Origin of the sequence: Paenibacillus brevis (assembly GCF_018919145.1) — a bacterium.
Lineage (GTDB): Bacteria > Bacillota > Bacilli > Paenibacillales > Paenibacillaceae > Fontibacillus > Fontibacillus brevis.
In genome coordinates, this window is sequence record NZ_JAHLQJ010000021.1 from 1 (window position 1) to 56,843 (window position 56,843).

Consider the following 56,843-nt stretch of genomic DNA (forward strand, 5'->3'; position numbering starts at 1 on the left):
TTTAGACGCGAGCCGGTAATAAAGGCTTATAGCCTTAGAGCAAACCACCCGTTTGACGGGTGGTTATGATTTGTGTGGGCAAAACACCTGTATCATTTGCTTGGAATTACATATTGGAGTACGATTTTGGTTAAAGGTTAAAAATAAGGCTAGCTTCTAATCGTGATGAAACCTGTTAATAAGTATAAATGCTTCAGGAGGACAATATGCGGAATAATATACAAGTCCCCTTCGGATATAAGCCGCCTGCAGAGCGGGAAAAAGGGACATTAGTGTTCTACGATTCATTTGAAGAGATCACGGAGGAGGAATTGAATCAGGCATTCGCTCTGCTGGAGCGTCGTTCTTTCGCCCAGCTGGTCCTTTATCCCCTGCATGAAGAGACCGTGCGCAGAATGAGCCGCAAGCCGGTAACTCCCTACTACAAGCGGGAGGATGCTCTTCATGATTGGAGACGCAGCAGGGGCAGCAGCCAGGTTACCGTAGAGGGCTGGGATGGCAAAAGGAAGAAATACACACCGATGGATTCCGCTTTGCGATTCTTGGCAGAGAAATATCCCGCTCCTTATTTCTTATATCTCACCCCGGAGATGGCGAATGCCTTCGCCTCCTTCTCCTCCTTTGAGGAGTGGATTACCCGGGTTCGTCTGATTTTGACGGAGGAGCCGGTCCAGCCTCATCCGAGGTTGACCAAATTCAGCCATCGCTGGGAAACCGCGGCGGCCGAAGGCAGCCGCTAAGAGAGGAGATTGATGAATCGATGAATCGAGCAAAGCGTCGTTACTTCGCTTTATGGATTGTGATGCTGGCAGCATTTCTCGTGCTGTCGGGCTGCCGGTCCGGGACGACCGCCCAACCGTCAGATCCGGATCCTAATACACCGAATCAGGTTGAGACCGGGCCGGATTCTGCGTTGCCGGATGAGAATGGAAAGCAGGAGGAGTCCGAGCCACCGGCTGATCTCATTGCGAGCCAATTAGAGCAGCTGACAACGGCAGAGAAGATCGGCCAGCTCGTTCTCGTTGGAATGGATGGAACGAAGCCTGACAAGCATACCCGACAATTGCTGGACGATTATCAGGTAGGCGGATTTATTTTTTACAAGGACAATATTACCGATAGCAGTCAGGCGTTGAATTTGTTTAATCAATTAAAAGAGGATAATGCTTCCAATCCGCTACCGCTATTCTTAAGTGTGGATGAAGAGGGAGGCCGTGTATCCCGATTGCCAAGCGAATTCAGCAAGATGCCGACCGCAGCCAAAATAGGCGGGACCGGCAAGGCAGAAACCGCAGCGGAGGCTTATCGGATCATCGGGCAGGCCCTTTCCGGCTTCGGACTGAACCTGGATTTTGCGCCGGTACTCGACGTTCATAGCAACCCGGATAATCCGGTCATCGGGGACAGAGCTTTTGGCACGACTCCTGAAGAGGTTAGTCTGATGGGACTAGCGGCGATGAAGGGCTTGTCGGATACCGGCGTCATTCCGGTCGTAAAGCATTTTCCTGGCCATGGCGATACTTCAGTTGATTCCCATCTTGGACTTCCAGTAGTTGAGCATGATCTTGAACGGCTGCGTGAATTTGAATTGAAACCATTCGCCGATGCGATAGAATCCGGAGCAGACATGGTTATGATTGCCCATATTCTGCTGCCCAAGCTGGACGCCGAGCATCCTGCCTCGTTCTCCCCTGCGGTCATTAATGATCTGTTGCGGCAGGAAATGGGGTATGAAGGAGTCATTATTTCCGACGATATGACAATGGGAGCAATCACTGAAAATTACAAAATTGAACAAGCAGCGGTTGATTTCATTACGGCAGGCGGAAATATCGTGCTTGTCGGTCATAACTATGATCAGGAGATCGCAGTGATCGAGGCGCTGACCCTTGCTGTAGAGGAAGGAAAGATCAGCCGAGATATGCTCGACCAGCGGGTTTACCAGATCCTTAAGCTGAAGCAGAAGTATGCCCTGAACAATGAGCCTGCCGAAGGAACGGCTGCGAAGGCAATCAATGCGGAGATTAGCCGGTATGTGAAGGAATATATTGGTACACCTTAAGGTCAATATGACCGTCTTCATGTACCTGGACGCCTTCGTGCTCCAGGTACATTTTTTGCAAAAAGCGCGACTCATCGTCTTGAAGCGCGATTTCTCCCCGGACATTGACGACTCTGTGCCAAGGAAGTCCGTGCTTTTCACTTGAGGAGTGCAGAATCCGGACGACCTGTCTCGCGGCTCTCGGACTGCCTGCTTCACGGGCAATTTGTCCATACGTCATCACTTTTCCAGGAGGAATAGAGTGGATGATAGAGATGACCATTGCGGTAAAGGGTTGCATGTGCGTTCTCCTTTTCTAGCCATATCTCGCCATATAAGTTGAACTAAAATAGTTCAGTCAGAGAAAATCCGGGAACAACAGCGATCGTTAGAACACTTCAAACGTTGCCCTCAGAACGTAAAATGTATTAGTTCAACTTGCACAGAAAGGCGGAGGAATGATGAAATCTATTTTACACTCGGAGCGGCTGATTTTGAAGCTTCTGGACGAAAATGATGCGGAGCGGGTGCTCGCCTATTTGCTGCGGAACAAGGAGTTCCTGCGGCCCTGGGAGCCTGCGCGTTTTGAGGAATTCTACAGGCTTGATGCTCAGAGAAGGCTGCTGGCCAAAGAGGTTGAGCAGCACCGTTCAGGTGAGCTTCACAAGCTATGGATCTTTCGGAAGGAGCAGCCCGAAGTCGTCATCGGCTCGGTAACGCTCAGCAACATTGTGTATGGCGTGTTCCAGTCCTGCCACCTGGGTTATCGGCTGGATGCGGAGCAAGTTAACCACGGATACATGACAGAAGCCGTACGATTAATGATCGACTACGCCTTCAACGGGCTGGGCCTGCATCGGATTGAGGCTAATATTATGCCAAGAAATGAGGCTTCCCTGCAGGTGGTCCGGAAGCTGAGATTTTACGAAGAAGGCAAGGCCATTAAGTATTTGAAAATCAACGGGATATGGGAAGATCATCTTCATATGGTGATTCGAAATTCGGCTATGGAATCCTAGGGATTCACGGGTTGCAGCCGTAACCTATTCCGGTCCCCGTTCGTTAAATTGCTATATCAGCTGAGCTAAAGCTACGTTACCCTTAGTGTAATCATTGGTTCAACTCGTATAGATCCGGTATAGGGATGCGGAAGGAGAACAACAATGGGCAAGCAATTAAAGCAACTGGGATATCCGGAGAAAATATATCTTTATATCGTGTTATTTGTGGGGTCATTAGTAGCCATGCTGTTCGTCACCGGCACGGAGCTGCCAGAAGGAGGAAGACCGCCCTACCTGTTCTTGGTCTGGAATACCTTCCTGGCATGGGTCCCGGCTGGGCTTGCACTGGCACTGGACGGGATAAGCCTGCTGCGGACAAAGAGCTTGAGATGGCTGCTCTATTTGATCGCAGGCGGGATGTGGCTGTTTTTTTACCCCAATGCGGCTTATTTGATTACCGATCTGCTGCATCCATTTGCGCGGCTAAATATTGAGGACAGCTATTTGTTTTGGCAGGATATGCTGTTTTGGAATCATTTGTTCACCGTTTTCTTGACAGCAGTATTAGGTCTTGTGCTCGGGACGATCTCTCTTTCCTCCGTACATCGGCTGGTAGAGCGTGCGCTTGGAAGAATTACCGGGATCATATTTGCGGCGGCGGTTCTTCTACTGGGCAGCTTTGGGGTATATTTGGGCCGGTTTTTCCGGTTTAACAGCTGGGATCTTCTGCATAAGCCTGTCGGATTGCTTAGACAAATCCTGTCCTATTTTACAAACATGGAACATGTGCTTCATGCATATTCGTATTGTAAGTGGATTTTTTTGATCACCGGCTTCGGTTACATGGCATTCTGCCTGTTCGGAGCGATGAATCGCAGGATGACACAAGGAGGTGACTAAGCGATTGGATCATAAAGAGAGACTTCGGTTACAGTTTCCTGTCTTGGAAAGTGAACGCCTCAGGTTACGGGGATTGGAGCTTAAGGATTCAGAGATCTTATATGCATGTATTACGCATCCTCAGGTTCAGGTGTACACCGCTTTTAAACCGCACACGCTATTGTTTCCTGATCGGCTGATGCGTTATCTTATGGACAGCTATCGGCATTTGAGGGATGTGCATTTTGCGGTGGAATGGAAGGAGACGGGAGATTGCATAGGGCTATGCTCGCTCCAGCGCTGGGATCCCGGAAGCGGGAACGCCAGACTGGGCTATTTACTGGCCCCTGAGTGGTGGAATCGAGGAATTGCCACAGAGGCGGTAAAGCTGATTACTCGCTTCGGGTTTGAACAATTGGAGCTCCGGCAGATTGAAGCCTGCTGCGGAGAAGCGAATCTTGCTTCGCGCCGTGTTCTTGAAAAATGCGGGTATTCAGAGCAAGGAAGTGTTGGCGCAGCATTTGTTACACAACTGAAATATACCTGTGACAGAACCCTAACAGTAAGGGGGTAAACTTAGTGCATGACCCCCTTTTGAATATATTTGTTATTTGGAATCCGGCGAGGAAACGTGCGGGTTCCCTTTTTTTTGCCCTCATGATATTGGATTAGACTACAGAGGGACTGCTATGCGCCGCTTGTTCTTGTAGTAGACCCATTCATCATATCCGATGTCCTTCAGTTTCCGGGCAACCTCGTCCCATTCATCCGCAACGCGGCTTGGGATGTGCGCGTCGGAGCCGAAGGTGATGTCTACGCCGAAATAACGGGCGCGCTCCAGAATGGCATCGGATGGATACCAGCCTCCGGATAGCTTCGTTTTCCCCGACGTATTTACTTCGATCGCCACCTGGGCCGCGGCAATGACGCTCAGCGTCTCATCGACGACCTCTGAGGCGGGAATATCCGAGAAGGCCGGGTAATTGCCCTTCATGGCATCTATGTGGCCGAGAATTTGGAACAGCCCGCTGCGAGCGGAATCCTGTATCAATTCGTAATAGGCGGTCTTGTCTGCAATTCTTCTCTGCTCGTCTAGCCCCTTCCAGCGCCGTTTGTTAAAGATGCTTACCTCTTTCACGCTATGTACGGAGCCGATAATGTAATCGAAGGGATATTGAGACAGCATAGTTCTGTATTGCCCGATATGATCCGGAAAATAGTCGGATTCAATGCCGAGCAGCACGTCGATGCGGTCTGCGTATTCCTGTTTTAACTGCAGCACCTCTTCCACATAGCCTGCAAAATCGCGCTTGGCCATGGCGATATGCGGGAATGGCTGCTCTTCGTCATGCCCGAAGTAAGGAGTATGGTCGCTAATGCCGATGACAGATAAGCCGGCTGCAATCCCGGCTTCGATATAGTCGCGGATGGTTCCGTCGGCATGACCGCAGCGCAAATGGTGAGTATGAAGATCAAATTTCATAAGGATGCTCCTTTCTGGGGTTATTTTTCGATAGGATGAGGAATTTATTCGGAGCTGATAAAACTTGTTTCAGGCATTCCCTTTAGATCACCCAGAAATTGCTGCATTGCAGAATTAATGTATCTGCTGGACTTATAGATGACGCCCACGGGATGGGTGACTTCCAGTTCCGGGATCTGTACAACGACAAGGGAGCCTTGCCTGAGCTCGCGGAGAATGGATTGCCTGGAGATGATCGCAGCCCCAAGGTTGATTTCCACCATTCGTTTCACTTCCTCGCTGCTGGACAGTTCCATGACAATATGCGGTTCAATATCATGGGATTTGAACAGATCGTCGGCGAATCTTCTGCCTACCGTGTCCGGAGACAGCATAATGAGCGGAACATCGCGCAACATATCCAGACGGGGGATTTTCTCACTCGCGAGCGGGTGATTCGGAGATACCGCGAGCCCGAAGGTATCGTAGTACAGCACAGATGAATGCACCTGGGGATTGTTCTCGATCAGGTATCCGATCCCGATATCGACCAAACCTTGCTCAACACTTTGATAAATGAGGGAAGAGGGCATGGACTGAATGGTGGTCTTGATCAGCGGGAATTGATCCTGGAAGTAGGATAAGATCCGCGGCAGGATCTGGATGGCGATGGAGGTGGTCGTCCCTAGAACAATATGTCCTTGCGGCGTGTGCTCAAGATCGGTGAGCTTTTGCTTGAGCTCTTCCACCACGTCCAGAATTTGCTCTGCCTTTTCCAAGAATACTTGTCCTCTGTCTGTCAGGGTTACAGGCTGGTTCCGGTCGACGAGGACAACTCCGAACTCATCCTCCAGGCTTTTAATCTGGGCGGATACAGCCGGTTGTGTCAAATTCAGCAGTTCTCCCGCCTTTCGGAAGCTCTTTGTCTTGGAAATAGTGATCAGTGTCTCCAATTGGCTGATATTCATGACGATCCTCCTCTCTGCTTCATTCGATATCTAATAATTATAGAAGATTTTTCAGGGCTAAATCAATGACACGAATATGACAAGAGCAGATAGGAGGATTGCGTGGATTTTTCTTAAATATTACAGATTTCGATTTTTAATGACTTATACATGGGAATAAAGTATAATATCAACATAAAAAAGCAGGACTTTTGTAGCGGTATTTTAGTAAGATAACTACTTCATATGTGAAAAGGGGCGTAATAGTGAAAGCAGAAGTGATCAATCCTTTTCTGGAATCTGCGCGTTCGGTCATAGAACAGGTGGTACAGGTCTCTCCTTCAACCGGCAATCCGGGTTTAAAGGATGTCGCTTTAATTCAGGATCATATCTGGATTCAAATCGGTATGACCGGGTATTTCAGCGGAATGGTCGTGTTTGGTCTGAAGGAGACGGTTGCTTTGAGAATTGTCTCGGCAATGATGGGCGGTTTTGTTATCACGGAAATGGATGAGATGGGCCAGAGCGCGATATCCGAGCTGGGCAACATGATCAGCGGAAATGCGAGTATGATTCTGTCCAATCAAGGCTATAGCGTTGATATTACTCCTCCGCAGGTAATTAAGTCCAGTATGGGCGGTAGTGATCAAGCGCCGCGCAAGGCCTTGTGCATTCCGCTTGTCATGGATGGAATCGGAGAGTTGGACATTCAGGTGATGGTTTCTTAAGGGAAATGAGTTGAACCGGAGGAATACGGATGCAGCTTAACGATAAAGTGATAGTTATTACCGGAGCCTCAAGTGGAATTGGGGCTCTTGCTGCGCAAATGCTGTCCCGGGAAGGAGCTACGGTCGTACTTGCCGCTAGGTCGGCCGATAAGCTTCAAACCGTTGGCAGAGGCATGATGGGGCCTTATCATCTGGTGGAGATGGATGTGGCAAGTGATGCTTCGGTAGCCGCAGGCTTCGCTGAGATCTACAAGCAGTACGGCAGGGTGGACGTGCTTGTGAACAATGCGGGTTATGGAAAATTCACGGCCCTGGATGAGACGCCATTGCAGGATTATTCCGAAATGATGAATGTGAACTACATGGGGATCGTTCGCTGTACAAAGGAGGTCCTTCCGGCGATGAAAGCGGCTGGAAGAGGCAGGATCGTCAATGTTGCTTCGATTGCAGGCAAGATCGGTACGGCGAAGTCCACGGCTTATACAGCCACCAAGCATGCCGTTATTGGTTTTAGCAGCGCATTGAGACAAGAGCTTTCAGGCAGCGGGATTACGGTATCGACGATCAATCCGGGGCCGATCGATACGCCATTTTTCCAGATCGCTGATCCAGACGGGCATTATGTAAACAATGTAAAGTGGTTTATGATGAAGCCCGAACGGGTTGCGGGTGCGGTCGTGAAGGCGGTTCGGACAGGCAAGACAGAGATTAATCTTCCCTGGGTAGCAGGGGCGGGAGCAAAGCTTTATCAACTATTTCCCGCTGTGGCCGACCGCATAACGTCCAGAATGCTGAATAAAAAATAGCAGAACATATAATAGGGCTGTCCCAGAGGCTTCATCCGTGGGGAGGCCCTTTTTGTGCCAACTTTACGAAACCGATTTCGATCATTATACTGTCAATGAAAGCGCTATATATTATAACTACATGATTGGCCGCTTGGCCAGGAGGTAAATGTATGACTTTCATAACGGTTCAAAAAGGAGTCTCCGTCTATACTGAGCGTCCGGAGGATTCTCAAGCTGTGTACCTTACTCCCGACAAGTACCCTGTTCTTGGCGACGGGATCGGAGATGATTCCGATTCTATTCAGCAAGCGATTAACTCGATCCCTTTTGGAATTGTATTCATTCCGGAAGGCCGCTACCGCATTACCAGAACGATCTACGTACCTAAAGCGGTTCGATTGATCGGATATGGCAAGAACCGCCCTGTTATTCTTCTGGGTGAGAATACGTCCGGCTTCCAGACCGCGGATCCGGAGGATAAAGGGAACGCCAGTTATATGATTTGGTTTACTGACAAACAGCCCCGGCCCGGCCAACCGGTCCAGGATGCTAATCCCGGCACCTTCTACAGTGCTTTGTCTAACATTAACCTGGTCATCGAGGACGGGAATCCCGCAGCGGTAGCTCTCCGCACTCACTATGCACAGCATGGGTTCATCTCTCACTGTGATATTTATATCGGAAACGGGAAAGCAGGCATTTTCGATGCCGGGAATGAAATTGAGAATGTACGTTTTTTTGGCGGAGAATACGGGATTTATACGACGAAGCCCTCACCTGGATGGCCGTTTCTAATGATCGATACTGTCTTCGAGAACCAGAAGAAAGCAGCGGTTCGGACGCGTGAAGGCGGACTCACGATCGTGCGGATGGACGTAGTGAATGTTCCTATCGTTATAGACACCGATCCTCAATATATTGAGAAGCTGTATATGGAGGATTGCCGGTTTGATCAAATCAGCGGACCCGCTATCCGGATCAGCCACGAGAATAACGCTCACAACCAGATCAATCTGCGGAATGTGCATTGCCGGCAGGTGCCGGTGCTGGCAGACTTTATAGAGAGCGGAAAACAGGTTGAGGGAGCCGGTGAGTCCTACCGTGTCTCTGTCTTTACCCATGGCAACCAGATGGATGAGGTTACCTCCCGCCCCGCAATTCGTACGACTCTTGAGTTGGAAAAGACCGATGGCTACGCCGAACCGGTACGAAGCGATATCCCTGCGCTCCCTTCGGTAGCATGCTGGGTGAATGTCCGCACGCTGGGAGCGGCCGGAGACGGAATTGCAGATGACACAGCTATCCTGCAAAGCGTTATTGATCAGTATCCCGTGCTCTACTTGCCCCAAGGGATGTATAAAGTAACAGGAACCTTAAGAATGAAGCCGGACACCGTGCTGATCGGGCTGAATCCGATTACCACCCAAATTGTGCTCCCGGACAATACGGAGACCTTCGGCGGACTTGGCAAGCCCAAGGCGCTGATCGAATCCTCCTCTGGCGGATCGAATATTTTGAATGGAATCGGTGTGGATACTGGCGGGCGAAACCCGCGGGCCGTAGGCTGTAAATGGATGGCCGGAGCCCATTCCTATATGAACGACATCAAATTTATGGGGGGGCATGGAGGCCTCACGCCGACCGGCGGCTTTAAGCCTGTCTACAATGCTAACCGGACGGCAGATATTTCCCCGGAGCTTCGCTGGGATTCGCAGTATTGGAGTCTTTGGGTGACCCGGGGAGGCGGAGGCGTGCTCAAGGATATCTGGACAGCCAGTCCTTATGCTGCAGCCGGGCTTTATGTATCCGATACCTCCACTGCAGGACGCATTTATGCCATGTCCGTGGAGCATCATGTCCGTCATGAGGTAAAGTTCAAGAACACGGCCAACTGGAAAGTCTATGCCCTGCAAATGGAGGAGGAGGCTGCGGAAAGCCGTGACTGTCTGCCCCTTGAGCTCGACCGCTGCCGGCAGATGTTATTTGCCAACACCTATTTCTTCCGTACCATCTGGCTGGACAACCCTTACCCTTATGCCGCCAAGACCTGGGATTGTGAGAAGCTGGAGTTCCTTAACGTCCACAATTACACGCAGATTAAATATACGCTGGATAACACGTTGTATGATGTTGCCACAGATACCGAGGTGCGGGCATGGGAGCTGGCCAGACTTCAGATTAGCGGGAATCCTGCGCTCCGTCGTCCGATTCATTCTTTCGACGGTATTGTTCAGAAGCTTGCCGGAGGCTTTGAATTTATTGATACCCTTTGCAAAGACAGTAAAGGGAATATCTACTTTGCCGATTCCCGTAAAAAACAGATTTATCAGTGGTCAGTCCGTGAGCAGGTCCTTCGGGTGGTCAGCAACCTGCATCACCGTCCTTTATCGCTGGCCTGTGACCGGAATGACCAGTTAATCGTCGTCTCGGAGTATTTCCCGCCTATCGGCGCAACCCTGGGCGGAGAACCGGAGGTATATACGAAGCCGGAGGATGCAAGCGGAACCTCTTATGGATACTGGTATAACGTAGGCTCCACCGTAAAGGTATATGCTATCGATCCGGAGCAGCCGGAAGAAAGCCTGCAGCCGCTGCCAGTCGTTCCTATGGATTCCTTCGGGCCAGTCCACAAAGCTCTCTACCCGGGTAACCGTTGGAGGGACAGCAATGATTTTCTTGTAACTACAGTGCACCGGCCCAAGGAGTGCTATGTTGCGCCTGATGGAGTAACGATTATTCCGGTAACCTACGATCTGATGCGGTCCAGTTCTTTACAAGAAGCTTATCCCGGTGAACCCTTCTATGGGTTGGATGAGTACTATAAGCGCACTGTAGCCTACGAGGTCAGCCCGGAGGGCTACTTGTCAGACCCCCGGATCTTTGCTGAAAAGGGCGAGCATGGAATAGCAAGGTCCAGCGACGGCTGCATCTATATTGCTGACGGGGATATCTACGGATACCGCCCGGACGGATCATTAATCGAGGAGCTTATCATGCCCGAGCGTCCGGCGGGCGTTATTGTGGCAGGCGAAGCTCAAGAGGACCTGTATATTACGGCCAGATCCTCGTTGTATCGGGTAAAGCGGCCATCCTGATTTATGAACAGAAAGAAACGGTGTGCACGGATGTTCTCATCATCCGTCACACCGTTTTTAGCTATATCTGTGTTTAATATATATGCCCATATTTATTCCAGTTTGATAAGTGTATTTGGTCAGGCCCGGGTTTTCGCATATAATGGAAATAATGAACCTTGTAAAGGATGAAATCACTTTGAAAAGTATGACTTTTACGGGCCTTGGCGTATCTGAGGCTCTTGCGGTAAAGCTTGCTGATTATGGAATTCTGGAGCCGACTGCAGTTCAGGCTGAGTGCATTCCGGCTGCGCTGGAGGGCAAGGATATTCTGGCCGAATCGCAGACGGGCACAGGGAAGACCCTGGCTTATTTGCTTCCGATGCTGCAAAGAATTCAGCCTGAGGATAAGACGCTGCAGGCGCTGGTGCTTGCTCCGACACAGGAGCTGGCTATGCAAATTGTCCGGGAAGCGGAGAAATACGGAGAATCCCTAGGAATATCCGTGCAGGCGCTGATCGGTGGGGCCGCCATCAAGCGGCAGTTAGAGAGGCTTCGTCTGCATCCGCAGCTTGTTGTCGGCACACCGGGACGGATTCGGGAAGTGCTGGCACTGCGTAAGCTGAAGTTGCACACGGTGCGGACGGTTGTCGTAGACGAGGTGGATCAAATGTTCCAGCTTGGCGGCACGGCGGATTTGGAGCAGATTTTGCGTGGAACCCTGCGAGACCGCCAGTTGATGTTCTTGTCGGCGACATTAAATCCGGAGATTCGTGCACTCGCTGCACGTGAGATGAAGGACCCGCAGTGGGTAGGAATTACGCCGGAGCAGCGTACCTCGCAATCGTTGGAGCATGTCTTTTTCGAATGCGAGCAGCGCGACAAGATTGATAACCTGCGGCGGATACTGCGCCATTATAATCCTGCAAGGTCTATTGTGTTTATTAATAATACGCAGGATATCGCTGAGGTAGAGGGCAAGCTGAATTTCCTGGGCTTCCGTGCAGGGGCTTTATATGGAGATGCTGACAAATCCGTTCGCAGCCATACCTTGCGCAAATTTAGAGAAGGCAAGATCCAGGTTCTGGTTGCCACGGACATTGCCGCCCGCGGCCTGGATATTGAAGAGCTATCGTTGGTTGTTAATCTGGATCCTCCGATCGATTCGGAGCACTATGTGCACCGTGCCGGGCGGACAGGCCGGATGGGCCGCCACGGCCTTGCGGTATCCATCATTAACCCTAAGGAGCGCTTTATTATTCGTAAATTTGCCCGGGAGTTGAATATCGGGATTTCCGAGCAGCGCCTCTTTGGCGGGAGAGTCATCGAAGCTGGTGCGGAGACGGAAAGAGCTGGGGCAAATGGTCATCGCAACACTTCAGCAAATTCAAACCGGGAGAATGAACAGCGTAAACCATCTGATGAACTAAAGAGCAGTCCGCCTGCCAAGGCTAAGGCACGACATGATCATAGTCAGCTGGCAGAACCGAAGGAATCCCGCAAGCGCCCTTCAAAGGCACCACGGGATAAGGAGATCAAACCAGCTCCGAATGTGCGTAAGCCATCCTCGAAGGAGGACCGCAAGAATAAAGGGGCACCGAAGTGGTTGAAGGAAAAACAGTCCGAGACCCGAAAGTAAGGGGGAAATTAAATGAATGGCACGCCTGTCCTGCAAATTGAGCATTTAACCGGAGGCTACAGCCTGGGCCGCCCGGTTCTGCACAACATTGAATTTCAGGTCAGCCCGGGCGAAATGGTCGGTCTGATTGGATTGAATGGAGCGGGAAAAAGCACGACGATGAAGCATATTCTTGGTCTCATGACCCCTCATCAAGGGGGAGTGAGCCTGCTTGGTCATACCCGGGAGGAGGATCCCGAGGCGTATCAGGCTGCTTTGGCGTTTGTACCGGAATCACCGCTTCTTTACGATGAACTGACCGTTCGGGAGCATATGGAATTTGCTGCACGAGCATATAGTGTTGCACCAGAGGTATATGAAGAGCGTGCGGCCGCCTTGCTGAAGCTCTTTCGTATGGAGGAAAAGGCGGACAGCTTGTCTCTTCATTTATCGAAAGGCATGAAGCAGAAGGTCATGATTATGTGCGCATTTATTGCCAGACCTTCCCTTTATGTCATTGATGAACCGTTTCTTGGTCTGGATCCGCTAGGTATTCGATCCTTGCTGGATTTCATGATGGATCTGAAGCGGAGCGGAGCTTCTATCCTGCTGAGCTCGCATATTTTGTCCACCATCGAGAACTATTGTGACCGGTTTGTGGTTCTGCACCAAGGAAGCGTTATCGCCCAGGGCACGCTGAAGGAGATTGCTCAGGTTGCGAGAATGCCGGGAGCAACGCTGGAGGACATCTTCTATAATCTGGTCAAAGGCGGAGATTAAGACATGGATCTTGTGGAACTGCGCAAACGGCGCAAAGCGCTGCATTGGAGCAAGATTCTTCCTTACTTGCCTTATGTGTTTCAGAGTGGAGTGGCGGTCCTGCTGCTGATTCTGATGATCGCATTTTCGGCCTGGTATACCCGTTTTCTTCAGCATATTCCGGAAGGCTTGCCTATCGGCTGGATTATGATTCTGTTGCTGGGACCTGCAGTGATCTACTCGGGATTCCGGACTTACATTCATCCGGCGGATTCCGTCTTTTTACTGCCTCAGGAAGCTTCGATGTCTACATATTTCAAGCCGGCTTTTTGGAGCGGAATCCTGTATAAGCTGTCAGGCACTTATGCTATTCTTCTAGTGTTATGGCCTTTGTATCAGCGAAGCGACGGTATCCGGCATCCGTTCTGGATTTGGCTGATAGTGCTTCTTTTACTTAAGCTGGCGGGAGCTTATGGCGCCTGGCAGGAGTTGAAAATTGCATCCCATCGCGCAAGGGCAGGCTTCCGCCTGCTGCGGTGGTGCGTGCTTCTTCTGCTGCTGGCAGCCTGGGTCTGGCAGCCTGCCTGGAAGAGTCTGTTATTTCTGATTTTGGTCGTGGTCAATTATGTGCTGGCTTTGCGTTTCCCAATGAAGCATCGGGTTCCTTGGGAGAATCTAATTGCTGCGGAGAAGGCGAGTGCTGCTAATAATATGCTGGTGCTGGGATGGTTTGTAGACGTCCCGGCCGAAGGACAAGGAGTGTCGCCGCGGCGCTGGCTGGACTGGATCGGCAAGCGGATTTCTTGGTCCAGAGAAGGGGCATACCGCTATCTGTTGACAAAGACGTTAGTTCGCGGCGAACTGCTGGGGATTGGAGCGAGACTTACGATTCTTGGTGCGATCCTGGTCGGATGGTGCGGCAGAACATGGTTGGGTCTGGGGCTTTATCTGTTCTTTGTCTTTCTGATAGGTGCCCAGCTGAGTGTGCTCCGCCATGCCCACCGGGATTCCTCGGCAGCGCTGTATTACCCGCTTCCGTCGGGTGCACGGAAAAAGGAGGCCGCCGATCTGGGAAGCCGGACGCTGGCAGGGGCTGCCGTGATCATGTGGCTTCCGCTCTTGCCGCAGGGAGACGGTCCGTTGACATACCTTGGAGGTTCGTTGGTAGCCGGTCTTATTCTGGTATACGCTATGAGAAGCAACTGGAACCGCAAGTGGCGCGAGGAAGAAGAGGATTGAACTGCAAAAACCGCCGGAGCTGTTATTGCTCCGGCGGTTTTATCATGTAAAGACTTGAAACCGATCCCTTAGATGAAGAAAGTGCGGCTGATAATAACCAGCAGGATGAAAAGAACAAGAATTACACCAGTGCTGGTCCACAGACCGCCATATCCGCCTCTTACTTCTTCTACTCCGCTCATGCTCATTCCCCTTTCTCTAAGAATAGATCGATAATACACAGTATTCTATGAGCGTATTCAGGGGGATGCTTGGGCGGGTATAACGGTTCTTTTTTTAAATTAACTGTTTTGCAAGTCCTGAATGCCGCGATGAATAAGATCAAACAGCTCTTCCAGGTTTTCCTCCGCGATACAGGAGAACGCTATGCGCAAATCTGTATCTCCCAGTGCAATTGTCCCCACCTCATATTCGCGAATCAGGTGAAGACGCAATTGGTCTGCGTTTACGCCCTTAAGCTTCAGGCACATAAAGTATCCCGAGTTAAACGGATAATAATCCCATACATCACCGTATTTTCCGCTGTCCAGCAGGGCCTTGACCTTATTGGCACGTCCCTTCATGATCTTGAATTTGGCATCCTTCTGGGCCTGGAAGTCCGGAGACTTCAGAGCTTCAAGCACAAAGGTCTGGGAAGGGTGGGCTCCGCTTGAAATCGTGGCCCGGATAATGCCGGTAGTCTTTTGCTCAAGCGCGGCCAGAACACCGGCATCCTCAGAGGCATAGGTGATGAAGCCGACACGGAAGCCCCACACGTATTCTTCTTTAGTCGCACCATCAACTTTAATCGGCAAAATCCGTGGATGTAATCCGGCCAATTTGCCAAACAGGGATTCGTGCATGGACTCCTCGAAGAACAGACCGAAGTAAGCATCATCGGTGGCTACTACAACATTAATGCCGGCCTCGGCAGCTTCCAGAATCGCAGAGACGATTTCTTCTCCTTCCGATACCCCCGGCGTGTAGCCTGTCGGATTATTCGGGAAATTGAGAATCACGACAGCCTTGCCCTTATCCTTCTGGGCCAGCAGCGATTCCCGCAATCCCTGGCTGTTGAATCGCATATCCTCTGTGAATAATGGATAATTGACAATGACGCCATGACGCCGGATTCCGAAGGTTAGCTCATAGTTCTCCCAGTTCTTGTCAGGATAAATGACAGCATCGCCTTCATCCACAAACAAATCGGCAACAATGCTCAGGCCGTGGGTCAGCGCATTGGTCGCAATCGGGTTGCCGAAGGCTTTGTCCGACATCGCAGGATTCTCTGTAATCATCTTCTCCCGCCATACCTTGCGGAGCTCCGGCTTGCCTGCCGGAGGAGCATACGGATACAGGTCCTGCGGTTTGTAGGCAGATAGGGAGTCCTGAATGGCGGGCAAATGCATAGGTACGCCGTTTTCGGTCGCGATGCCAATAGTTGCATTAAACTTTTTAGCGCCTGCCGCAGCTTCGGCGGATTGGCTCAAGATGCCTTCCTTCGGAAAATAAATCTCCCTGCCCAGTTCGGACAGCATATCATAGACATGGATGTTGCCGGATTTCAGAGATTCATTCAGTTGCTCTGCAAGTGGATTCATTTTCTTCATTCATCCTTCCGATCGGTTGTAATGGGCGATTCCCTTTTATAATTGCCTAACATTATATCATCTGCCCTATGAAACGTCACGGTCAAATCATAGGTGAATGAGGATATTTATGAAACGATCATTTCGGAGTATAATTAGAAAAATATCAAGATTTAAGGAGGCTAAACGATGCTACATGTATCACCGTCCTCGTTCATTTTAAAGCCGGCCTTTGCCAAAATTGTGTGCGAGCCCGGTTGGAAATGGCATAAGCGCGAGAAGCCTCTGCAGAACTACGACTTGTTCTATGTGTGGAGCGGAGAAGGCACTGTCGTATTGAACGACCATCCGATTGAAGTCGGCCCCGGAAGCTGTTTTTTGTTTCGCAAGGGCGACCATACCAGTGCGACCCACAATCCCCAGCGACCGCTCGTATTGACGTACATTCATTTCGATGTCAGTGAGCCGGCGGAGGAAGTTCCAGGCTCTTACCGCAAGCTGGAGGATCGGCTGGATTTTGAATACATGCTCGCCCGCTATGTCCGTTTGTTCCTTGTGAAGGCCTATGGTGCTGAGGAGGAGGCAAGACTTCTCTTGAAGCAAATGCTCATTCATCTGCTCCGTGAGGAACGCGGAGTTCCCCAGGAAAAGAAGGTAAGCAACCAGTTGAACGAAGTCATACAGGAAATCGCCAATTATGTGCTGCAGCGGCCCAGCCTGAATCATAAGGTAGAGGATTTGGCGGCACGTGCCGGGTTATCCCCAAGATACTTCTCCATCAAGTTCAAAGAGATTATCGGACAATCCGTGCAGTCTTATATTATCAAATCGAGAATTGACCGTGCCCAGCACTTGCTGCTTCACGCAGGAATGAATGTGACCGAGGTAGCCGACGCGCTGGGTTACCGCGACATTTTCTTCTTTAGCAGACAATTCAAGCAATATACAGGAAAAAGTCCCTCGGAAATTCGCTGAATGTGAGAGATCCCGCATAAACGGACAAGCCTTTGAGGCCATGTCCGTTTTTTTCTACTCGACTTTGGTCCAGTAGAATACCAGTCTGAGGATGGTATTTAATTCAGCTCCAAAAATCTATACTGAAATAGAATATTGAGAAAAATGTTACAATATGAATTGGATTTCTTTGGGAGGCCCGCTATGAATAAGAGAAGATCGAGTTTGAGCCAGGTGGCTTTAGTTACAGGAGTGGCAGTATTATCGGTCATGTTGCTGTCCGGGTGTAAATCCGTGGAGGAGTCGGTAGAGGGAGTCATTGGAGGCGGTGCAAAGGAAGCCGTGAATTCAGCTGCGCAAGCCGTAGCCCTTGCGGTAGAGGAGGGAAAGGAATTGACCATGCAGGGGGACGATTCAGAAAAAATTGTACTGGAAACCTCTTCACCCGTGGGAGAATTCAGAGGGATGATTATCGACCACCAAGTGGGCAATATTGAGATCGCCGCAAGCGCGGACGACCAAATTCGGGTATCCGCCCGAATCTACAATCTGAACAACAAAGCAGTCAGTAAGAACCAGGAGAAGGTTTTTGAACAAGCTGCAGTCTCTATACAAGCAGAGGGGACACAGGCCCGCATCCGGGTTCATGCCAAGGACGATGAACGGAAAGATCTGTGGGACTGGGCAAAATCTAAATACAAGTATAATGAATTCGGGGTGGATTATACAATTGAGTTACCAGCAGATATAAGCTCCTACAAGGTATCCAACAACGTTGGGAATATTGAGTTGACCGGATTGTCAGGGGTATTCGAATTAAAAAATGAGGTGGGGAATGTTGACCTCGTCTCGGCTGGAATCGCAGGAGCATCGAAGATCAGCGTCTCGACAGGAAGCGTCGAATTGGATGTTCAGTCCCTCGAGAACAAAGGGAAGCTTGCCGTAAACGTTGCACTGGGAGATATCCATGCCGCCCTTGCGGATACTGTGGATAGCAGTGTAGATACAAAAGTGGGACTGGGAGAAGTGTCCAGCAGCTTAAATAAGAGCCGCATGGGGAAAGACGGCTCTATCTCCTTAGCTGTTGACGTCGGCAACATCGATGTTAACTGAGGCAGGGAGGAAAGCTCCCAAGGATCGCCCCATTTGAACCTTCTGGCCTTCTTTTAGCGAAGGATCAGGTTGAAACGTTCCATTCTGGGTAAGAAGCACCACGGTGGAGCCGAACTCGAAATAAGCAAGGTCGTCGCCCTGGTTCCAGGAGACGGCCTTGTCGTCGCTATAACGGATACTGCTGACGTTCATCGCACCGACCTTGATCAAGGCAAGCTCACCTAAAGAATGTCGAATATAGGTAATCAGCCGCTCATTCCGACTCAATACCTTTTTCATATGACGCATTCCGAAATCATTAACAGGATAAACCCTACCGCGGATATGTTCCTTCTCGATCAATGTTCCCGATACGGGGGCATGGATCCGGTGATAATCGGTGGGGCTGAGGTACAGAACGAATGCATATCCATGATCGTAAGCCGGTAATCTTGGGGAATGATTAATCAGGTCGGATACGCTGTAATCCTGCCCCTTCACATTTAGAATCGTTCCCGAAGAGATTTCTCCCATGTAGGTGATTTTCGCATCGACCGGACTAATCAATCCGGACTCCGTTAATTGAAGCGTTCTCATGCCCGCCTTCAGTCTGCGCGTAAAAAATTCATTCAGCGTACGGTATTCTCGTACTTCCTTCTCTGCCTCATGCAGCGGAATACCGTAAGATTTGGCAAACCAGGGAATCAGATGCCGGCTCATCCCTGAATGGGAAAAGCGCCCCATTAAGTTAGAAATCCATTTTCGTGAAGACAGTTCGGTCATCCACTTCATCCAGTTCGCAGCCAATATATATCCCCCTAACATTTGTTGAACAGGCATCCCCCTGCTCTCACTTCCGCTAATATTGACACAGAACAAGGACGAAATCAATATCAGATCTAACGCGAGAAATGAACATCTATATTTTTTGCTTGTGTCTCTGGAAGGTTTTGGAGTATAGTAGTGTCAATTGAATACGGGATACGGGAGCTTGAGTGAATCAGGCTGAGATAGCAGCATAATCCGCTGCGAACCGTTAATCTGATCTGGATAATGCCAGCGTAGAGAATCTGTCGTCTTGTCATGCACTTTTGTTGTATAGGCAGGCCAATTTACAGCCGTCTGAGCATATTCAGCCGGTTTTTTTGCGTATCCCGAAATATCAAACAGAAGGAGAGATCAAGAATGAATGAACAAAGAAATTCAACAAGCGGAGGGAGCCTTCTCGCTCCAAACAGAAGAGGGGGTAAGGGGCTGAAGCTAAGTGACATTCTGGTAACGATACTGATCTCCGTTGTCCTTGGAGTTGTCTATCACTTTTGGAGTTCGGTATACAAAGTGTTCTCCCCCTTGTTTTTTCAGGCGGATGAGCTGGTGTACGGGATGTGGTTCATTGCTCCGACGCTGGTCTTTTTACTGATCCGTAAGCCTGGAGTCGCTCTGCTTGCTGAGGTTGCTGCAGCACATGTGGAAATTCTGTTCGGCAGCGAATGGGGAATTCAATTGGTGTTGTATAGCGTACTGCAAGGGCTTGGGGCAGAGCTGGTATTTGCTTTGTTCCGGTATCGTAAATTTTCAGGTTCCGTGGCGGCATTGGCGGGTATTGGCGCTGCTGCGGGATCGTTGATTCCCGATATTTACTACGGTTATGTCGGCGACACCCAAACCTGGCTATTGATCGCCAAATACGGCATGCGGGCAGTCAGTTCGGCTCTGATCGCCGGTTACCTGGCCTTTGCGCTGGCCAAGGCGGTGGAGGCCACCGGAGTCACCTCCCTGCTCCGGCCGGTAGCGGAACGAGATTATGCGGCTTTGGATGATTAGAGATGGGTGGATTGCATTGTGAAGCCATATCTGCGGACTTGCGTGCTGAAGTAACGGGCGATACCGGCTCGCCGGCCGCTGCGGTTTGGGATTTGCGGCTTAAATTTCCCGAAGGGGAAGCTTTTGTCTTCAAAGACCTCTCCTTTTCGGTGACACGAGGGGAGAAACTGCTCGTACTAGGACCAAGCGGCAGCGGGAAATCGACGTTGCTCCAAGTGCTTGCAGGCATCGTGCCGGGACTAGTGGAGGTGCCTATGAGATGCTCGGGGCAAGTGCTTCCTCCTTCCTGGGGGATGCTGTTTCAGGACCCGGATGCTCAGTTTTGCATGCCTTACGTGGATGAAGAGTTGGCTTTCGTATTGGAAAACCGGGGAGCGGCAAGGGAAGAGATGCTGCCCCGGATGCGTGATGTGCTGAGAAAAGTAGGGCTCGATTTCGGAGAAATCCATCTTCCGATCGGAACATTATCCCAAGGCATGAAGCAGCGGTTGGCACTGGCCTCCATTCTGCTGATGGATCCCGATGTGCTGCTGCTTGACGAGCCCTCCGCCCTGCTCGATCCCGAGGGAAGAAGACAGATCTGGGAGGCGGTTTCCGAGGTGGCGGAGGACAGGACGCTCATTATCGTCGAGCATCGGATCGAAGAATTGCTTGATTTGGGGCTTGTGGATCGGGTAGCTTTATTCGGGCCAAGCGGACAGCTTCTTGGCCAAGGCGCTCCCGAGGAATTGTTTGTCCGCTGCCGAAAGGAACTGGAGGAGTACGGGATCTGGCATCCTGGAGTCTGGGGCCGGTTTCGGTTCTCGGCAGGCAGTCAAATAGAACATGGCAAGAGTATTAAGCCATGTTCAGGCCCATTTCCGCCTCCAGCCGGTGAACGGTTGGACCGGCCTATTATCGAACTTTCCGAGTTCCGGGGATTTCGCGGGAACCAGAGAGTCATTCAAGTTGAGCGGGCCGAGGTGCACGCTGGAGACTTTATTGCAATTACGGGGCCGAACGGAGCCGGAAAAAGCTCGCTCCTGCTTGCCCTAATGGGACTGCTTCCCTCCGAGGGCAGTTATCTTCTGCTGGGGGAACGGTTCGGGGGGAAAAAGCTTAGAAAGCGGCATGTCCAATCGCTGTCGAAGAGAATCGGATTCGTCTTTCAAAATCCCGAGTTTCAGTTTATCGAGAACCGGGTGGATCAGGAGATCGGATTTTCTTTAAGGGAAGAGGGATTATCTCCCGAAGAGATCAAGCAGCGGGTAGATCATGCGTTGGACCAATTTGGTCTTGCCGGACTGGAGCCGCGACATCCGTACCAATTATCGCTTGGACAGAAGCGTAGATTGAGCGTGGCGGGAGCGGCCGTCCTCAAGAGAACGGTACTATTGCTTGATGAGCCGACGTTCGGACAGGATGTTGTGAACACGTTTGCCATTTTGAACTTGTGCGAGGACCTTCGGCGCAGTGGAGTGGCGATTGTGATGGTAACTCACGAGGAACAGATCGCGGAAGCAGTAGCTACCCGCCGATGGGAAGTCAGAGAAGGAATCCTGAGCGATTGCGGGTATACGGACCGTGGAACCCGGCTCCCGCATCATATATGCGAAGTCGGCATGGCGGAGGCGACGCGATGAATACATGGCTGAAACCCTCTGTAATAACATGGATGCACCGGGCTAATCCGGTGCTTAAACTGTTTTTCGTCATCGGGCTCTTTTTCGTGGCCTTATTTACGCATCGGGCTGATTTTATGTTCTACCAGGCGGCGGTCTTTACGCTGCTGTTGTTCTGGCAAAGCGGATATTCCTTCTGGAAGGTGCTCCTCCTTGTGTTGTCTTTCGGCTTGGTGTTTATATCCTCCTCTTCGACAATGATTCTGTTCGGAAAAGGGGATGTGTTGTGGTGGGAATGGGGATTATTCCGAATTACGGAGGAGAGCTTCTACCGCGGAATTCATATCGGATTTAAATCGGTCACCATTGCGTCGGAAGGGCTGCTGTTTGTTCTTACAACCTCTTCAGTGGATCTGTTCTACGCCTTGATGCAGAAATTAAAGCTTCCTCCCAAATATGCGTACAGCTTTATGGCCTCCATCCGACTGCTGCCGATGGTTTGGGAGGAATTCCTGATCAGGCGGAATGCGCTCCGTATTCGTGGAGCACGAAGTTTGAAGGGGCCGCGGGGATGGATTGCCGGCATTAAGATGTACGCGGTCCCGCTGCTGTCCCAGAGCATACGGAGAGCCCACCGCGTAGCGGTCGCGATGGAGGCGAAGGCTTTCGACGGGAGTGGCCGTAGAACCTACTATTACCCTTCGCGCTTCTCGCGCTATGATCCGCTGGCGGCGGCGATCTTCATGGCAGCAGTTGCCGCAGCCCTAGCTCTAAGCCATGGTTTCCCGCTATTTCATATCACGGATGTAAGATATTCCGCCAATATTTAATTGGCGGAATCAGCAGATCCTTAATGCTGCAGCAAATAACGTGCAAAAGCCATAGGTTGTCGGTACGTATCGAACCATACTTCGTTCATTCCGGCTTTCCGGAAGCCGTAACGCTGGTCTCTGCCATTGCATTCAATAAGATATACCTGCCCGTTATTCGTAATTCCGATATCCATGCCAAGGTCGGCGAGCAAGGGCAGACGGCCAGAAAGGTAAGATGCGGCCCTAAGGGCCAGGGCCTGGCTGTCCGCCAGAGCGCGAGCTGCCATGAGAGGCGGAAATATGCGCCGGAATAAAAGCTCGGCAGGAAAAGCGCTGCCTCCCTGAGCAAGATTGGAGAGGAACCTTCCTGGAGCGGAAACTTTGGCATACAGCCCAGTAACCGCCCAATCTCCGCTCAGTCCCCGTTGAACAGTTACACGGATGTCCAGGGGACGGCCATCTATTTCAGCCAGCGGCAGCCTCTCCTGAATCAAGTATGGAATTTGCGTTACTCTACGCTTCACCCAGGCGGGCAGTGTCCCCCGCTTGTCAAGGCGGAGCACCTTCCAAAGATCCGCCGTCCGGTTGGACTTGTAGAGCAGGCTCCATCCCCGGTTATCCAGCTTAAGACGCATGATTCCGCGTCCGACCGAAGCGCTTGCCGGTTTGAGCAGCAGGTCGTTATAACGCTGCATCATCAGTTCAATATTCCCCGACGCAGCTTGCAAAGAAGCAGGCAAGTGTTGCGATAGCAGGGGATGCTCCGCCAGCAGACGATGAATCTCATCTTTGCCATATCGGTTGTTGTGGTTATAGATGTTGGTTCCCTGCTCTTGAAGGATACGAATTTTTCGCAAGGCGGAAGGGGCTTTATAGATTGCGCGGTTATGAATGACTCCCGGAGTTTCAATGACCGCCTTCCTGATTCTGTCTTTCTCCTTCAGATAAACGAGACTTTTGCCGGAATCGGGATGGATATTGTCCAGACACAGATAACAAGGCTTCAAATCGTAAAGGGCAGCAGCTTCTTCATAGAAGGGCAGAGCTTCCTGTCCGGTTCTGCCTCTTTCTGCTCCCCGGTATGCTCTGGCATTTAGCAGGATACCGACATAATCGGGTGGCATGGCGCTCCCTCCTTTTTTTACGGTACGTCATTTGTCATGCGCCCGCCCTGTTCCCTTCTCTTCACAGTATGTGATTTCCCCTGGCTCAGCATGGACGGATGAGGGTGGTTAACAGCCTGATTTATAGCCAAGTTCAAAAGAGACAAGTTTTCAGCGCCGGGAATATGGATGAGGACAGGTAGGGTTTGGAATTGCCTCTAAAATAGTCACCAAAGAAAATGCTCCCTCGTATAACTACTGATAAGAGCATGAATGGCTGGCTAGGAGGGATTAGGTTGTGAACCGACCCAGAATTGCTGTCGTGACACCGGGTTCTTTTATCATTCCTTCGGGGAGAAGCAGTTCGGTGGAAAGAGTAATTGAGAAAATCGTTCCGCTTGCCTCGAATCGGCTGGATATTACGGTCTTCGGCAAGAAGGGCGAACATGTGAATGCACGGGAAAAGATCGGCGATGTCCCATGCATCAGAGTAGCGGAAGGAACCGCATATTATCCGTCGATTCTCTCCCATCTCAAAGCATGGCAGCCTGAGGCGGTTGATGTGCATAATCGGCCGGCGCTGGCTTATCTGATCAAACGAAATCTCCCCGGCGTCAAAGTGATTTTGTCGCTGCACTCCACAACATTTATCAAAAGCCGCAACTCTTCCGGTTCCCTTATGATGAGTAAGCTGCGCGCGCTTGACGGAATTAGCGTAAACAGCGATTATTTGCGCCGGGAGGTACAGGACCGTTATCCGGGATTGTCGCTGCCTGTGTATGTAAATCATCTCGGTGCGAGTCTTGAAGACTTCATACCCCGCTGGACACCTGTTGGCGAAGGTCTTCGCCAGGCGAGAATGGCGGAATACGGGTGGGGAGGACGCAAAATCGTCCTGTTCGTCGGCAGGCTGATTCCTGAAAAAGGAGTGCATGCTCTGCTTAAGACTGTTCCCCATGTCGTCCGAACCCATCCTGACGTTCTGTTCGTTGTTGTCGGCAGCGCCTTTTACAGCAGACCCGGCGAGACAAGTTACGTCAGGCATCTGAAGGAGCTTGCGTCCTCTTGTCCGGATCACGTTATTTTTCAACCGTTTACGCCTTATCCCCGCGTAGCGGACTGGTACAATCTCGCGGATGTTGTAGCTGTTCCTTCGGGTCAGGAGGAGGCCTTCGGACTCGTGAATGTGGAAGCGATGGCTTCAGGAATTCCCGTCATCGCTTCCGATGCCGGCGGTATTCCCGAAGTTGTGGAGCATGGCCGTTCAGGGCTTTTGATTCCTTCGGAACATCTTGATGACAGGCTTGCTGACGGGATCGTAATGCTGTTGAATGATGAGAAGCTTCGCCGCCGGATGGGAATGGCCGGAATGGAGGAGATTCGAAGCCGCTTCAGGTGGAGTCATACCGCCGACCGCTTTGTATCCATATTTTCAACCAAACAAGCGTAAATGCCCGAGAGCTTAGCTCGGAAGGTATTTACGCTTGTTTGCTGAATTGGGGCTTGCACCGTGGGAAGTCTGTACGTTTGCCGTTACATAGGGCGAAACGCCGCATAAGCTATCTTATATTCCAGCCATTATGATTATCTGGAAGGATGGACCTTGATGGATAAGAGAAGACGGCTCAGTCAACGCAAAAGACGACCAGCCCTCCAAAAACAAAAGCAGAGAAGAGCATTCTTTCAATGCGATCCCAAGCCGGTCGTCTCTGTCATCATTCCGGTTATGAATGAGCTGAAGACACTGGCCGGGGTGATTCGGGAAGCCGCCAGAGTACACCCCAAGACTGAAATCATTATCGTGGCAAACGGCTGTACGGACGGAAGCGCACGGCTCGCGAGAAGGCTAGGAGCTATTGTTCTGGAATACAGGGATCCGCTTGGACACGATGTCCCGCGGGCGGTCGGCGCCAGACATGCAAAGGGCGAAGTATTATTGTTTATCGACGGGGATATGGTTGTTCCGGCCAGGGATTTACGGCCGTTCACGGCTGCGGTGCTATCCGGGATGGATGTGGCTCTGAACGATTATGACGGACCGGTTCAAAGTCAGGAAGCACATCCGGTTGTCAGCGCCAAGCATACATTGAACTCTTTCCTCGGCAGACCCGATATGAAGGGGGCTTCATTAACGGCAGTACCGCATGCACTTAGCAGACATGCCATACTAAGAATAGGCTTCGAGGCGCTAGAGAAGCCGCCGCTGGCCCAGGCAGCCGCCGTTCTGGGCGGACTGGAGATTCAGGCTGTGCACTCCGTGAACGTCGGGCGTTTAAACCGTCCAAGGACCCGGCTTAGGCAGCAGGGGGAGGGGGATTTGTTGACGGCGTTAGTGATCGGCGATCATTTGGAGGCTGCACAGCTGCTCATAAACCGGCTTGGTCCCCGCGGCGGATTTTCCGATCTTGGGCGGCTTCGTGAAAGAGCGAGGTGAGCAGATAAGGTGACCAGATCCAAAAAAATCGTCAGAATACGAAAAAGACGCAATAAACCGGCCGCTTTCGGAGGCCGAAAAAAGACAACCCGGCGAGGCAGAACGTTTCTTCACCCGGTCGGTTCGGTGAGAAAAGAACGGCACAGACGCCGTCCGGTGCAGAGAACCGGAAATTCGGCGCCCCTCCGGCCGAAGCTGGATTTGTCAGCCGCTTATGCAGCAGGAGCCCAAGCCGGAGCGGAGGCGCTGCGATTGCATGGAGAGATTAACGGGCCTATGTCCCGGAGCCATTTTCAAAGCGCATTGACGGAATGGTTCGCTGATCACATGGCGGGAAAGCGGCCGACATATTCTGATGCTCTAGCTCTATGCTTCTCCTTTCAGAAGGGCTATGCGGTTTCAAGGCAGGAGAACGAGAGTATTTACGGTGTACCCCTGCCGCTGTTCTCGAAGGCTTCCGCTGTCATTACCGCCTGTAATGAAGAAGATACGCTTGGAAAGGTGATCGATGAGCTGGAGCGTTTGCCGCTGAGTGAAATTGTCGTGGTCTTGAATGGGTGTACGGATAACAGCTTCTCCAAGGTGGCATGGCGCAAAAACATTATATTGGCTAACTTTCCCGACCGGCTCGGCCATGACGTCGGACGATCCGTCGGTGCCGCTTTGGTGACGGGCGATTCGATATTGTTTGTAGACGGTGACATGGAGGTGCCCGCCGAAGAGCTTGGCGCATTTTTGTACGAACGGGAGCAGGGGACGGATGTCGTATTAAATGATATTTCCGGCTATCTTCCTCATTATGAACGACAGGATGAAGTAACGAGATGTAAGCTGTACTTGAATCAGGCGCTCGGCCGCCCGGATCTGCGAAGCAGCTCCCTAACCGCCGTCCCTCACGTTTTATCGAGAAAAGCCATCGAGACAGTAGGGACCGAAATGCTGGCCGTGCCTCCGAAGGCACAGGCAATCGCGATCATGGAGGGGCTTGCGGTAGCAGCGCCCTGCTCCGCAGATGTAATCAGCCGCAACAGGCTCCGCCAAGGAAATTCGGGAGCGGGAAACAGCGTAGTTTTGCTGATCTTAGGGGATCATCTGGAGGCGCTGAATGAGGCGATACGCCGTAAAGGGGCGAAGCTGAACTGGGAAACCGCCTCTCGCTCGCAGCTGGCGAAAGTGAGGAACGGATGATGAACAACCGGGCAATGACAAGTATTATTATTCCTACCTATAACGGACTGGAACTGTTGGAAAATTGCGTAGAGTCGATCCGTGAGCATACGGATGTTCCTTATGAGATTATCGTCGTTGACAACGGATCAAATGACGGCACGAAAGAATACTGCCGGAGGGAGCGGCTGATCCTGATTTCCTTGCCCGAAAACCGGGGATTTCCGGTGGCCTGCAATAAAGGGATGGCTGTCGCCGCAGGGGAACAGCTGCTTTTGCTGAACAATGACTGCAGGGTTACCCCGAACTGGCTTTCCCAGCTTCTGACTGCTTTAAACAGTGCGGAGGACATAGGGGCAGTCGGGCCGGTAACGAATTATGCGAGCGGAGAGCAGCAGATTGATGCTGGCCTTGGCGGACAGGACGACGATGAATGGATGGAATTTGCGAGGACGTTTAACCGTACGGATCGTTCGAAATGGATGGAAGTAAAGCGGCTTATCGGCTTCTGCCTTATGTTTAAGCGAAGTGTGTATGAGAGGATAGGGCCGTTGGACGAAGATTTTTCACCTGGCCATTATGAAGATGACGATTATTGTTACCGGGCTGCCAAGGAAGGCTTCAAGCTGCTCATTTGCAAAGACACCTTTATTTATCATGAAGGCAGCGCGACCTTCAGGGAAACGCAGCCACAGGAGTGGAAGCTCTTAATTGAAAATAACCGCAGACGGTTTATGAATAAATGGGGAGCCGATCCCCGGCAGTTCATACAAAAGGAGGAGAGTCCGTGAAAGGCGTTATTTTAGCGGGAGGAACAGGCACAAGATTATTACCTTTAACCCGGCTGATTAACAAGCATCTGCTTCCGGTCGGCGAATGGCCGATGATCTGCTACGGGATCGAAAAATTTAAGGAGGCAGGAATTACAGATATCTTGTTGATCATCAGCAAGCAGTCCGCCGGACTATACACCGACTTTTTAGGGAGCGGGAGCGATTTGGGTGTCAGGCTGACCTATAAAATCCAGGAGAATGCAGGAGGGATCGCCGAAGCATTGGAGCTTGCCCGCGGCTATATCGTTCCAGGCGACCGCTTGGTAGTTTTGCTCGGCGACAATCTGTTTCTTGAGAGTCTGAAACCTTACGCCGACAAATTTGCCGAGCAGCCTGCCGGGTCGGCCAGGGTATTGTTGAAGAGAGTCGACGATCCTGAGAGATACGGAGTTCCGGTCTTTGACCCGAATCATCCTGAACTGATTTCATATATCGAAGAAAAACCGAAGCACCCCAAGTCTGATTTCTGTGTCACTGGCATCTACATGTACGATGATAAAGTATTTGAGCATATTGCAGTTACCAAGCCGTCCAGCAGGGGGGAGCTTGAGATTACGGACGTCAATAACTTGTACGCCAGCGAGGGGAAGCTCGAATATGACATCTTGCATGGGTGGTGGACGGATGCAGGAACGTTCGAATCTTTGCATGCTGCTGCGGAGCAAATGAAGGATACGGGGCCCGAGAAGAAACCTTGACGGCGGGAGGTGGGAAGATGAAGACCAAACCGGGCAAAAAGTGGAGAAGGCGGAGAAGGAGAAGGCTTTCGACGAAGCTTTCCCGTGAACGCAAATCTGGTTACCATGATCGGGGGCGTCCGGGCGGACGAAAATCCGCCCGGACATTGCGGGGGAAATCGGGTTCTTCGGTTCTGTATGAGAAAGAGCAGGACCTTATCATGGATTCGGAATCGGGAAATTCCTCGTTGGAAGGAGAAGAGCAGGAGAATTCCGCGGGTTTGCTGGAGTCCTCGCTCCGTGATGCCTATGAAGCCGGCTACCGGGAAGGATACTTCGAGGGCGGGGAGGGGATCGTGACACGTTTGCTCCCGCCAAACATGATTATGCCCGGCGTGACGGTCGAAGGTTTAATCGCTTCAGGCATCCGGCAGCTCTCTCCGGAAGCGATAATCCCGCTGCTCCCTGCGCGTGAGGTGGCTCGAGCGTTGCAGGATGCCATGGATGACGGGCTTCATTTGTCCGTTATTCGGCTCGGTGATGGAGAACTTTTGACGTTGGCCCATGACACGATTCTGCCGATGGAAGAAGTGCGTAAGCGTGGCCCCTTCCTCCCCTATAGCGGGGTGGAGCTTCCGGCACATTCGATCCGCGAGGCACTTGCTGACTCGTTGCGCAAGGCGGATATTATCGGTGTTCCGCAGTCGCGGCATCCATCCTTCCAAGGCTTGCTGCTCCCGGTTTTCAGACATTACGGCCTGAACCCGGCAAGCCTTCGGCTTACTTCCTCCACGGTGAATTACGCCTTGGAGGAAGAAGGGCTGCTGCTTCCGCTGCTTCAGGGCAGGAAGGTGCTGATCGTGGGCAATCGGGCAGAAGGGCTTGCTATGGCATTGCAACCGCATAATATTGAGATCAGCGGCCTTATTACACCGGTCAGAGGTGTTCATGATACGGAGTTGGTTGTGCGTGCTGCATCTGGATATGCCTTTGACATTGCGCTGGTAGCGGCCGGGATTGCGGCGGTGCTGATTTGCACGGAAATTGCAAGCCGGCTAGGCAAGCCGGCGTTCGATTTCGGCCATTTGGCGAATAAACTTGAGAGTGGCGCATAGCAGAAAGCTCCGCCAATCGACAAGGAGGGGGCGCATGAAAAGAAGCGGACAGACTTTATTCGATAAGGGGTACAGGGCCGGGTATGAGAGAGGAAAGACGGCGGGTTATGAAGACTATGATCAGCCGTTTGACGGAACAAGCATTATTATACCCACTTACAATAAGAAGAATCTGCTGCTGCAATGTCTGGACAGCATAGAGGCTAGTACCCCTTTTCCATATGAACTGATTATCGTTGACGACGGATCGGATGACGGCACGCCTGAAGCGCTGCAGACAAGACGCAGAATCCGGGTTGCGGTGCATGAGCGCAATCAGGGCTTTGCCGGAGCCGTTAATACCGGACTGATGATGGCGAAAGGGAAGACGGTGCTGATTCTGAACAATGACGTGATCGTGACGGACCATTGGCTTGAAAATATGCTGATCTGTCTTCATAGTTCCCCGGACATCGGTGCTGTCGGGCCGGTCACTAATTATATCGGCGGGGAGCAACAGATTGAAGTTCCGTACAGAGATCTTACAGGCATGAGGGAATTTGCAGCCAGCCGAAACCGGCTAGGCCAGGCGAAGTGGAAAGAAACGGAACGACTCGTCGGGTTTTGCCTGCTGCTGCGGCGGGAAGTCTTCCAGAAAATCGGCTTTTTCGATGAAGGCTTTCGTGTTGGCAACTATGAGGATGATGATTGGTCGGTGCGTTTGAGGCTTCTTGGATGGAGGCTGATGATTGCCGGGGATTCATTCATCCATCATCTGGGCAGCGAAACAATGAGGAGTCTAGGCCCCCGGCTTTTTGAACGGATCGGACAGGAGAACAAGGCTTATTTCCATTTAAAATGGGGGCAGGCTCATGAACGGCTCAGGCAGATCGAGCAGAAGAGGAAGGAGCGGGGCGGGCAAGCCTTTACGGACCAGACTCCCCGGATAGAGGGCTGCCCCGTTCAAATCCTTGCCATCAGTGGGGCAGGGCATTTGTATTGGGTTGACCAGGGGAAGAGATACAGGATCAAGAACGCTAATATGGCTGATCTTCATGCATTGCATCCATCTGCATGTGCGGTCAGGCTATCGCAGCAGACGCTCCGAGGATTGCCGTTTGGCGGAGATTGGGAGATGGAGGAAGCGGTCCAGGCATTGTCGGAGGCGTCGCGAGGGGATCGGCCGATCGGTGAAGGAGCTGTGGTCCGGATTCCGGATGGCCGGCTTTTTCAGATTGATCAAGGGGCAGCCCGGCTCATTTGGTCCGAGTATGCCGCTGAAGCATGGGGATTAAAGAATAGGGCAAGAACAGTGACGGCTGAGGAGCTTGCCGTATATCCGGAAGGCTGGCCTGTGCTGCCGCCGGTCCGGTACAATTCTGCAGAGATTTGATTGCTTGTAACACGGGAAGGAATTCCCGTCCTGTCGTAACATAGAACAGCGCCCCGGCATATGCTGAAACAGTAGAATGCCAGGGCGTTTTTTCGGGTGATTGAATGAAAATGTCCTGATTCTTAGGTCAAATGGAGGGCTGGAAGTGGAACAGAAAATCACGGATATTATCATGCATATAGGGCACTCGCACCAGCAATTGGCCCGTATCATTGATGCCGAACGCCATGTTACCGTCAGGCTGTCTGAAATCGTCAACGCGCTTCCCGACCAGAGTCCGAATTTCGAAGGTGTGGAGGGTTTGATGGAAAATTCGTCGTCTATCAACAAAAGCCTCGTATCGTACTTGAATTCGATTGCCGATCTGCAGGATGCCATGGCAGAAAATTTAACGCATGTCATGTCGGAGCTAAATGGTTCGGAAGATGAGTAGGCCATATAAGCGGAAGCCACTGGAGGTGACGGTATGAGCAGAGAACATGCTTATCTCAACATCTTGGACGCTATGGCCAAGATTCAATGGAACGTGGCGATGATTCTCGAAGCTAAGGCGGTAGAGGCGGAAAAGGTAAGAACCTGGAGCTTGAACCACGTACATGCACAAAGCTTCGAAGACCACGAAAACCAGTTAGCAAAGCCGATCGGAGTGCATGATGAGATCGTGGAAATCATTGAAGGATTGACCAAAATGTCAAACGGCCTGTGCAGCAATTTGCGTTCACTGCTGTCGTCGGGTGAAAGCAGCGGGGATGATTCGGGAGGCTTTGGGGATCTATTTGGCGGAGGGATGGGATTCGGTGATGGAGACAAAGAAAAATGATACCGATCTCTAGTCTCCGAAATGAACGGGATGCCAAGCTTGAGGTGATTCTTTCTATTTCGAGAAGTCAAAATGCACTGGCCCGAATTCTGGAAAGCATTGCCGATATGTCGAGATACTCTGAAGAGACAGCTCTTACATTAGCGAATCATATGGACCGGATAACACGGTATCAGCAGGCGATGGCATCGATGTTAATGAATATCACGCTGAATCCGCTAAATACCGGGATTCCTTCAGCGCCTTGGATCAATCCGGATAAAGGCGTTTTTATTGAATCCAATTTGAATTAAGGGGAGGCTGATCATTGAAATGGCGCTAAAAAAGAAACGCTCCAGATTGCGGAAAGGGAGAAAGAGCAGTATAAAACGGACAGTGCGAAAAGGCAAACGCCTTAGAGCCAATGGGAAAAAGGCATATGGACGGCGGAAGACACTGCGCGCAAGAAAGCTTGTCCGTCGCGGAGCCAGACGCCGGGGTACAGCCCGACGTCGCCGAAATCCGGTCCAGACACCGGTTCCCGTACCGGTGCCGGCAGACGTGGATCAGAATGCTCTGTATCAAGAGGGATATAACGAAACGTATCAGGAGGGCTTCAATTCGGGATTTGCTAAAGGATTTGAAGACGGGCACAAATTGGCTTACCAGCAGCAGGAATTTAAGTAAAGGAGGCGGCTAGATCGTCCGCCCCGTGTGCAAAACAATAAGAAGGTGCGTCAGAGGGGCAACGTGTGAAGTATGCTTACGATCGCTGTTGTTCGCGGATTTCCATGATTGGACTAAGTTCCGGCAAGGGAGAAATCCGCTCACAAAGGCGAACGCTTTCGCTTCTTCAGCACACTTCACACTTAGCCCTGATTCCTACGCCTTGCTGTTTAACTGATATGCAGTTGCACATGTTGCATTACAATAAGCTTGCAGCCTGTGGCATGCAGCAGGGTACTCCGTACACCAATAGCCTCTCCCAACGTCCCCTTGCTGCCAGGCTCGCCTTAGGCTAGGTATCACGAATGGAAACCTGCGCGATTCACTTTATGCACAGCCCCATGGAACACTGGCGCCCGGAGTTGTGCCCAGTCGCCTGTTGACTTCGGCCTTGTGTGGAACGCTGAACTTCGTTATCCGACGGGGTGTTCCAGTCTTGATCCGAGCTTTACTCATCCCACTTGGTCACCCTCATTCCTGTCACGGGTTACAAGGGCACACTCCAGTGAAATTTTTTACCTTAAATTCTTCATTCGGCGCTCGAACCCCATTTTAGTGAAAAAAATTACCTTAGATATCCAGTATCTAGTTAAAACCACGGTTTAGCCAACTTTAAGCGAAAGAATTTCACTATATCCGCATTTTCGCCACTTCACCTAAAGTTAGAGTAACTTTTTTCACTAAATGCGTATAATTTTTATTTGTATGGGGTCTACCAACTGTCGTCATGCTGTGAAGCATCGCGCGTTGGGAGCTTTGAGCAGGTTGGGATCTGCATGATGCTGATGTGAGATGTGCGTATACGTACTTTGTCGGCATTTTGCAGAATCTGCTGGGGATAGTCCGTGTGTGGGTAGTTGTCTATGCACCTACCCGTGAAGGTGCAATGATGCTCAGTTACTGTTGTTCTCGGATTTCCATGATCGGACTAAGTTCTCACAAGGGGGAAATCCCCTCACAAAGGCGACCGCTCCGCTTTTTCAGATTCATTTCACACTCTTGTTCTAACTATCGCGCTTATTGAGTTCAACTGCAATGCAGTTTGCACGTGGATGGGCCTAAGCTGCAAAGTGCCTAAAAGCAATTAAATTGCGCTCGTGATGCTTCGGCCTTGTACCGAACCTCCCCGCCTGTCCCGCCATCATCTTGTCCACTAGCATTCCAGTCTTGCTTCGAACTTCACTCGTCCTAATCAGCCTCATTCTGGTCAAGCTCTAGTAAAGTCTGCAGTGCATCAGCGCCATCCGGCACTTTATATACCGGATGACGAGCCTGTTATACATATGAATGCGAGGGCTTTGCTACCGCATGAAGGGGCGTGTGTGAGTGCTACTAAAGTGCATCTGACACTATAAAGTCGAACTAAGAGAACTGCGTAATAAGGGCATAAGTGTGAAGTGTACTGTAGAAACGGAGTGTTCGCCTTTGTGAGCGGATTTCTTCCTTGCTATGTTTATTCAATCAAAGAAATCCGCGAACAACAGCGATCGTAAGCACACTTCACACGTTGCCCCCGGCACGCAGAATCAATGGTCGGCTTTTTTTGCGTTGATGACTTTTCAAAGGCCGGACAAGCTGGGACATTCGCCAATTTACAAGGCGAACGGGTATTTATCCACTCCGGCGAATGGCCCTCCGCATATAGTTATACAGTCAAGAGATTAACCCATAGATAGGATTGAATGCCGTGAACAGAGCAACATTGCGCGCTAAAGAAAAAGCCCGGCAAGCGATATATCGGCAAGGATGGAACGAGGGATATCGATACGGGGGATGTGTGGCGGTCATGGAACAAACCCCGGTGACAGCTCCTCCCAAGGAAGAGATCCGCATTCTTTATGTTCAGCAGGGCTTTGAATCCGTAGATCAGGGGATGATTGGGGCTCTGCGGGCTTTGGCTGGGGCATTGGAGGTTGCTAGCCCGGAAGAGATGCTTCAGAAAGCGGAGCAAACGAACCCCGATCTGGTGTTGGTAATGAATGGCTTGCATGTGTTTCCCGCCGAGCACAGCGAGCATATCGATCTGCTTCGCAGCCGGGGCATCCGGACCGCCGTCTGGTTTGTGGATGATCCCTACTTTACCGACAGATCACTGCCGCTTGCGAGGCATTACGATTATGTATTTACGCACGAGCTCTCCTGCGTTCCTTTTTACAGGGAAGCTGGCTGCAGCGAGGTCCATTATCTGCCCCTTGCCGCGGATTCGGAGCGATTTGCTCCCATCGAGCCGCCTCGTTCTTATCAATCCGATGTGTGCTTCATTGGCAGCGGATTTTGGAACCGGGTCGCTTTGTTTGACGAGCTGGCCCCTTATCTGTCGCGAAAAAAGGTTCGGATCATCGGTGGTTTATGGAGCAGGCTTCAGCAGCAAGAACTTCTTAGGCCTCATATTCGCGAAGGATGGGTCGAACCGGGGGAAGCCCGGATCTATTATAACGGGGCGAAAATCGTCATTAATATGCATCGCCCTACGGAATCGGGCCAGGATAACGCGAACACAGCCAATCTGCCCGGCCTGTCGATCAATCCCCGCACCTATGAGATCGCCGCATGCGGCGCCCTCCAAATTACAGATGTTCGAGAGGATCTTCAGCGGTATTACCGGCCGGGATATGACATCGAGACATTTGGTTCAGCGGAGGAATTGAAGCACAAAATCGAATATTATTTGACGCATGAGCAGGAGCGTATCGAGATGGCCTGGAGGTCGCTCCGGACGACGAGGGAGCGGCACACCTATAGTGACCGCGCCGCACGAATGCTTGCCATCGTGAAATAAGGAAATCCCCCAAGGAGAGTGGAAATGTTGGCGAAACCTTACGGAGAGACGGAAATTGTAAAAAGAAGGAGCGGAAGAGCAAGACAGCCAAAGGCGGCAGTGATGGCTCCTGAAGAGATACCGATAAGACAACTGGGCAGAAACGTCGGCCTCCAGGACGGATTTGACGAAGGATATTTACGCGGGAGAATGGACGTTTTAACGAGCAGACCGGCTCCTGTGTTTCCATTAAGACAGATTCATGTCTTATATATTACGTCAGGCAAGGAGTATCCTTATTCGCCGGTTGATGATGGGATTCAGGAGACCCTTCGCTTGCTTGCCGCCAACGTCACGGTTACGAATCCGTCCCAGGCTGTCGCCCAGCTGGCAGCCGAAATCAGACCGGATCTTGTATTGGCGCTGGATGGGTGGAATTTGCCTCTCGAGCAGGTCGACGAAATCCGTGGAATGGGGATCAGGACAGCGCTCTGGCTGACGGATGATCCTTATTATACGGATGTCACTGCCGGGCTTACGCTGCACTATGATTACATTTTTACGCTGGAACTGAGCTGTGTTGATTTTTATCGGCAAAATGGCTGCGCCAATGTTCATTATCTCCCTTTCGCGGCTTATACCAACTATTATCGGCCGCTTCGCGATCGTGCGGCTAACCGGCGCAATTTGTCCTTTGTGGGCAGCGCCTTTTGGAACCGGGTCGACTTCTTCCGGCCAATCCTTAATGAGTTGATGGATCGCGGACTTTACATTAACGGGTTTTGGTGGGATCGGTTGTTCGAGCCCGGCACATACCCCGGCAGAGTTGAGATGGACAAATGGATGGGGCCACAAGAGACGGCGGAAGTCTATAGCAGCAGCAAAATTGCGATCAACCTGCATCGGGCGTACAACGACGTCTCGGTAAATAACAATGCCGCGATGATCGAGGCGCTGTCCCCGAATCCCCGTACCTTCGAAATTGCGGCCAGCGGTACCCTGCAAATTGTGGATGTCCGCAGCGATATAGCAAGATTTTATACGCCTGGCGTAGAGATAGAGACATTCAGTTCACAGGAGGAATTGCTCGGGAAGATAGATTTCTATTTGAATCATGAGAAGGAGCGCCGTGAAATCGTGCTCCGTGCCTTGGACCGGACCTTAAAGGAGCATACCTATACCCACAGAGTAAACGAACTTCTGACGGTCATCTTTGGATAACCCCTGTCCCTGCTTTTCCTGCCCGCTGTGATGTTCTGGCCTCACTTCTATTCGGGTAATAGCATTCTCAAATATATGACAATGCCCGTACTATAGCTGTACCTGTCAAAGCGCTAGGAGACACATATAATATCTTATACTTCTTCCAAACCTCTTTATAGAATGGAGAATGCTCATGAAAGTTGTGATACTTGCAGGAGGGTTGGGTACCAGGATCAGCGAAGAGACCCAAACGAAGCCGAAGCCGATGGTCCAGATCGGCGATAAACCGATACTTTGGCATATTATGAAAATTTACAGCTATTTCGGATACAACGAATTTATCATCTGTCTCGGATATAAGGGAGAAGCCGTTAAGGAATACTTTGCTAATTATGTTCGTAATCATTCCAATGTGACATTTGAATATCCCAGCGGGAACTCTCAATTTCACAATATACAGGTCGAACCTTGGAAGGTGACGCTTATCGACACAGGCAGCAAAACGATGACGGGGGGGAGGATCAAACGAATCCAGCCGTATGTTGGCGATGAACCATTTATGCTGACTTACGGTGATGGATTGTGTGATGTATCTCTTAAGGATCTGGAAGCGTATCACAAATCCCATGGGAGACTTGCTACCGTAACCGCCGTCCAACCTGCAGGCCGATTCGGCGCGCTTTCGATCGAGGAAGACGGAACCGTAAACCGGTTTAACGAAAAAATCAAAGGGGACGGCAAATGGGTAAACGGCGGCTTTTTTGTATTGCAGCCGGAAGTCTTTGACTATTTGACGGATGATACAACAGTATTTGAACAGGAACCGCTAGTAAATCTTGCTGCGGGAGGACAGCTTCGTGCTTACAGGCATGATGGCTTCTGGTATGCGATGGATACATTGCGGGACAAAAGCCATTTGCAATCCCTTTGGAGCTCCGGGCAAGCTCCTTGGAAAGTGTGGTAACCAGTAACGAGAACCGCTGTACGGACACTTTTGTGGCAGAGTGTCTTGCAGCGGTTTTTGATTTTTAGTTAGGATAGAATACATGCTGGGGGTAAATAAGCAAAAGCGCGGATACCAAGGGACTATGCCCTTCGGAATCCGCGCTTTGCTGTGTTTATTCGTCGTAGGAACGGATGCTTTCCTTCACGTGTTCGATTTCTTCTGCCGTCAAATCAGGGAACAACGGCAGGGTGACCAGTTGTTTCCAGACTGACTCCGCAACCGGCGTTTCTCCGGCAAACTTCATGAACAAAGGCTGCATCGGAAGCGGCATATAATGAACGCCTGTCGACACGCCCCGAGTCTGCATGTGGGCGATGAATCGTTCCCTGTCCTGTACCCGTACGATAAATGCCCAATAAGAAGAATCTTGCAAATGGTAGGGAATGGCTGGATGAATATAATCCAGGTCCTTGATGGCGTTCAAATACTGCCCGATAATGCGTTCTCTTCTCCGATTCATGACGTCAAGCTTTTGCAATTGAACGAGACCGATCGAGGCCATCAGATCATTCATATTGTATTTATAGCCGATGTCAGAGATTTCGTAATACCAGCCGTTTGTATCCGGGCTTCCCATTTCAGACTGTTCATAACGTACCCACGTATCCTTGTTGATGCCGATCCAGCGGACATGTCTGAGCGGATTCAGGAGCTCGGGATCATCAAAGGAGATCATGCCTCCGTCGCCGGTCGTCATGCATTTTTTCTCTTCGAAGCTGTAACAGCCGATATCCCCCCAGGTTCCCAGCGATTTGCCTTTATATTTGCCGCCGGCGGTGTGGGCGCAATCTTCAATGACTTTGAGACTACGCAATTTCGCCCATGCGACTAGTTCGTCCATTGGCACCGGGTGACCTCCGAAATGAACAGGCATTACAGCGACGCAATCTTTGTCGAATTTTCTATCGAGGTCCTCGAGGCTGATTCCAAGTGTTGTTTCATCTACATCGACAAAGACCGGGATAAGCCGGTTATACAGAATCGCCATTGCGGTTGAAGCGAACGTCAAGGCGGGAACCAGCACTTTTTTTCCTTCGGGGAACCGATAAGCGGCAAGAGCCAGATGGAGTGCTGCTGTGCAGGAATTCACCCCCACTGACTCCTTAGAGCCGATATACTGACTCCACCGCTGTTCGAATTCCGTCACTTTCGGCCCTAAGCCGAGCCATGCCTTTTTGAACGAGTCCTGTATGCTTTCAAGCTCCTCTTTGCCGACGGAAGGTTTAAATAATCTGACTTTCATATCCATCCCGCCTTTCAATTCGGTAAATTGCTTTGATGCAGCTTCAGAAACACTTCCCTTTTGATTCGCATCGTGGCCAGCTCACGTTCGGGAGGGGGGCTTGATCCGGGCTGTCCTGGAACCCAGCGGGTCACACCATTCTCCTCCAGCTTGATGAGCGGAGTTCTTTCGATTTCTTCAGCTCCAAGACCTTCATACAAACGAATAGCCCGATAATTGTCCGCGACAACGCGGATGAAGCCTTCCATAACGTCAAGCTCCTCGATCGACCAAATGCCAAGCGTAATCAGAGCATATATCATGATGTTTCCGAACTTCCCCTTCCGCCCCCGAAGCAGGTTATCGAATTCGCACTGTTTCTTGAGCGGATCATAATGCAGGAGTCCTACTTGGCCCACGGGGGTATATTCCTCGTCGTCCACAAAGAACAAAATCCGGTCATCCGCGCTCCACACTTGCTCCAGCCACCGTGCGGTTCCGGCTTCCGACAAGGGAAACCGTGTCGTAAACCAATCTGCAGAGGCTTCCCTCCATTCGGCAATCAGTTTGATTTCAGCCGGATTTTGAAGCGTATCGCCTGTGATCGGCCTTAATCTGCCGCGAACAACGCCTTTGACGTTAATCGGAATGCAGCGGTCAGCGATAGAGCTTGCTGATGTTTGTTTATAGCTTCGCAGTATCTCCTTCATGTAGAACGATCCCTTCTGTTCTCACATAGCCTAGGTTTAGGCAAAGCCCCGAAGCTTTGCAAATCTTTCAAACACTTTATAGTCCATCTCGGCAATTTTTTGTGCGTATTTACTTTGGGAGAGTTGCTCGGGATGGAACCGCAGATAGCTTAACGGCTGGACGAGATAGATAGCATGCCCCCGGGTCATGAGACTGAACCAGGAGGCCATATCGACCGCAAAAAGCACTTGTTTCCCGGCGAGTACACCGAATGGTTCGGTAAGGTCTCTTCTGCGGAATAATGCCGTAGTCGGTTCACCGATGTAGTTGGTTCTGTCTTGAAGCATATCCCGCGTCAAAACCCCGCCATCAATGACCGTATCTACCGGACGGAGCAGCTTGAACGTTCCGATCGGGGGAACAAAGACATGTTTTCCTTTACTATCAATGACTCTTCTTTGGGATGTGACAAGCACGACGTTCGTATGGCTAAGAATATGACGCATCATAATTTCAATTTTGCGGGGATGAAACAAATCATCATCATTCAGATAATTAATATACTCGCCGTTAGCGAGATTGAGGAGTTGCTGCTGGTTGGCAATCGGACCGATATTTCCGGAATGATGATAATAACGAATCGCCGAGCCGCGAGGGTGTGACCGGTGTTTCGCAACGATTTGCTCTGTCAAATTGTTCGTGCTGTTATCGCCGACGACAATTTCGATATTGGGATAGGTTTGTATCAATGCGCTAGCCAAAGCCTGTTCAAAATATTCCGGACGATTATGAGTCGGGATCAAAATACTTACCAAGGGGTTCATCATCATCTCTCCTTTATTTTTTGCTGCTGAATTCGTTTGAATTCATCAAGCGAAGGAAGGGAAAGGTCCCTTTCCGAAATGACGGGTTTCAGAATGGGCCAGGTGATACGCAGGCTTTCGTCGTTCCAGATAACGCCGCCTTCATGCTGGGGAGCATAAGGCTGGTCGGTCTTGTACACGATCTCGCAATCATCCGTAAGCGTACAGAAGCCATGGGCGAAGCCTTTTCCGATATAGACCATTCGCTGGTTGTTCTCAGTCAGTAAAATGGAATCCCACTGACCGTAGGTGGGAGAGCCGGGCCGCAAATCGACGAATACATCGAAAATGCCTCCTCTGGCCGCCCGGACCAGCTTTGTCTCCGCATAGATCCCGTGCTGTAAATGCAGTCCGCGGAGTGTTCCCTTTTTCGCTGAGAACGACCGGTTCTCCTGGATCCACTCTCCTGTTAGCCCGTGCTCTTGAAAGATCTTCTGGTCATAGATGCGGGTAAAATGTCCGCGATGATCTTGCTTGGGTTGGAGGATGATTTCGTAAACCCCTTGCAATTTGCAAGGCTGAATGATCATCCTGTCTGTGCTCCCTTCATATATTCGTTGATTTGCCGCAGGCTCAATGCTCGCATATCTTCCTGCCGATGCCAGGCTTTATACCATTCAACGGTATGAGTGACAGCGGGGCCGAGGCCCCAGCGCGGCTGCCAGCCAAGTTCCTGCCTGGCCATGGAACTGTCCAGACTGAGGTAGTGGGCTTCATGGGGCTGTTTGGCGCTAAGCTCACTGGCAAAGGAGGCGCCTTCTCCCCACTCCTTGCATAGAAGACCCGCAAGCTGTTCGACGGAAGCAGAGCTGGTGTGATCAGGGCCGAAGTTCCATCCTTTGGCAAATATCGCTTTTGATGTCGCTAGATTCTGCGCCAGTAGCAGATATCCGGATAAGGGCTCAAATACATGCTGCCAAGGACGAATCGCCTTCGGGTTGCGCAGCAGGATCGGCCGTTGCTCCAGAATGGCCCGAATACCGTCCGGAACCAGGCGGTCTTTGCTCCAGTCCCCGCCGCCTATTACATTGCCGGCTCTTGCAGTAGCGACAGGTACAATCGAAGCGGCGGAATCCGAGGGGTGAAAGAAAGCGCGGCGGTAACTGTCGGTAATAATTTCAGACCCGGCCTTGCTGCCGGAGTAAGGATCGGCTCCGCCCAGAGCGTCGGTTTCGCGGTATCCGTAGGCCCATTCCCTGTTGTCGTAGCATTTATCGGTCGTGACATTAATGACGGCCGAGATCCTTAAGCCGCGCCTGACGGTCTGCCTGACCGCTTCTAATAAATGAACGGTTCCCATCATGTTGACTTCGAATGTGGTAACCGGGTCATTATACGACTCCCTGACAAGGGGTTGGGCGGCCATATGAATAACGATATCCGGGGCGGTCTCGCAGAGTGCTGCCAATAAGGAAGCAAGATCGCGGATATCACTATAATAAGAAGGTATAATCTCATCCATTCGGCAAATCTCGTAAATGCTGGGCTTGGTGGCAGGTTCAAGAGAATAGCCGGTGACCTGTGCGCCCATCGAATGCAGCCACATACTTAGCCATGTCCCCTTAAACCCTGTATGACCGGTCAAAAACACCTTTTTTCCTTTCCAGAAGCCGGGGCACGGCTCCGGCTTGTCGAGCGCCATTTCACCATCTCCTCCTTTCCATTATTTAAATGAATGAAGATAGCAGATCGTTCAGAGGCATCATATGGTTTGGATAAGAACTCTGAAACTGGCAAGAAACTACTGGACTATTAAATTTTTAAAATATGTATTCATCCAAGCACGAGATTCTTTTCGGCATAGAATAGCACGAGAAGGGAGGGATATTGGATGAATGAATTGGAAACTAGATTGCAGCAGGTTACCACCATGTTGCAAGGATATGTTGGTGACGAGAATCATCCGCTTGGTAAATTGTTCAGAGCTCTAGGTGAACTTCAAACAAATACAGATGCTGCACAAAGCAGTGGGGCAACTGAGCCATCAATAGCTCAATTCCAGCAGCAAATGGCCGCGCTAAACCTGGATGACGAGCAGAGAAGCGAACTTCAAACCGCGCTTGCGTCAGCGGCACGCGAAGAGGCAGCCGGCACGGTTCCGGCCGCAGCGGGATTCAGCCCGCAAATTTTGAATGATCTTGTGGCTCAACTGAACAGCATTGATAAGCTGATCAGAGATCCGCAGGTGAATCCGCAAACTGCTCTTTCCTCGATTCGTCCATTCTACGATCAGCTTAATTCGGTGCTTACGAATGTTGCAGGATCCTTCAACCTGGATGGGAATGCGCTTCTTGGCAATTTGCAGACTATGCTGAGAAATCAGACGCAGATTCGCTTATGATCTTTTGACGAAGGAGGCTCTCTCGAAAGGCGCTTAAGCCTTTATTAGAGAGCCTTTTTTTAGATTATGGAGCTTACAAGTTTCATGGACATGGTATGTGCCCGAATTTTAAGGCTCGTACCTGTGCGCCTGCCGTGCCATTACGCGGCTATTGCCATAAGGTAAGGTAGTAATAAAGAATTTCGCTGGGTAAAGGGTTTAGCGAGAGGAGAGAACTCGTTTGGAACCGCGAAAAATCTTTTTTCTGAATCATCTGTCCTGTTATATTAACAGCCTGGGGGACGCTTTAAGCCAACTCGGCCACAAATTGTATTATCAGTCATCCTGGAACCAGCAAGAAATCGAAGCTGCAATTGCTTATTTTCGGCCTGAAATCCTGATCACTGTCGGTTACGACAAACCTATGGCCGAGTTTCCGCTGGAAGTCATTCCGGACTGGTGCGAGAAATATGGACTGCTCCAAATTTACTGGGCTACGGAAGACAAAATTCATTTTGAAAGGCTGTCTCAAAAAGCGGTACAGCGCCTTAACCCCGACATCGTCTGGACGATTCATCCGGATTGTGTCTCCATGTACCACGAAAAAGGGATCCTGTCGGAGTTTCTGAACTTTGCTTTTAACCCGCGTCTTTTTCCGGAAAAACGGGACGTCGGCCCTGAACAATATGACATTGCTTTTGTTGGGACGACGCATCTGGAAACAAGAACATATCGTTATGAAAGCCTGAAGGAGCTTCTGTTCCCGCTGGTTGCCTCGCCTGAAAACGTCCATGTTTGGGGGGGCAACTGGAAGGAGAACGCAGCGCTGCTCAAGCATGAATTCGGCATGGCCTTGCCGCCTTCATGCATTCATGGTTTCCTGCCTTACAAGAGGACAGCGGGGGTGTACCACGGCAGCAAGATTATGCTTGGTGTGCAGAATGCCAGGGATCAGGTTACCCAGCGCACGTTTGAAATTCTTGGCTGCGGTGCCTTCATGATCGCCAGCCGGACGGAAGAGCTGGAAAGATTATTTGAACATGGGAAAGAGATTGTCTATTCGTCGGATCCGGATGAAACATTGGAGCTGGCCCGGTACTACTTGAAGCATCCGGAGCAGCGGACGGCCATCGGCCGCATGGCAAGAACAAAGGTGTTGTCCAGGCATACGTTTTCCCGTGAACTGGAAAGCCTTTGGCCTAACGTGGAACAATTACTAATGGAAAAGAGGGTATCATTCTATGATTGAATTAGTACCGTTGGCCCGCCAATTTCAATCGATTCTGCCCGAAATGTTGGAGGCCATAACTGAGACCATTGAATCCGGCAAGTATGTGCTGGGACCAAACGTTAAAAAGCTGGAGAGTGAAATTTCGGCCTATCTGCAGGCAGCGCATGCGATCGGCGTCGGTAACGGCACGGACGCCTTGGTTCTGGCACTGGACGCACTAGGAATTGGCCCCGGAGACGAGGTCATCACGACTCCGTTTACTTTTTTTGCTTCGGCAGAAGCGATATCCAGGGTCGGCGCCGTTCCGGTCTTTGCCGACATTGATCCGCACACCTATTGCATAGACCCGGCCCGTATCGAAGAAAAAATAACCCCGGCCACGAAAGCGATCATCCCGGTTCATTTATTCGGCCAATCCGCCGATATGGACGAAATCATGGATATTGCAGACCGATATGATCTGAAGGTCATTGAGGATGCGTGCCAGGCGTTTGGTGCGGAGTATAAGGGACGCCGCGTCGGAAGCATCGGCCATGTGGCATGTTTTTCGTTTTTTCCGACCAAAAATTTGGGTACCGTCGGCGACGGCGGCTTGATCGTCACTTCAGATGATGATCTTGCCCGGAGGGTCCGTCTCCTTCGCCAGCACGGAAGCGAGAAGAAATATCATCATACCATCCTTGGGTATAATAGCCGCCTGGATGAATTGCATGCGGCCATCCTTCGTATCGCCTTGACAAAGATTGATAACTGGAATAAAAACCGGATGGTTTTGGCCGCGCGCTACCGCGAAGCGCTGAAAGACTTGCCCGATCTGACGATTTCACCGGAAAAAGAGGATCGCAGTCACATTTATCATTTATTTTGCGTAGAGTCTAAACAGAGAGAAAAGTTGCTGGAGCAGCTCAAACTTCACAATATACAAACAAGTGTATATTATCCTTGTCCTTTGCATTTACAGGAAGCTTATGCTCATCTTCATCATGGCCCGGGCGATTTCCCGGTGTCGGAACGGCTTTCGACTCAGTTGTTTGCCTTGCCTATGGGCGCCTTCCTTTACGAAGAAGAGCAGGATCAAGTCATCTCCGCTTTGCGCACCACGAAAGGGGAAGGCCTGTCATGATCAAGTTTGGTTTGGTCGGCTGCGGAAGAATAGCCGATCGGCACATCCGGTCGCTGGCCGAGTGTGAAGATGCGGAGCTTACTGCATTGTTTGACGTTCAGCCGGAGCGCATGGCTGCCGTGGAAGCGGATTATGCTAAATTTTCGGGTTGTCAGGGAGAGATGGCTAAATATACGGACATGGAACAACTCCTGAAGGATCCACAAGTTCAGGCGGTCATTATCGCTACTCCCTCGGCCCTGCACGCCAAGCTCGCGAGTGAGGCTATCCGAAGCGGCAAGCATGTCATGCTCGAGAAACCGATGGCCTTATCCCTCCAAGATGCGGAGAATATTATCGCCCTTGCCCAAAAGTATGAAGTCACCGTGCAAGTATGCCACCAGCTAAGGTATAGAAAAATAATGACCCAGGTGAAGGAGTTAATCGAGTCGGGTACGATGGGCAAGTTATACCTTGGCGTTGTTTCGATGAGATTGCAGCGATCCGCAGCATATTATGAAGCAGCCCCTTGGAGAGGGACGTGGGAACAGGATGGGGGGATGCTGCTGAACCAAGGCATTCATCTCGTCGATCTGCTTCAATGGTTTCTGGGCGACGGCACTCGGGTATTTGGAAGCCTGCAGCGCGGTCTGCTTATGAAGGAAACCGAAGATGTAGCTGCCGGAATCGTGAATTTTAAAGACGGTGCTATCGGGATGATTGAGGCCAATACGGTAACTTATCCCGGCAATTATGATAACTGTATCACCTTGTTCGGAGAAAAAGGAACGGTAAGCATCGGAGGCATTCGTCTGGACGAAGTCCGTAAATGGTCATTTTCAGATCCAAATGTCCCCGACCCGGTGATAGAGCCTGCCGGAGAGGAGCATGTCAGAATGTACGAACGCTTTATAAAGGCGGCCAAGAACCAGGAGAAAGCGGTACTGATTGATGCGAAGGAAGGGAAAAGGGCGCTCGAGTTGATCTTCGCTTTATATGATTCTGCGCTGAAAGGCCGTAGCATGCCAATTCCATTAATCTCGTTTCATACGGAAATGATGGGTGATCTGGAGGTGGGAATATGAGCTCGGCTTTTGGACGGGTGCTGGTAACCGGAGGTGCCGGATTTATAGGCTCTCAATTATTGCTCAGGCTGCTTCCCGTTTCTGAGCACATTACGGTGATTGATGATTGCTCGACAAGCCGGCGAGAGAACGTTCCGGTCTCGGACCGGATCACCTTCCACGAGATGTCATATGTGAATGAAGAACTGTTGGAACGGGTGCTTCCGGGAACAACCCATATTTTTCACTTGGCTTGTAGAAATCTTGTCATGTCCGCCGAAAATATGGACGATGACTTTCATGTTAACCTGTATGGAGGCTATTTGCTGCTTCAAAAGGCGAAGCGCTTATGTCCTGATTTACAGCGGTTTGTGTATACGTCCACGGCCTCCGTTTACGGGAATGCAGAACAATTTCCGACTCCGGAGAGCTGGTATCAAACATCGGTTCCTTATGCAGCAAGTAAATTTTCCATGGAGCACTACTGCCAGGTTTATTTCAGGATGCATCAATTCCCGATCTCGGTGCTCCGTTTGTCGAACGTTTACGGTCCGGGTCAGCTGACGACGAATCCCTACTGCGGGGTTGTAGCCAAGTTTTTCGAGGAGGCGGACCTTGAGAAACCTTTCACGATCTTCGGGGACGGAACGAACACACGCGACTACACCTATATTGATGATGCGATCGATGCCTTAATGGCTGCAGGAGTCCATCCCGAAGCAATAGGAAGGGTGTTTAATGTCGGCACAGGGGTAGAGACTAGCGTCATGCGACTTGCTGAGCACATTTCCCAAATTGCCGGACGGTCCGAGCTAGCCATCTCCTGGCATCCAAAGCGAAAAGTGGATATCGTTCGGCGCCGGTCTTTGGATGCCGGGCTGCTGCGGGGCACGCTTGGATGGGAGCCTCAAGTGGATCTGGCATCAGGGCTTGGGAAGACGGATCAATGGAGAAGAGGAGGGAAGTCGCCGGGATGAGGATTTTTCACGGAAAACTAGAAATCGCCGGGCAAATGGGGACTATGTGCGGAGAATTGAAAAAGCGGGGTCACCTTGCCACGGGCTATAATACATTTCATACCTATTTGGGATATAGGGATCATTTAATCAATACAAACATGGAAGAGCTCGTGAATACGAGCCATCATCTGATCAATTTTTACGACGTGTTTCATTTCCATTATGCGACCAGTCTTCTTGACGGCTATAAGGATTTGGAGATTATCAAGAGCAAAGGCAAAAAAATGGTCATGCATCATTGGGGCAATGATGTCCGTTTTCATGAGCAGGCTCGGGAGAACAATCCTTATGTCTTTACCGGAGATTCGCCGCCCAATGAAGTTATTCACAGCCGCTTAACAGAGATTACCCGATATGTGGATGAAGCCATCGTCCAGGATTATGAAGTATACACATATGTCCAGCCTTATTACAAAAAAGTGCATGTCATACCGATCTCGATCGACCTGGCTCCCTTTACTCCGGCATATCCGCCCGGAAAGGTCAGACGGCCGCTGATTGTGCATGCCCCGACACAACAGGATTTTAAAGGAACGGTAGCTATCGAAGCGGCCATTCAGGAGCTGCAAAAGTCGTATGACTTCGAATATAAGCGAATTGAAAAGATGAACCACGAGCAGGCGGTGGAAATGTACCGGGCGGCTGATTTGGTTGTCGACCAAATCCGGTGCGGCTCCTATGGTCTCCTCAGCGTAGAATCGATGGCTCTGGGCAAACCGGTAATCACCTATATTCGCAGCGATCTGGTCGAGAAATTCCCTTCTGAATTACCGATCATGAACGCCAATCCGGACAATATCGTGACCGCCATCCAGGTGTTTCTGGAAAACCCGTCCCTTTACGAGGAGTTGGGGAGAAAAGGCAGATCCTATGCAGAAAAGTATCATGCCAAAGAAGCCGTCGTAGATCAAGTGGAACAGGTGTATGCCAATCTGCGGCCATAAGAAAGGAGGTCTGAGGTATACCGATGAATATCTTGGAGAAGTCGATGCTTTTTATTCCAAATCGTTACTCTGCCCATGGAAAGGAAATCTACGTGTCCTATAATATTGCGGTTATTCCTGAAGACATGGAGGTTCTGTCCATGAAACTGATCGTAACCGCCAATGTTCCGGCTACGGGAACGCTTGTATTGCGAGACATTGCACATGGTTGGGATGAACAGTACATCTTGAAGGCACGGCCATTGTGTACGGAGATTAAGGATACGGTTGCCATTTCAGGGGTCAAGGAAATCGAGTTTGATCTGACTCGATTGTCCGGGCCTTGGCGGTTTGATAGTCATAATAATCATGGGGTCTATGTAGTCTTGGAATCTGAAGATGATGCCTCGTTTTTGCTGGAGGACCCTCCCTATTTGCTTGTCGGTACCATGTGACCGTTGCGAAGTCCTTGTCTGTGCGTGAATGGGCTGCTTTGAGTGGAAGCGGAATTGCCGCCTGCCCTCAAGCAGCCCTTTTCTTGCAAAAAAAACGGCGGCTAAGTAATTTCTGCCCGCCGTTTTTTTTCATGTTTTAGTAAGCGATGCCCGGATAGTTGACCTTTTGATAGATGCCTTTAACGAATGTGTAAAGCCGGATATACTCCGTGACCCGTTCTTTGTATACCGTCTCAAGGGTCTGATTCGGAAATTGATACACAAGAAAGGAGTCTTTCATATAGTTCTGCTTATCGGGAAGTCCAAGGTTGAAGTAATCGAGATGATGGTAATCGCTGTAGATCATTCCTTTGCCGAACGTAATTTGAGTACCCAAATGATAGAATTTCGCGAATCCGGATGAATTTAGAATCCAGTTCGTCAGATAACCGGTATTTCCCGTATAGTTGGAGTTCAAGGCTACTACATGAAAGCCAAGCTCATGCCATTGAATCACCCCGTTGGCACCGTAATTGGGCAGCCACATGCTGAGCTGGTTACGGGAAGCAATCGCTCCGTTGACCCATTTTAAAAGTTCCTCGTCATTGCTTTGCGGGATGATGGACTCCCTCTGCCATAGAAATCCTCTGAAGTCCAATTTGTTGTGCAGATCGGTTCGCTGGCTCCATCTGGCATTGAATTGGTCGATCCACCAGATGACTGCAGCAAAGCGGTCCATGTTTGAAGAAAAGTTAAGGTTGCGGCCCTGGATTTCACCGAATGCCTTTTGGAATTGATGAGGATACGGGATGGAGACCCAGACATCGAGTTTATCACTCTTGGCAAGCCGGTGCAGGGCTGTGAGATTGACCCCGGGGGCGAACAGATTGTCGATCCACTCCAGCCAGTCGGTTTTTACCGAGGGTTCTCCAAAGCCGACGTAAAGCGGGTACATAAAATGACGATTACTCTTTGTACGGATCCCGTTAAAGATGAATCCCTTAAAAAAGCTGTCAATCGGTTGACCGTTCAGCATGTAATTCGTGTAATAGCGTAATTGGTCTTCATTCCAACTTAGAGGCATTTCATTCAATAAATCTCCGCACGGTATCATGCACACCTGGTTTTTCAATTGATAGGCCTGCGGTGATAAATATCCACTAGCCGACGCAGGAATCATCTTTTCACACTCCAGCCATTTTATTTTTTGTTCTTTTTCAATAAATAGTATGTTCTCAGAATTAGGGATGACCTAGACAACAATCCAATTTTGTCCAGAGCACTGGCAACCGTCTCTATAATTGAATAAATCATAATGTCAGAAGAATGCAGTCATTTTGTGAGGGGAGGAGCATTATGAAGATCGTTCATGTGCCGACCGAAATTGCGGGTCAAATGCAGACCATGGTGAATGGGCTTCGGCTGGCGGGACATGAAAGCAACGGGTATAACTGGTTCCTCAGTTATTTGAACTACAGCGGAGACATCAATATAACGGATGCTTACGAGCTAATCAGAATCGTGGATCCGATTGCCAGATATGCAGACGTAATCCATTTCCATAACGGCAACTCATTTCTGGCCAATAATATCGATCTGCCTTTCCTGCATGCGAATGGAAAAGCAATGGTCATGCATCATTGGGGCAATGATGTCCGAACTAAAAAGATCACGAGCTTGCTCAATCCGTATCAGATTCCTTCCAGTTACTTTCCCGATGAACGGATTCATCAAAATCTTATGTTTACGAGCAAGTATATCAAGCATGCCATTGTTCAGGACTATGAGCTCTATCCGCATGTGGCGGACTATTACGAGCATGTTCATGTTCTGCCACTGGCTTGCAAGCATGAGGATATTCCTTTCGTTTATCCTTCCATAGACAATAGGAACCCGTTAATAATTCATGCTCCCACCAATCGTGAATTCAAAGGATCGGAATATGTGGAGAAGGCTATTGCGGATCTGAAGAGAACGAAGAGGTTCGAATACCGTGCCATCGAGAAAATGAGCCATCGGGAAGCGATGAGCACCTACCTGACTGCTGACATTATCGTCGATCAAATCCTGTGCGGAACCTACGGTATGCTGAGCGTGGAAGCTATGGCAATGGGAAAAGTCGTGGTTGCCTTTGTCAGGGACGATGTTAGAGCGAAGTTTCCGCCGGAGCTGCCGATTGTGGTGGCGAATCCGGATACGATATCAGCGGTGCTTGCCACGCTGATCGATCAACCGGAAGCGAGACATAACCTGGGTATAGCCGGCCGCTATTATGTAGAGAAATACCACAGCTTGAGTTACATCACTCCGAAACTGCTGAATATTTATAACAGCGCTAAAGGAGGAGGGTAAATGGAATCGGTAAAAGTCTTGCACATTCCGGTGGAGATTGCCGGACAGGTCGGCTTGATCTGCGATACTTTGATGAGCAAAGGGATCCATGCCATTGGTTTTAATTATTTTCTGAACTATTTGAATTACAACCGAGTGATCCCTATTGAATCCTATGAGCTCATTAAGCTGCTGGACTACAGCATCCTGAATTATGATTTGTTTCACTTTCATAATAGCTATACTTTCATAGAAGATAAGCGGGACATTCAAATGATTAGTGAGGCTGGCAGAGGCGTTATCATGCATCATCGAGGCAATGACGTCAGGTCGCATAAGCGGGCGAAGGCATGGAACGGATACCAGAACCCCTATGTAAATACGGAATCCTCCTTTTCCGAGGAAGAAATGGAACGAAACCTGAAGTTTTTTGCCAAGCATGTGTCGGCGGCTATTGTCCAGGACTATGAATTGTACCCTTACGTGGCGGATTACTACGCGGCAGAAGGAAAAAAGGTATATGTGCTGCCCAGACTGTTTATTCCGTCTTCCGTCACCCCCCCAAGTCCGAAGCTTCAAAAGATAGATCCGCCACTGATTGTTCACGCACCGACTCATCGTGAGTTCAAGGGGACCAAGTTTATTATCAGTGCGGTTGAGAAATTGGCGAAAGAGGTTCCGCTCCGCTTCAAGCTTGTCGAAGGGATGAGTCATGACGAAGCGATGGCGCTTTACGAAGAAGCGGATATCGTGATTGACCAGGTGCTCTGCGGTGCTTACGGCAACCTGAGTGTGGAAGCGATGGCGCTCGGGAAGGCGGTTGTATGCTATATACGCCCGGACCTTAAAGACACGTTCCCTGCTGATTTGCCGATTCTGTCATGTAATCCGGATACGCTTTATGACGGGTTGAAAGAGCTGGTGCTTCATCCGGAACTCAGGGCGCAGCGGGGGCGACAGGGCATCGCGTATGTTAAGAAGCATCATGATGCAGATCAAATCATTTTACAGTTGATCTCGATATATGAAGAGGTTCTGGGAAGGAGCATATTGTAAATGGGCGGAAGAAGCACAGAGATTCTTTATGGATCAAATGTTACGATCGGCGAACACGTCATTATTGAGCCTGGCGTGGTAATTGGTGATGATGTCACCATTGGAAATTTGGTCGTGATCAAGCAAGGCACGAATATCGGCAACGGGGTGCACATCGGAGATCTGTGTGTTCTCGGTAAACGCCCTGCATCAAATCCCAAAATGTCGCAAAAGCCGCCTGTGGACCTGCCGCCGCTAATGATCGGCGATCGGGTCAAAATCGGCTGCAGCGTTGTGATCTATTGCGGGGTTAATCTCAGTGAAGATGTGTTTGTAGGCGATATGGCCAGCATTCGTGAACGAGTAAGCATAGGAAACAGCAGTATTATCGGCCGTAATGTCATTGTGGAGCCCAAAACGGAGATCGGAAGCAGAGTTACGGTTCAAACGTCTTCGTATATTACCAGCGATATGGTGATCGAAGACCATGTTTTTATCGGCCCATGCTGCTCTTCCTCTAACGATAAATATATGGGGCTCGGCAACTACCCTCACCAAGGCCCCATTATCCGGCGTCACGCTAGGATTGGGAATAATGCGACCTTGCTGCCAGGGATTACGATCGGTGAACAAGCGGTCGTCGGTGCGGGAACGGTCGTTACTAAAGATGTTCCTCCTGGCGAGACGGTAGCAGGCAACCCGGGAAAACCGATCAAATCAACTAAATAAATATTAGCTATATTTTGAACCAAGGAGGACGTATTTATGACCGGCAACAACACCAAGAATTTGATCAAAACGATTGCCGTGATCGGGCAAGGATACGTAGGTCTGCCGCTGTCCCTGTTATTTCTCTCCAAAGGATTTACCGTATACGGAGTAGATAAAGACCTTGGGAAAATTAGGGCGCTGCTTCAAGCCAAAAGCTACCTGCCCGACGTGACAGATGAAGAGCTGAGTCAAAGCCTGGAAACAAACCGGTATCACCCGACTGATGAAATGAGCTGTATCCCCTTAGTAGATGCGATCATTATTTGTGTACCCACTCCGCTCAATTCAGAGCATTCACCAGACCTGACCATTCTCGAAAGAGCAGTAGCCGACATCAGCGGATATTTGCAAAAAGGCCAATTAGTTATCCTAGAAAGTTCTACTTATCCAGGGACAACGAGGGAAGTAATCAAACCGGCGCTTGAACAAGGCAGCGGTTTGACTGCTGGCATCGATTTTCATATTGGCTATTCCCCTGAAAGAATCGATCCTGGGAATGAAAATTTCAAGGTGGAGCAGATTACCAAGGTGATCAGCGGTCTGACTCCGGAATGCCTGAAGCTTGCGGAAGAGCTATATGGAAAAGTATTTGATAGTGTAGTGAGCGTCTCGTCGCCGGAAGTAGCAGAATTTACAAAGCTGCTGGAAAATGCCCATCGTTTGGTTAACATCAGCTTTATTAATGAACTTGCAACCATTTGTGATGAAATGAACATTGATATTTGGGAAGTAATTGAAGCGGCCAAGACGAAGCCCTTTGGCTTTACCCCTTATTATCCTGGCCCCGGTATCGGTGGGCATTGTATTCCAGTCGATCCGCTGTATTTGCAGTGGAAGGCGCAAAAAGCAGGCCTGACGAGCAAATTTATTGAAATTGCAGATGAGGTTAACCGGAATGCGCCGCACTATGTTGCTGCTCGAATCCAAGCTCTGCTTAATCAGCATCATGCTCCCGATCAGGCAAACCTGCTTATCTACGGGGTTGCCTACAAAAGAGACATCAATGATGTCCGGGAGTCGCCGGCCCTGGATCTGATTTCCTTGCTGGCCCAATCCGGGCATCATGTAAGCTATCACGATCCCTATATTGAAGAGATTGAAGCGGGAGGGCAAGTCTATAAGAGCGTCGAGCTTCATGAAGAGACTTTGCAGAATACCCATTGCGTCATCATTGTGACAGATCATTCCGTTATTCCAATTGATAAAATTGCCGCTCATGCTCAAATCGTTTTTGACACGCGCAATGTAACGGATAAGCTGGCGAATAAAGAGAACATTTATCGCTTCGGAGCCGGACACGGAAACTTAAATTGATTTATAATTTCCCGGCGGCTTCCTTGTCAAAAGTTTTCAGGATACCGTTCCGTGCAGAGAGCCATTCTATAGCTGCAATCATTATAGCTATGGAAGGGGAATGTACATTCGATGCATATGAAGAAGATGGTCCATTTGTCATTGTCCGCCGCTCTTATCGCCGGCATGGTCGGTTTGACCGCTTGTGGAACTCGTACAGATAACAATAATGTCAAAACGCAAAGCCTGCGAAACCATAACGGACGAAATGCTGACGTAAATTCGCTGCCGCAAGGAAATCGTATGTTTTCACGGAGTGCGGGTAACGGTCAATCGGAGCGGATTACTTCGCTGAAATACAGTCCTGCGCTGAGCAACAAAGTTGCCGGGCTAAGCGATATTCAAACGGCTCATGTCGTCGTGACTGAGCGGGATGCTTATGTAGCAGTGACGCTTCATGGAACAAATAACAATCCCGGGACAGGAACGGGAATATCGGAAATGTCGACAGGGATGTCAACCGGGATCAATAACAACCGGGGAATGACGAATTTTAGCGGTTCGTACGGAGCAAACTCCGAGACCCGGGGAAGCGGGAGTAACGGACTGGCTCGCGGATTAACAGGGCGTTCCGGAACGGCAGGCAGCTTGTTCGATCTAAATCGCGGCGATGGGGGCATGGGAACCGGCACATTGCATGGCCTCGAGAACGGTACGGAAGCCGGCAGGGTGACTGACAATGTTACTCAACAGGTAAAAGATCAGGTTACCGATGTTATTAAGAAGACAGCCCCGAATATTCGTAATGTCTATGTATCCAATGATTCCGACTTTGTATCAAGAGTCGGCAGTTATGCAACAGAATCCCGCGGCGGATCCGCACTCCAGAATATGATTTCGGACTTTCAGACGATGATCGACCGGGTGTTTCCATCCCGTGCAGGAACAATGACTGGACCGAACGGTTATGCGCCGACACAGCCGAGCGGAATTAACAATAGAGGTATGACACCGGCCGGAATCAATAATAATGGCTATTCAGGCGGAGTGACGCGCTAGAGATAAGATCTGCAGCAAAAAAAAGAACTGTCCCTTCCCCCAGGGGAATCACGGACAGTTCTTTATTCTACATAGCTATTGAAGCTCACTCTGGAAGGCATGGCCCTCGACCCAAATCTTTTCCAATTGCAGGTCCGTACTGACGAGCAGCAGGTCCGCCAGCTTTCCGGTCTCGATGGAGCCGGTGAAGTGATCGATTCTTAGCAGTCGCGCCGGGTTGCCGCTTGCAGCTTCTGATGCTTGCTCTATCGTCAGGCCAATCTCCTGAACCAGGTGACGGAAGCCGCGAATCATGGTCAAGGTGCTTCCGGCCAAAGTTCCTTCATCCTCTTTGAGCGTACATACATTATCCTTGACGACGACCGGCAAATCGCCAAGCATATAATCTCCGTTCCCTAATCCAGCTGCGGACATCGCATCCGTGATCAGAATCAGATTACGGTTATTCTTGACTTGGGCGAGCAACTGGATGCCTGCTTTATGCACATGAATCCCATCGGCAATAATCTCTGCGCTGATAGCGGGGCTGCTTAGCACGGCCCCGGCAGTTCCCGGCTTGCGATGATGGAATGGAGTCATTGCATTGAAGGTATGCACTGCATGATGGAGACCCACTTCAACTGCCGACATGATCTCCTCATAGGTTGCATCTGTATGGCCTGCAGCAGCAACAATTGCTTGACTGCGAAGGAATGCGATAAGCTCATGCGCACCTTCTTGTTCAGGAGCAAGGGTCACCTGCTTGATTAGGCCTGGATATTTAGCATTCCATTGCTCGACCCATGCCTTGTTGGGAGGAACGATGTGAGCGGGATTCTGGGCACCGGGCCAATTCGGGTTGATGAAGGGACCCTCAAGATGGACACCTGCCAGCTTGGCATAAGGCATCCCGTCTTCTATATAGCGATGAACTTCTTCCAGAACCGCATCAATAACCTCTTTTGGCATAGTCATGGTGGTGGCTAGCATCGAGGTCGTGCCTTGACTCAGGTGCAGCTTGGTAATATCATCGAATGCTTGTTTGCTTGGCGACGAAAAATCCTGAAGCATGCCGCCGTGAACATGTATATCGATAAATCCCGGCAGGACATAGGCACCCTCTGCATCAATAGCGTCATGGGTCGACATGCCAGCCGAGGCGAGGCCTGGAGTTGTACCCACATAACGGATCACTCCGTTTTCTACCGATACTGCCCCATCCTTAATGATGCCCCGTGGAGTGACAACCTGTGCGTGGATAATTTGCAGAGAAGAGGATTCCATTAGAGAAGTCCCCCTGCGGCTTGGTCCAACACAACGACAACATTAGCGTGAGTCTGGAGCAGGGATGCCGGGCATTGAGTCGTGATCGGCCCTTTTAACGCCTTGGCCACAATTTCGGCTTTGTCGGCGCCCTTTGCCATCAACAAAATCTGCTTGGCTTGCAGGATCGTGCCAATTCCCATCGTGACCGCATGGGTTGGAACTTCTTCAATTGAAGGGAAATAGCGCGCATTGGCCTGGCGTGTTAGCTCATCCAATTCCACGATATGGGTTGGTCCGTGCAGGTTCTCGCTCGGCTCGTTAAATCCAATATGGCCGTTATGTCCCACGCCGAGCAATTGCAGGTCAATCTGTCCCGCCTTCTCCAGCAATCGGGTATATTCTTCTGCGGCTTTCTCTGAATCTCCGGAAGGAACATGTGTATTCTCAATCGGAATATCAATATGATCGAACAGCTTTTCATTCATGAACCGGCGGTAGCTCTCCGGATGATTCTCAGGAAGACCGACATATTCATCCAGATTGTAGCTGCTGGCTTGTTTGAAGCTGACCACACCTTCACGATATAGTTCAACCAGCTTCTGATATACGCCTACAGGCGTACCGCCGGTAGCCAGCCCCAAAATAGCCCGGGGATTGGATT

57 protein-coding genes and 1 riboswitch (1 of these 58 running past the window's edge) are annotated in these 56,843 nt (G+C 50.4%); of the genes, 42 read left to right on the plus strand and 15 right to left on the minus strand.

The genetic code is table 11. The features are described 5' to 3' along the window. The first annotated feature begins 206 nt into the window (after nt 1-206). Together KQJ23_RS19615 and nagZ are read left to right on the plus strand one after the other, a co-directional pair. Nucleotides 207-740 carry a hypothetical protein gene (locus KQJ23_RS19615; protein ID WP_216480612.1) on the plus strand — a complete coding sequence of 178 codons (534 nt, stop codon included), beginning with the start codon at nt 207-209 and terminating at the stop codon, nt 738-740. A gap of 20 nt (nt 741-760) precedes the next feature. Continuing rightward, complete coding sequence (gene nagZ / locus KQJ23_RS19620; RefSeq protein WP_216480614.1) at nt 761-2,062, plus strand: beta-N-acetylhexosaminidase; 1,302 nt, start codon at nt 761-763, stop codon at nt 2,060-2,062. On the opposite strand, the gene KQJ23_RS19625 is transcribed toward nagZ, so the two are convergent. Then, nucleotides 2,025-2,342 carry an MGMT family protein gene (locus KQJ23_RS19625; protein WP_212942678.1) on the minus strand — a complete coding sequence of 106 codons (318 nt, stop codon included), beginning with the start codon at nt 2,340-2,342 and terminating at the stop codon, nt 2,025-2,027. The two genes, nagZ and KQJ23_RS19625, sit on opposite strands and share 38 nt — an antisense overlap. 160 nt (nt 2,343-2,502) lie before the next feature. Here KQJ23_RS19625 and KQJ23_RS19630 point away from each other — a divergent pair, with 160 nt between their 5' ends. The 3 genes from KQJ23_RS19630 to KQJ23_RS19640 all read left to right on the plus strand — a co-directional run bounded on the left by KQJ23_RS19630 (nt 2,503) and on the right by KQJ23_RS19640 (nt 4,495). Next, nucleotides 2,503-3,060, plus strand: coding sequence for a GNAT family N-acetyltransferase (locus KQJ23_RS19630; protein WP_216480615.1), 558 nt, complete (start codon nt 2,503-2,505; stop codon nt 3,058-3,060). 144 nt (nt 3,061-3,204) lie between these two features. After that, complete coding sequence (locus KQJ23_RS19635; protein WP_216480617.1) at nt 3,205-3,942, plus strand: DUF1361 domain-containing protein; 738 nt, start codon at nt 3,205-3,207, stop codon at nt 3,940-3,942. Between the two features lie 4 nt (nt 3,943-3,946). Beyond that, nucleotides 3,947-4,495, plus strand: coding sequence for a GNAT family N-acetyltransferase (locus KQJ23_RS19640; protein ID WP_216480618.1), 549 nt, complete (start codon nt 3,947-3,949; stop codon nt 4,493-4,495). A gap of 99 nt (nt 4,496-4,594) precedes the next feature. Here the strand turns inward: KQJ23_RS19640 and KQJ23_RS19645 are convergent, their stop codons facing one another. Next, a complete protein-coding gene (locus KQJ23_RS19645; protein ID WP_216480620.1) occupies nt 4,595-5,404 on the minus strand; it encodes a histidinol-phosphatase in 810 nt (269 codons plus the stop codon). Nucleotides 5,405-5,448: 44 nt separating this feature from the next. After that, nucleotides 5,449-6,351: a LysR family transcriptional regulator gene (locus KQJ23_RS19650; protein ID WP_216480622.1), complete on the minus strand. Its 903-nt coding sequence runs from the start codon at nt 6,349-6,351 to the stop codon at nt 5,449-5,451. Nucleotides 6,352-6,596: 245 nt separating this feature from the next. Here KQJ23_RS19650 and KQJ23_RS19655 point away from each other — a divergent pair, with 245 nt between their 5' ends. The 6 genes from KQJ23_RS19655 (at nt 6,597) to KQJ23_RS19680 (ending at nt 14,536) form a co-directional block, all read left to right on the plus strand. Then, nucleotides 6,597-7,058 carry a chemotaxis protein CheX gene (locus KQJ23_RS19655; RefSeq protein ID WP_216480624.1) on the plus strand — a complete coding sequence of 154 codons (462 nt, stop codon included), beginning with the start codon at nt 6,597-6,599 and terminating at the stop codon, nt 7,056-7,058. Nucleotides 7,059-7,087: 29 nt separating this feature from the next. After that, nucleotides 7,088-7,864, plus strand: a complete 777-nt coding sequence (locus tag KQJ23_RS19660) for an SDR family NAD(P)-dependent oxidoreductase (RefSeq protein WP_216480626.1) — start codon at nt 7,088-7,090, stop codon at nt 7,862-7,864. Nucleotides 7,865-8,016: 152 nt separating this feature from the next. Further along, nucleotides 8,017-10,941 (plus strand): glycosyl hydrolase family 28-related protein, encoded by a 2,925-nt coding sequence (locus tag KQJ23_RS19665; RefSeq protein WP_216480627.1) that lies wholly within the window; start codon nt 8,017-8,019, stop codon nt 10,939-10,941. Nucleotides 10,942-11,128: 187 nt separating this feature from the next. Further along, the gene (locus KQJ23_RS19670; RefSeq protein WP_430522322.1) at nt 11,129-12,559 is read left to right on the plus strand and encodes a DEAD/DEAH box helicase; all 1,431 of its coding nucleotides are present in this window, start codon (nt 11,129-11,131) and stop codon (nt 12,557-12,559) included. 12 nt (nt 12,560-12,571) lie between these two features. After that, nucleotides 12,572-13,318, plus strand: a complete 747-nt coding sequence (locus tag KQJ23_RS19675) for an ABC transporter ATP-binding protein (protein ID WP_216480631.1) — start codon at nt 12,572-12,574, stop codon at nt 13,316-13,318. A 3-nt stretch (nt 13,319-13,321) separates the two neighbouring features. Continuing rightward, complete coding sequence (locus KQJ23_RS19680) at nt 13,322-14,536, plus strand: ABC transporter permease (RefSeq protein WP_216480633.1); 1,215 nt, start codon at nt 13,322-13,324, stop codon at nt 14,534-14,536. A 68-nt stretch (nt 14,537-14,604) separates the two neighbouring features. Here KQJ23_RS19680 and KQJ23_RS19685 read toward each other — a convergent pair whose 3' ends face one another. Together KQJ23_RS19685 and KQJ23_RS19690 are read right to left on the minus strand one after the other, a co-directional pair. Next, entirely contained in the window at nt 14,605-14,718 is a 114-nt protein-coding gene (locus KQJ23_RS19685; protein ID WP_212941163.1) for a YjcZ family sporulation protein, read from the minus strand. A 99-nt stretch (nt 14,719-14,817) separates the two neighbouring features. Continuing rightward, complete coding sequence (locus tag KQJ23_RS19690) at nt 14,818-16,116, minus strand: aminotransferase class I/II-fold pyridoxal phosphate-dependent enzyme (protein WP_216480634.1); 1,299 nt, start codon at nt 16,114-16,116, stop codon at nt 14,818-14,820. A 177-nt stretch (nt 16,117-16,293) separates the two neighbouring features. Between KQJ23_RS19690 and KQJ23_RS19695 the strand changes: the two genes are divergently transcribed. Both KQJ23_RS19695 and KQJ23_RS19700 read left to right on the plus strand, forming a co-directional pair. Continuing rightward, nucleotides 16,294-17,079, plus strand: coding sequence for a helix-turn-helix transcriptional regulator (locus KQJ23_RS19695; protein ID WP_216480635.1), 786 nt, complete (start codon nt 16,294-16,296; stop codon nt 17,077-17,079). A 183-nt stretch (nt 17,080-17,262) separates the two neighbouring features. After that, complete coding sequence (locus tag KQJ23_RS19700; RefSeq protein ID WP_216480636.1) at nt 17,263-18,171, plus strand: hypothetical protein; 909 nt, start codon at nt 17,263-17,265, stop codon at nt 18,169-18,171. Here the strand turns inward: KQJ23_RS19700 and asd are convergent. Continuing rightward, nucleotides 18,136-18,957, minus strand: a complete 822-nt coding sequence (gene asd / locus KQJ23_RS19705; RefSeq protein ID WP_216480637.1) for an archaetidylserine decarboxylase — start codon at nt 18,955-18,957, stop codon at nt 18,136-18,138. The genes KQJ23_RS19700 and asd overlap by 36 nt on opposite strands. A 166-nt stretch (nt 18,958-19,123) precedes the next feature. Further along, nucleotides 19,124-19,235, plus strand: a riboswitch (TPP riboswitch). A gap of 100 nt (nt 19,236-19,335) precedes the next feature. Between asd and KQJ23_RS19710 the strand changes: the two genes are divergently transcribed. Genes KQJ23_RS19710 through KQJ23_RS19720 form a run of 3 tightly spaced genes read left to right on the plus strand, consistent with a single transcriptional unit; the run spans nt 19,336 to nt 22,405 of the window. Further along, nucleotides 19,336-19,974 (plus strand): ECF transporter S component, encoded by a 639-nt coding sequence (locus tag KQJ23_RS19710; protein ID WP_216480638.1) that lies wholly within the window; start codon nt 19,336-19,338, stop codon nt 19,972-19,974. A gap of 2 nt (nt 19,975-19,976) precedes the next feature. Continuing rightward, on the plus strand, nt 19,977-21,596 hold the full coding sequence (locus KQJ23_RS19715; protein WP_216480639.1) for an ABC transporter ATP-binding protein: 1,620 nt from the start codon (nt 19,977-19,979) through the stop codon (nt 21,594-21,596). Further along, entirely contained in the window at nt 21,593-22,405 is an 813-nt protein-coding gene (locus KQJ23_RS19720; protein ID WP_216480640.1) for an energy-coupling factor transporter transmembrane component T family protein, read from the plus strand. Before KQJ23_RS19715 ends, KQJ23_RS19720 begins: the two co-directional genes overlap by 4 nt. A 20-nt stretch (nt 22,406-22,425) precedes the next feature. On the opposite strand, the gene KQJ23_RS19725 is transcribed toward KQJ23_RS19720, so the two are convergent. After that, entirely contained in the window at nt 22,426-23,511 is a 1,086-nt protein-coding gene (locus KQJ23_RS19725) for a YheC/YheD family endospore coat-associated protein (protein ID WP_216480641.1), read from the minus strand. A gap of 277 nt (nt 23,512-23,788) precedes the next feature. Between KQJ23_RS19725 and KQJ23_RS19730 the strand changes: the two genes are divergently transcribed. The 14 genes from KQJ23_RS19730 (at nt 23,789) to rfbF (ending at nt 37,538) form a co-directional block, all read left to right on the plus strand. Then, entirely contained in the window at nt 23,789-24,940 is a 1,152-nt protein-coding gene (locus tag KQJ23_RS19730) for a glycosyltransferase family 4 protein (RefSeq protein WP_216480642.1), read from the plus strand. 156 nt (nt 24,941-25,096) lie between these two features. Next, entirely contained in the window at nt 25,097-25,924 is an 828-nt protein-coding gene (locus KQJ23_RS19735; RefSeq protein WP_216480643.1) for a glycosyltransferase family 2 protein, read from the plus strand. Between the two features lie 9 nt (nt 25,925-25,933). Next, entirely contained in the window at nt 25,934-27,112 is a 1,179-nt protein-coding gene (locus KQJ23_RS19740; RefSeq protein WP_216480644.1) for a glycosyltransferase family 2 protein, read from the plus strand. Continuing rightward, on the plus strand, nt 27,112-27,882 hold the full coding sequence (locus tag KQJ23_RS19745; protein ID WP_216480645.1) for a glycosyltransferase family 2 protein: 771 nt from the start codon (nt 27,112-27,114) through the stop codon (nt 27,880-27,882). The genes KQJ23_RS19740 and KQJ23_RS19745 overlap by 1 nt, the downstream gene beginning before the upstream one ends. Further along, nucleotides 27,879-28,622 carry a sugar phosphate nucleotidyltransferase gene (locus KQJ23_RS19750; RefSeq protein ID WP_216480646.1) on the plus strand — a complete coding sequence of 248 codons (744 nt, stop codon included), beginning with the start codon at nt 27,879-27,881 and terminating at the stop codon, nt 28,620-28,622. The genes KQJ23_RS19745 and KQJ23_RS19750 overlap by 4 nt, the downstream gene beginning before the upstream one ends. Nucleotides 28,623-28,639: 17 nt before the next feature. Next, on the plus strand, nt 28,640-29,716 hold the full coding sequence (locus tag KQJ23_RS19755; protein ID WP_249529927.1) for a GT-D fold domain-containing protein: 1,077 nt from the start codon (nt 28,640-28,642) through the stop codon (nt 29,714-29,716). Nucleotides 29,717-29,750: 34 nt separating this feature from the next. Next, entirely contained in the window at nt 29,751-31,088 is a 1,338-nt protein-coding gene (locus KQJ23_RS19760; protein WP_216480647.1) for a glycosyltransferase family 2 protein, read from the plus strand. A 100-nt stretch (nt 31,089-31,188) separates the two neighbouring features. Then, on the plus strand, nt 31,189-31,521 hold the full coding sequence (locus KQJ23_RS19765; protein ID WP_249529928.1) for a nucleoside-diphosphate sugar epimerase: 333 nt from the start codon (nt 31,189-31,191) through the stop codon (nt 31,519-31,521). A gap of 33 nt (nt 31,522-31,554) precedes the next feature. Continuing rightward, nucleotides 31,555-31,908, plus strand: coding sequence for an alpha-helical endospore appendage domain-containing protein (locus KQJ23_RS19770; protein ID WP_216480648.1), 354 nt, complete (start codon nt 31,555-31,557; stop codon nt 31,906-31,908). Continuing rightward, on the plus strand, nt 31,905-32,201 hold the full coding sequence (locus tag KQJ23_RS19775) for a hypothetical protein (protein WP_216480649.1): 297 nt from the start codon (nt 31,905-31,907) through the stop codon (nt 32,199-32,201). The genes KQJ23_RS19770 and KQJ23_RS19775 overlap by 4 nt, the downstream gene beginning before the upstream one ends. Before the next feature lie 19 nt (nt 32,202-32,220). Then, nucleotides 32,221-32,574 carry a hypothetical protein gene (locus KQJ23_RS19780; protein ID WP_216480651.1) on the plus strand — a complete coding sequence of 118 codons (354 nt, stop codon included), beginning with the start codon at nt 32,221-32,223 and terminating at the stop codon, nt 32,572-32,574. Between the two features lie 1,726 nt (nt 32,575-34,300). Beyond that, nucleotides 34,301-35,392 carry a CgeB family protein gene (locus tag KQJ23_RS19785; protein WP_346779433.1) on the plus strand — a complete coding sequence of 364 codons (1,092 nt, stop codon included), beginning with the start codon at nt 34,301-34,303 and terminating at the stop codon, nt 35,390-35,392. A 24-nt stretch (nt 35,393-35,416) separates the two neighbouring features. Further along, nucleotides 35,417-36,592, plus strand: coding sequence for a CgeB family protein (locus KQJ23_RS19790; RefSeq protein ID WP_249529929.1), 1,176 nt, complete (start codon nt 35,417-35,419; stop codon nt 36,590-36,592). Nucleotides 36,593-36,767: 175 nt separating this feature from the next. Then, nucleotides 36,768-37,538 carry a glucose-1-phosphate cytidylyltransferase gene (gene rfbF / locus KQJ23_RS19795; RefSeq protein ID WP_216480652.1) on the plus strand — a complete coding sequence of 257 codons (771 nt, stop codon included), beginning with the start codon at nt 36,768-36,770 and terminating at the stop codon, nt 37,536-37,538. 154 nt (nt 37,539-37,692) lie between these two features. Here rfbF and KQJ23_RS19800 read toward each other — a convergent pair whose 3' ends face one another. The 5 genes from KQJ23_RS19800 to rfbG are packed head-to-tail and all read right to left on the minus strand — an operon-like array spanning nt 37,693 to nt 41,997. Further along, entirely contained in the window at nt 37,693-38,823 is a 1,131-nt protein-coding gene (locus KQJ23_RS19800) for a DegT/DnrJ/EryC1/StrS family aminotransferase (protein WP_216480654.1), read from the minus strand. A gap of 14 nt (nt 38,824-38,837) precedes the next feature. Continuing rightward, nucleotides 38,838-39,512, minus strand: a complete 675-nt coding sequence (locus KQJ23_RS19805) for a GNAT family N-acetyltransferase (protein WP_216480656.1) — start codon at nt 39,510-39,512, stop codon at nt 38,838-38,840. 36 nt (nt 39,513-39,548) lie between these two features. Beyond that, the gene (locus KQJ23_RS19810; protein WP_216480658.1) at nt 39,549-40,316 is read right to left on the minus strand and encodes a glycosyltransferase family 2 protein; all 768 of its coding nucleotides are present in this window, start codon (nt 40,314-40,316) and stop codon (nt 39,549-39,551) included. 2 nt (nt 40,317-40,318) lie between these two features. After that, a complete protein-coding gene (gene rfbC, locus KQJ23_RS19815; RefSeq protein ID WP_216480660.1) occupies nt 40,319-40,885 on the minus strand; it encodes a dTDP-4-dehydrorhamnose 3,5-epimerase in 567 nt (188 codons plus the stop codon). Continuing rightward, nucleotides 40,882-41,997, minus strand: a complete 1,116-nt coding sequence (gene rfbG, locus KQJ23_RS19820) for a CDP-glucose 4,6-dehydratase (RefSeq protein ID WP_216480662.1) — start codon at nt 41,995-41,997, stop codon at nt 40,882-40,884. Before rfbG ends, rfbC begins: the two co-directional genes overlap by 4 nt. 189 nt (nt 41,998-42,186) lie before the next feature. On the opposite strand from rfbG, the gene KQJ23_RS19825 reads away from it, so the two are divergent. The 7 genes from KQJ23_RS19825 (at nt 42,187) to KQJ23_RS19855 (ending at nt 48,469) form a co-directional block, all read left to right on the plus strand. Next, on the plus strand, nt 42,187-42,696 hold the full coding sequence (locus KQJ23_RS19825) for a hypothetical protein (RefSeq protein WP_216480664.1): 510 nt from the start codon (nt 42,187-42,189) through the stop codon (nt 42,694-42,696). A gap of 220 nt (nt 42,697-42,916) precedes the next feature. Further along, entirely contained in the window at nt 42,917-43,924 is a 1,008-nt protein-coding gene (locus KQJ23_RS19830; protein ID WP_216480665.1) for a CgeB family protein, read from the plus strand. Beyond that, complete coding sequence (locus tag KQJ23_RS19835; RefSeq protein ID WP_216480666.1) at nt 43,917-45,029, plus strand: DegT/DnrJ/EryC1/StrS family aminotransferase; 1,113 nt, start codon at nt 43,917-43,919, stop codon at nt 45,027-45,029. The genes KQJ23_RS19830 and KQJ23_RS19835 overlap by 8 nt, the downstream gene beginning before the upstream one ends. Then, a complete protein-coding gene (locus tag KQJ23_RS19840; RefSeq protein ID WP_216480667.1) occupies nt 45,026-46,093 on the plus strand; it encodes a Gfo/Idh/MocA family protein in 1,068 nt (355 codons plus the stop codon). Before KQJ23_RS19835 ends, KQJ23_RS19840 begins: the two co-directional genes overlap by 4 nt. Then, entirely contained in the window at nt 46,090-47,049 is a 960-nt protein-coding gene (locus KQJ23_RS19845) for an NAD-dependent epimerase/dehydratase family protein (RefSeq protein ID WP_216480668.1), read from the plus strand. The genes KQJ23_RS19840 and KQJ23_RS19845 overlap by 4 nt, the downstream gene beginning before the upstream one ends. Then, nucleotides 47,046-48,035 (plus strand): glycosyltransferase family 4 protein, encoded by a 990-nt coding sequence (locus KQJ23_RS19850; RefSeq protein WP_216480669.1) that lies wholly within the window; start codon nt 47,046-47,048, stop codon nt 48,033-48,035. The genes KQJ23_RS19845 and KQJ23_RS19850 overlap by 4 nt, the downstream gene beginning before the upstream one ends. A gap of 23 nt (nt 48,036-48,058) precedes the next feature. Further along, a complete protein-coding gene (locus tag KQJ23_RS19855; protein ID WP_216480670.1) occupies nt 48,059-48,469 on the plus strand; it encodes a hypothetical protein in 411 nt (136 codons plus the stop codon). A gap of 136 nt (nt 48,470-48,605) precedes the next feature. Here the strand turns inward: KQJ23_RS19855 and KQJ23_RS19860 are convergent, their stop codons facing one another. Continuing rightward, a complete protein-coding gene (locus tag KQJ23_RS19860; protein ID WP_216480671.1) occupies nt 48,606-49,628 on the minus strand; it encodes a DUF4855 domain-containing protein in 1,023 nt (340 codons plus the stop codon). A gap of 176 nt (nt 49,629-49,804) precedes the next feature. Between KQJ23_RS19860 and KQJ23_RS19865 the strand changes: the two genes are divergently transcribed. From KQJ23_RS19865 to KQJ23_RS19885, 5 genes are all read left to right on the plus strand, one after another. Beyond that, nucleotides 49,805-50,800, plus strand: a complete 996-nt coding sequence (locus tag KQJ23_RS19865; protein ID WP_216480673.1) for a glycosyltransferase family protein — start codon at nt 49,805-49,807, stop codon at nt 50,798-50,800. Beyond that, nucleotides 50,801-51,835: a glycosyltransferase family protein gene (locus tag KQJ23_RS19870; protein WP_216480674.1), complete on the plus strand. Its 1,035-nt coding sequence runs from the start codon at nt 50,801-50,803 to the stop codon at nt 51,833-51,835. Next, a complete protein-coding gene (locus tag KQJ23_RS19875) occupies nt 51,836-52,543 on the plus strand; it encodes an N-acetyltransferase (RefSeq protein ID WP_216480676.1) in 708 nt (235 codons plus the stop codon). A gap of 36 nt (nt 52,544-52,579) precedes the next feature. Beyond that, the gene (locus KQJ23_RS19880) at nt 52,580-53,899 is read left to right on the plus strand and encodes a nucleotide sugar dehydrogenase (RefSeq protein ID WP_216480678.1); all 1,320 of its coding nucleotides are present in this window, start codon (nt 52,580-52,582) and stop codon (nt 53,897-53,899) included. Nucleotides 53,900-54,016: 117 nt separating this feature from the next. Further along, nucleotides 54,017-54,937, plus strand: a complete 921-nt coding sequence (locus KQJ23_RS19885) for a YhcN/YlaJ family sporulation lipoprotein (RefSeq protein ID WP_216480680.1) — start codon at nt 54,017-54,019, stop codon at nt 54,935-54,937. A 75-nt stretch (nt 54,938-55,012) separates the two neighbouring features. Here the strand turns inward: KQJ23_RS19885 and nagA are convergent, their stop codons facing one another. Continuing rightward, nucleotides 55,013-56,200, minus strand: coding sequence for an N-acetylglucosamine-6-phosphate deacetylase (nagA, locus tag KQJ23_RS19890; protein ID WP_216480682.1), 1,188 nt, complete (start codon nt 56,198-56,200; stop codon nt 55,013-55,015). After that, nucleotides 56,200-56,843 carry the 3' portion of a glucosamine-6-phosphate deaminase gene (gene nagB / locus KQJ23_RS19895; RefSeq protein WP_216480683.1) on the minus strand. The gene runs 76 nt beyond the window's last position, so the window shows 644 of its 720 coding nt (coding positions 77-720); the start codon falls outside the window, past its right edge — the gene reads right to left on this strand; its stop codon occupies nt 56,200-56,202. Before nagB ends, nagA begins: the two co-directional genes overlap by 1 nt.

Excerpts from the sequence above, each read along its gene's own strand:
- KQJ23_RS19745 (WP_216480645.1), top strand. The coding sequence starts at position 27,112 with ATGAACAACCGGGCAATGACAAGTATTATTATTCCTACCTATAACGGA.
- KQJ23_RS19725 (WP_216480641.1), bottom strand. The coding sequence starts at position 23,511 with ATGCCACCCGATTATGTCGGTATCCTGCTAAATGCCAGAGCATACCGG.
- KQJ23_RS19880 (WP_216480678.1), top strand. The coding sequence starts at position 52,580 with ATGACCGGCAACAACACCAAGAATTTGATCAAAACGATTGCCGTGATC.
- KQJ23_RS19835 (WP_216480666.1), top strand. The coding sequence starts at position 43,917 with ATGATTGAATTAGTACCGTTGGCCCGCCAATTTCAATCGATTCTGCCC.
- KQJ23_RS19690 (WP_216480634.1), bottom strand. The coding sequence starts at position 16,116 with ATGAATCCACTTGCAGAGCAACTGAATGAATCTCTGAAATCCGGCAAC.
- KQJ23_RS19800 (WP_216480654.1), bottom strand. The coding sequence starts at position 38,823 with ATGAAAGTCAGATTATTTAAACCTTCCGTCGGCAAAGAGGAGCTTGAA.
- nagA (WP_216480682.1), bottom strand. The coding sequence starts at position 56,200 with ATGGAATCCTCTTCTCTGCAAATTATCCACGCACAGGTTGTCACTCCA.
- KQJ23_RS19775 (WP_216480649.1), top strand. The coding sequence starts at position 31,905 with ATGATACCGATCTCTAGTCTCCGAAATGAACGGGATGCCAAGCTTGAG.
- KQJ23_RS19660 (WP_216480626.1), top strand. The coding sequence starts at position 7,088 with ATGCAGCTTAACGATAAAGTGATAGTTATTACCGGAGCCTCAAGTGGA.
- KQJ23_RS19810 (WP_216480658.1), bottom strand. The coding sequence starts at position 40,316 with ATGAACCCCTTGGTAAGTATTTTGATCCCGACTCATAATCGTCCGGAA.
- KQJ23_RS19615 (WP_216480612.1), top strand. The coding sequence starts at position 207 with ATGCGGAATAATATACAAGTCCCCTTCGGATATAAGCCGCCTGCAGAG.
- KQJ23_RS19630 (WP_216480615.1), top strand. The coding sequence starts at position 2,503 with ATGAAATCTATTTTACACTCGGAGCGGCTGATTTTGAAGCTTCTGGAC.
- KQJ23_RS19875 (WP_216480676.1), top strand. The coding sequence starts at position 51,836 with ATGGGCGGAAGAAGCACAGAGATTCTTTATGGATCAAATGTTACGATC.
- KQJ23_RS19770 (WP_216480648.1), top strand. The coding sequence starts at position 31,555 with ATGAGCAGAGAACATGCTTATCTCAACATCTTGGACGCTATGGCCAAG.
- KQJ23_RS19670 (WP_430522322.1), top strand. The coding sequence starts at position 11,129 with ATGACTTTTACGGGCCTTGGCGTATCTGAGGCTCTTGCGGTAAAGCTT.
- KQJ23_RS19645 (WP_216480620.1), bottom strand. The coding sequence starts at position 5,404 with ATGAAATTTGATCTTCATACTCACCATTTGCGCTGCGGTCATGCCGAC.
- KQJ23_RS19870 (WP_216480674.1), top strand. The coding sequence starts at position 50,801 with ATGGAATCGGTAAAAGTCTTGCACATTCCGGTGGAGATTGCCGGACAG.
- KQJ23_RS19850 (WP_216480669.1), top strand. The coding sequence starts at position 47,046 with ATGAGGATTTTTCACGGAAAACTAGAAATCGCCGGGCAAATGGGGACT.
- nagZ (WP_216480614.1), top strand. The coding sequence starts at position 761 with ATGAATCGAGCAAAGCGTCGTTACTTCGCTTTATGGATTGTGATGCTG.
- rfbF (WP_216480652.1), top strand. The coding sequence starts at position 36,768 with ATGAAAGTTGTGATACTTGCAGGAGGGTTGGGTACCAGGATCAGCGAA.
- KQJ23_RS19710 (WP_216480638.1), top strand. The coding sequence starts at position 19,336 with ATGAATGAACAAAGAAATTCAACAAGCGGAGGGAGCCTTCTCGCTCCA.
- rfbG (WP_216480662.1), bottom strand. The coding sequence starts at position 41,997 with ATGGCGCTCGACAAGCCGGAGCCGTGCCCCGGCTTCTGGAAAGGAAAA.
- KQJ23_RS19860 (WP_216480671.1), bottom strand. The coding sequence starts at position 49,628 with ATGATTCCTGCGTCGGCTAGTGGATATTTATCACCGCAGGCCTATCAA.
- KQJ23_RS19855 (WP_216480670.1), top strand. The coding sequence starts at position 48,059 with ATGAATATCTTGGAGAAGTCGATGCTTTTTATTCCAAATCGTTACTCT.
- rfbC (WP_216480660.1), bottom strand. The coding sequence starts at position 40,885 with ATGATCATTCAGCCTTGCAAATTGCAAGGGGTTTACGAAATCATCCTC.
- KQJ23_RS19625 (WP_212942678.1), bottom strand. The coding sequence starts at position 2,342 with ATGCAACCCTTTACCGCAATGGTCATCTCTATCATCCACTCTATTCCT.
- KQJ23_RS19825 (WP_216480664.1), top strand. The coding sequence starts at position 42,187 with ATGAATGAATTGGAAACTAGATTGCAGCAGGTTACCACCATGTTGCAA.
- KQJ23_RS19720 (WP_216480640.1), top strand. The coding sequence starts at position 21,593 with ATGAATACATGGCTGAAACCCTCTGTAATAACATGGATGCACCGGGCT.
- KQJ23_RS19865 (WP_216480673.1), top strand. The coding sequence starts at position 49,805 with ATGAAGATCGTTCATGTGCCGACCGAAATTGCGGGTCAAATGCAGACC.
- KQJ23_RS19780 (WP_216480651.1), top strand. The coding sequence starts at position 32,221 with ATGGCGCTAAAAAAGAAACGCTCCAGATTGCGGAAAGGGAGAAAGAGC.
- KQJ23_RS19885 (WP_216480680.1), top strand. The coding sequence starts at position 54,017 with ATGAAGAAGATGGTCCATTTGTCATTGTCCGCCGCTCTTATCGCCGGC.
- KQJ23_RS19805 (WP_216480656.1), bottom strand. The coding sequence starts at position 39,512 with ATGAAGGAGATACTGCGAAGCTATAAACAAACATCAGCAAGCTCTATC.
- KQJ23_RS19755 (WP_249529927.1), top strand. The coding sequence starts at position 28,640 with ATGAAGACCAAACCGGGCAAAAAGTGGAGAAGGCGGAGAAGGAGAAGG.
- KQJ23_RS19840 (WP_216480667.1), top strand. The coding sequence starts at position 45,026 with ATGATCAAGTTTGGTTTGGTCGGCTGCGGAAGAATAGCCGATCGGCAC.
- KQJ23_RS19675 (WP_216480631.1), top strand. The coding sequence starts at position 12,572 with ATGAATGGCACGCCTGTCCTGCAAATTGAGCATTTAACCGGAGGCTAC.
- KQJ23_RS19685 (WP_212941163.1), bottom strand. The coding sequence starts at position 14,718 with ATGAGCGGAGTAGAAGAAGTAAGAGGCGGATATGGCGGTCTGTGGACC.
- KQJ23_RS19760 (WP_216480647.1), top strand. The coding sequence starts at position 29,751 with ATGAAAAGAAGCGGACAGACTTTATTCGATAAGGGGTACAGGGCCGGG.
- KQJ23_RS19735 (WP_216480643.1), top strand. The coding sequence starts at position 25,097 with ATGGATAAGAGAAGACGGCTCAGTCAACGCAAAAGACGACCAGCCCTC.
- KQJ23_RS19680 (WP_216480633.1), top strand. The coding sequence starts at position 13,322 with ATGGATCTTGTGGAACTGCGCAAACGGCGCAAAGCGCTGCATTGGAGC.
- KQJ23_RS19790 (WP_249529929.1), top strand. The coding sequence starts at position 35,417 with ATGTTGGCGAAACCTTACGGAGAGACGGAAATTGTAAAAAGAAGGAGC.
- KQJ23_RS19635 (WP_216480617.1), top strand. The coding sequence starts at position 3,205 with ATGGGCAAGCAATTAAAGCAACTGGGATATCCGGAGAAAATATATCTT.
- KQJ23_RS19695 (WP_216480635.1), top strand. The coding sequence starts at position 16,294 with ATGCTACATGTATCACCGTCCTCGTTCATTTTAAAGCCGGCCTTTGCC.
- KQJ23_RS19845 (WP_216480668.1), top strand. The coding sequence starts at position 46,090 with ATGAGCTCGGCTTTTGGACGGGTGCTGGTAACCGGAGGTGCCGGATTT.
- KQJ23_RS19650 (WP_216480622.1), bottom strand. The coding sequence starts at position 6,351 with ATGAATATCAGCCAATTGGAGACACTGATCACTATTTCCAAGACAAAG.
- KQJ23_RS19665 (WP_216480627.1), top strand. The coding sequence starts at position 8,017 with ATGACTTTCATAACGGTTCAAAAAGGAGTCTCCGTCTATACTGAGCGT.
- KQJ23_RS19715 (WP_216480639.1), top strand. The coding sequence starts at position 19,977 with ATGGGTGGATTGCATTGTGAAGCCATATCTGCGGACTTGCGTGCTGAA.
- KQJ23_RS19700 (WP_216480636.1), top strand. The coding sequence starts at position 17,263 with ATGAATAAGAGAAGATCGAGTTTGAGCCAGGTGGCTTTAGTTACAGGA.